We start from the raw sequence: 56351 nt of genomic DNA, 5'->3' as shown, positions 1-56351 counted from the left end.
CCCGCCGAGGCGAGGTTTTTTACGATCTACCGTGAGTCGTGGTGCCCAGGAGAGGACTCGAACCTCCACGAAGTTGCCCCCGCTAGCACCTGAAGCTAGTGCGTCTACCAATTCCGCCACCTGGGCGACTCAGGGAGCGAATTGTGCAAGCTGCGCGCGTGGCTGTCAACGCATCTTTTGCAAAATTGTAGCGTCGCTTGCGATGCGCGTGACCAGGGCGGCGGCGGGGCGGCGGATGCGCGCAGCATGCGTCCGCCGCGGGGCCGCTCACGGCAACTGCGTGGCCTGCAGGGCGACCTCCACGCTTTGCACCGGTTCGCTGGCCGAACGTGCCAGCTGCACACGATACGCGCCCGCCGCGATGTTCCAGCGGCGCGCCTTGGCATCGAAGTCGGCCAAGGTCTTGGGCTCGGCCACCACCTGCACGCTGCGCTTTTCGCCCGGCTTCAGCGTGAGCTTCTGCCAGCCGATCAGGCGCAGCGGGGTGGCGTGGCCGTTGGGCAGGGTGACGTAGAGCTGCGGCACCGCGGCACCTTCGCGCAGGCCGATGTTTTCCACCTCGAAGCTGGCGGTGAGCTGGCTGCCGTTGGCGTCCACGCGCAGCCCGCCCATGCGGAACTGGGTGTACGACAGGCCGTGGCCGAACGGGTAGCGTGGGGTGAGATTGCGTGCGGCGAACCACTTGTAGCCGACGTTGGCGCCTTCGATGGCGTAGTCGATGCTGTCTTCGCCCGGCTTGGCCGGCTTGAAGCCCAGGCCCGGAATCGAGGGGCGGGGCAGCTGCGACTCGTCCACCGGCCAGGTCACCGGCAGGTGGCCGGACGGGTTCACCGCGCCGGTCAGCAGGTTGGCGACCGCCTCGCCGCCACCGATGCCCGGGTACCACGCCTGCAGCACCGCCGGCACGCGCTCGGCCCACGGCATGCGCACCGGTCCGTTGGTTTCCAGCACCACGGTGGTCTTGGGGTTGGCCTTGGCCACCGCTTCGATCAAGGCGTCCTGGTTGTCGGGCAGGCGCATGTCCGGCAGATCCACCGATTCGGCGGCCCACTGGGTGGCGAACACGATCGCCACATCGGCAGCCTTGGCCGCGCGTGCGGCAGCTGCACGGTCCTTGCCGTCCACGTAATCGATCTGCGCATTCGGCAACGCGGCGCGCAGTGCCTGCAACGGCGAAGACGGGTGGATGATCACCGGGCCGGGCCAGGTGGTCGGGGTGATGCCCGGTACCGCGTTGCCGCCGTTGATGGTGTAGTCCACGCGCGAGGAGCCGCCGCCGGACATCACGCCCTTGTCGGCGTAGCCGCCGATCACGGCAATGCGGCGCACGTCCCTGGACAGCGGCAAGGTGGCCTGCTCGTTACGCAGCAACACGCTGCCTTCTTCGGCCACATGCTGCGCAGCCAAGAGACCGGCCTTGCCGTCGATCGGCTGGCGCTGGGTCGGGTGATCGAAGGCGCCATGCGCGAACAGGCTGCGCAGCACGCGCTTGACCATGTCGTCGAAGCGCGCACGCGGCACCACGCCGGCCGACACCGCCATGCGCAACGGCGCGTCGAAGAACACCGCCGCGTCGAACACTTCGCCGGCCGATTGCTGATCCAGCCCGGCCAGGGCCGCCTTGGAGCCGCTGTGCACGCCGCCCCAGTCGGACATCACGTAACCGGGGTATTTCCATTCCTGCTTGAGCACCTGGTTGAGCAGGTAATCGTGCTCGCAGCCGTAGATGCCGTTGATCTTGTTGTACGAACACATCACCGAGGCCGGGTCGCCGACCTTCAGCGCGATCTCGAAGGCCAGCAGATCCGATTCGTGCATCGCCTGCTCGCCGATGTCGGCGCTGTGGAAGTTGCGCCGCGTCTCCATGTCGTTGAGCGCGTAGTGCTTCATCGTCGACAACACATGTTCGCTCTGCACGCCGCGGATCGACTCGCCGACCATGGTGCCGGCCAGCAACGGATCTTCGCCGGCGTATTCGAAATTGCGCCCGTTGCGCGGGTCGCGCTGCAGATTGACGCTGCCGGCCAGCAACACGTTGAAGCCCTGCTGCCAGGATTCGCGGCCCATGGTCTTGCCGCCGGCGTACGCCAGTTGCGGGTTCCAGCTCGATGCCGTGGACGGGCCCGATGGCATCGCGGTGGCGAAGTCGCCCTTGCGGATGCCCCCCGGGTTGGTCACGCCCACACCGGCATCGGCCAGCTGCTGCGCGGGGATGCCCAGGCGCGGAACGCCAGGCACGTAACCGGCCGAACCCAGCGCACCTTCAGGCTTGGGGATCTTGTCGGTGCCCAGGCCGAAATAGCTGCGCAGCATCTGGAATTTTTCGTCGTCGGTCATCTGCGCCAGCAGGCGGTCGGCTCGCTGGTCCGCCGTCAATGCGGTGTCCATCCACGGCTGCGACGACGACGCGCCTTGCGCCACTGCCAACGGTGCAGCCAGGGCGATGCCCAGGCCCATGACTACCGCCAGAACCAGGGGGCGCGGGCGGTTCTGGCGGTGTGTAAACGTTTTCATATCGAGGTGTGGCACGGGGTGTCCTTGTAGTGCTGGGTCGTAACGAACTTGGGGGCACCGAAGTGCCCGAATCGGGTGGACGCGGCTATGCCGCGCTGCCGCTGCCGGAATCGGCGTGGCGGTTAGAAGCCGGTCTGCGCGGTGCGCAGGACCGGGTAAAGCCGGTAGCGCTCATCCCACGAAGAATGGCGCTTGGCGAAGAATTCCAGCCGTGCCTGCGGATCCTTGGCAAAGTCGGGGTCGCTGGCGATGCGCTGTTCGAATTGCGCCTTCAATGCGGCATCGTTGGCGAGCATGTCGCGCGCCACCTCTTCGGCGACATAGGCTTCCATGTATTCCTTGCGCTCGAACGCGGTGTTGAAAAAGCCCCACTGCAGCAGCGAATCCGGTGCCTGCGGTTCCAGCATCGCCATCACCAGGCGTGCCTTGGGTTGGGCGATCGGCACGAACAGCGAGCCAGCCGGCACATCGCGGCTTTCATCGCGCCATTGCCCAATGAGGTCGAGCGTCTGGTGACCCTCATTCGAGCTCGCGGCAAAACTGGCCTTGTCGGCGCGGAAGGTTTGTACCGGGCGCTCCGCCGCACTGCCGATGGTCTGGAAGTCGATGCCGTGCAGACGCAGTTTTTCGCCCACCAGGGCCGCTTGCGCGGCCGGCACCAGATAGCCTCCGCGCGGCGCATCCACCACCACATCGGGCGTGATCTGGTCGCGCAGCGGCACTTTCCAGATTTGCGGTGTGCGCTCGTCGTAGTGCGTCATCAACGCGCCGGAAATCGGCGACGGCGTGCGTGTATAGGCATAGCCACGAAACGCGACCGTGCGCGCCTGCGGGCCGGCCGCAAAGCTCAACGGTTCGGATGTGCCAGCCAGCTGCATGGCGCGTTGGTCGGCAGCCAGTGCATCGGCGCGCCACTGCGTGCCATTGCGTGCAGTCTGCTGCAGCACCGACACGATGGCATTGCGGGTCACCCGCACGCGTGTGGGGTAGTCCTTCCACGAATGCGTTTCCACCAGCATGCCGAAGCGGTTGCGCAACAGGAAATACCCGTGCGAGAAGCGTGGCGGCGAGACATCGTCGGCAAAGCCGGAGGCAAGGTCGTCTTCGTGTACGAAGGACGGGTAGTAGGGCAGTGGCAGCGAGCCCTGTTTTTTCAGATCCGCAAGCACCGCGTCGCGCCAGCGCGTGCCGTCGCGCTGCAAGGTCGCATCGCCGGCATGCACCGGCTCCACCTGCACCGACACGTCGTGCTCGAACTTGGCGCCATCGGTGACGTGCAGGTCCACATACATCAGCGGGTCCCACTGCTGCACCAGGCGCAGCATGGCCTGCATCTCGGGCGCGTCGGCCTTGACGTAATCGCGGTTGAGATTGAGGTTCTGCGCGGTGGTGCGCCAGCCCATCTGTTCGGGGCCGCGCTGGTTGGGGCGATTCCAGGCACCGAAGCGCTCATGCCCGTCCACGTTGAACACCGGCACGAATACCCACACCAGTTTGTCGAGCACGCCTTTGCCGGCCTTGCCGTCGAGCAATTCGCGCAATGCCAGGAAGCCCGCGTCCTTGCCATCGATCTCGCCGGCATGGATGCCGCCCTGGATCAACACCACCGGCAGCTTGCGCTGCACGGCCGATTGCGCGTCGAGCGCGCCACTGGTGGAGACGACCAGCGCCTTCATCGGCCGGCCTTCCGGCGTGGTGCCGAACTGGATGCAGCGCACCGCCTGCGGGTAGCGCTGCGCGAAGGCATCGCACAGCGCGATGACTTCGTCATAGCGGCCGGTCTGCACAAAGCCGCTGCGCTCGGCCTGCGTGGTCAGTGGTGTGGCGGCAAGCGCGGCAGGGGTGGAAGTCAGCAGCAACAGGCTCAGGGCCAGGCGGGTGAAGCGGGGCATCCAGCGGTCCAGTGTTCCAGGAAAACGTTTGCAATGTAGCCGAGCCGAGCGGGCAGGCCAATCTGCACTGCGGCATGGGCGGCGGCCAGCAGCGAGCGCGAGCGCCCGGTCGGCGCTGCTTTTCGCTGCGCCTCCATGCGCAATGCACAGGCGTTTGATGGCATCGAACGCACCGGTGTCCTGCGCCTCGGCCGTGCGGTGCGCAGCGCTGCGCACGGCAGGACCATGGCCGGCGACGTCCTGGCGCCGGTACGATAGCGCCTGTCTACCGCTCGACCGGACCGCCTTTGACCACCTCCACCTTGCCGGGCCCTACCGCCGGTGCGCGCCTGCCGCGCCAGCTTCCCTTCATCATCGGCAACGAAGCCTGCGAGCGTTTCAGCTTCTACGGGATGCGCAACATCCTGGTGCAGTTCCTGATCACCTCACTGCTGCTGCAGGAGGTTGGCGCGCCGGGCCGCGAGGCCGAAGCCAAGCACATCCTGCACAGCTTCATGATCGGGGTGTATTTCTTCCCGCTGCTGGGGGGCTGGCTGGCCGATCGCTTCTTTGGCAAATACAACACCATCCTGTGGTTCAGCCTGGTGTACTGCGCCGGGCATGCCTGTCTTGCGGCGTTCGAAGGCAGCCGCAGCGGGTTCTTTGTCGGGCTGGGCTTGATCGCGCTGGGTGCGGGCGGCATCAAGCCGCTGGTGGCCTCGTTCATGGGCGACCAGTTCGACCAGTCCAACAAGCACCTGGCCAAGGTGGTGTTCGATGCCTTTTACTGGATCATCAATTTCGGCTCGCTGTTCGCCTCGCTGCTGATTCCGTTGGCCTTGAAAAATCTGGGCCCGTCCTGGGCGTTCGGCATCCCCGGCATCCTGATGTTCGTGGCCACGCTGGTGTTCTGGCTGGGGCGCAACCGGTACGTGCGGGTGCCGCTGCCGCCGAAAGATCCGCACGGGTTTGGCGCGGTGGTGCGGACGGCGTTGCTGGCACGCGCGCCGGGGCAGGGGCGGCCCGGCCTGGTGCTGGCCGTCCTCTCTGTGGTGGCTGCACTGGCCTGCCTGGCGCTGGTGGCGCCGCTGGGCATCGTGATCTGCCTGTGCATGGCGCTGGTGCTGCTGCTGGGCGGGATCGGCGGCGGTACCTGGTGGCAGCTGGAGCGTGCACGCGGTACGCATCCGGACGCGGCCGTGGAAGGTGTGCGTGCCTTGCTGCGCGTGCTGGTGATCTTCGCGCTGGTGACGCCGTTCTTTTCCCTGTTCGACCAGAAGGCGTCCACCTGGGTGCTGCAGGGACGGGAGATGACCATGCCGGCCTGGTTCACCGCCTCGCAGATGCAGGCGCTCAACCCGTTGCTGGTAATGCTGCTGATTCCCTTCAACAACCTGGTGCTGTACCCGCTGCTGCGCCGTGGCGGCTGGGAGCCAACGCCGTTGCGTCGCATGACCAGCGGCATTGCTTTCAGTGGCGTGGCGTGGATTGCGGTCGGGGCGATCCAGGTGGTCATGGACGGCGGCGAGCCGATGCACATCGCCTGGCAGATCCTGCCCTATGCCTTGCTCACCTTCGGCGAGGTGCTGGTGTCAGCCACCGGCATCGAGTTCGCCTACAGCCAGGCACCGGCATCGATGAAGGGCGTGGTGATGAGTTTCTGGTATCTCACCACCACCGTCGGCAACCTGTGGGTGCTGCTATCGAACGTGGCGGTGCGCAACGCGACGGTGACCTCGCAGATCGCCGATACTGGGCTGAGCGAAGCGGCATTTCTGATGTTCTTCTTCGCGGCGTTTGCGTTTCTGGCGGCGCTGGCCTTCGGCCTGTACGCGCGCCGTTATCGCATGGTCGACAATTACCGCTCTGCCTGAGGTCTGCATGATTACCCTGATCCTGATCGCCATCACCGGCATCGTCTCGTGGATGGCGTTCAACAACCGCAAGCTGGCCGACCGGCTGATCCTGTGGCCGCCGGCGCTGGACAAGAACCGGCAGTACGACCGGCTGGTGACCTACGGTTTCATTCATGCCGACCTGGGTCACCTGGTCTTCAACATGATCACGCTGTTCTTTTTCGGCCGGGTGATCGAGAACGTGATGACACAGCTGACCGGCAGCGTGCTGACCTATCCGCTGTTCTATCTGGCTGCGTTGGTGGTGTCGATCCTGCCCAGCTATCTGAAGAACCAGCACAACCCCAACTATTTGAGCCTGGGTGCGTCCGGTGCGGTGTCGGCGGTGTTGTTCGCCTTCATCCTGCTGCAGCCGTGGACGATCATCCTGGTGCTGTTCATTCCGGCACCGGCGATCATCTATGCGGTGTTCTATGTGGGCTACAGCCTGTGGATGGACCGCCGCGGCGGCGACCGCATCAACCACAGCGCGCATCTGGCCGGCGCGGCATTCGGGGTGATGTTCATGCTGATCATGGAGCCGCGTGTGTGGCAGGTCTTTCTGGAGCAGCTGTCCAATCCGCGCTTTGGCTGAGTGTCCGCCGGCGGCAGCGAGGCATCCGCCAGGCAGCGGTGGCCACGCACGTTGCAGCGGTGCCAATCGGCGGATCCTGCAGACTGCGCCAGGGCCGGCACGATGGCGTCGCCAGCCCCGGCAGATGCAGAGACGCAGGCTTCAGGCCGCGTTGCGTTCCTGATCGGTGGTGCTGCCGAGCGCTGCACCCGAGGTCGCGCCATAGGCCTGCTGCAGGCGCTGGTAGACGGTATCGTTGAGCTGGGCGAAATCGGGGTTGTGGGTGTCGCCGGTGATGGCGAACTGGAACAGGCCCTCGAGCAACGAGCTGTCGCTGTCTGCGGTGTGTCCGGCCGAATCGTTGTGCATGCGGTGACTCCTCGTAGGTAAGAGGGAGCTGGCCATGCCGGAGACCGGTTGCAGCGAGCGCCTTCGAGTCAGCTATCGGCGTTGCCTGAGCGAACTTGAGAACAGGTCTGCCAGGCTGCGCGGGCGGTCACAGCGTGGGTTCATTTTCACGCAGGCGCGGCGTCGCGCTGGTCACACTGGGCAAACACTCACTGCCAGGCGCAGACCACGATGGAGGCAGCGACAGTGCACGCCGTACACGAACCGGGTCAGCAGCACTTCGTTGTAGACACCGATGGACAACGTGCCGAGCTGATCTATGACCGCGACGGCACGCGCATGACCATTACGCACACGCTGGTGCCGGACGCGATCGCTGGGCGAGGCATTGCCGCCACGCTGGTCGAGGCCGCTTTGAACTTCGCGCGCGAACACGGGCTGACGGTGGTGCCGGCTTGCAGCTACGCCGCGGCGTATATCCGCCGGCACCAACAATTTCAGGATCTGTTGGCCTGAGTGCCGGCAGCAGATGGTTCGATCAGGGGAGCAGGTGGGAATGGGGCGGTTGCTTGCAGTGAATGGTGTACGGGGCCTGCTGTTACTGGCGCTGTTGGCGGGTTGTACCCAGCGCGAACCCGCCACGCCCGAACTCGCCGAACCGGCGGCCGATGCGGCCGCGAGCGCAACGCCCGCGCAGGAGCCTTTGCTGGTGCAGAGCGGCCCGCTGGAAGATGTGATCGAGCAAACGCCTGCCTACATGGTGGGCATCAGCTACCCGCGTGGGCTGGATGCGTACCCGGAACTGACCGCACTGATCCGCAACTATGCAAATGCCGCCCGCGGCGAGTTGATGGAGGCGGTGTCCGGCTTGGGTAACGACAAGCCTGCAGCGCCTTACGAGCTGTCGCTGGCTTTCGAAACGCTCGTGCAGACGGCCGATCTGATCGTCGTCTCCGCCGATGGCAGCCGCTACACCGGCGGCGCACATGGCGACCCCCTGGTGGCCCGCTTCGTGTGGTTGGTCAAGGAGCGCAGGCAATTGACGGCGCAGGCCATGATTCCCGATCCGGCGGGCTGGGAAAAGATCGGCCGCGACGTCGCCGCGCAGCTGCATGCCGCCGCAACCCAGCGTGTGGAAGCCGATCGTGTACCGGTGGAAGAACAGGCCGAGCAGGTGGCCTCTGCCGATCGCATGATTGCCGAGGGCACTGCCGCGCAGGTGGACAACTTCGCGCAGTTCGTGCCGGTGTTGAATGCCACCGGGCAGATCGCTGCAGTGCGCTTCGTGTTTCCGCCGTATCAGGTCGGCCCCTATTCGGATGGCACACAGACGGCCGAGGTGGCTGCATCCACACTCTTGCCGTGGGTCGCGCCGGAATATGCACATCTTTTCGCTCACTGAGCCGTTGCCCTGCAACCGATGTGATTGAATGGCCTGGCCATTCAGTAATGTAATCAAACGGGTGATATGAGCAGTTTCGATCAAACCGCGAACCGCGTGGACCACACCTGCGCGCGCTATCCAGCCTTTCCGCGGGAGCCGGCTGTCCTGGTGAGGTTGATCAAGCATCTCTACAAGCGCCTGCACACGCAGAGTTGCGTGCGGCTCAAGCCCTATGGGATCAGTCCGCCGGAGTACGAGATCCTGATGATGTTGTACGGCACGCCGGAGCAGGCGATCACGCCGACCGAAGTGGCCGAGGCGGCCAGCGAAAAGCCTGCCAACATCACGCGCCTGACCGACCAGCTGTGCGAGAAGGGGTTGATCGCGCGCGGCAGCAGCCCGGACGATCGACGCAAGATCGTGCTGACCCTGCAGCCGGCAGGCCTGGCGCTGATCGAAAGTCTGCTGCCCGATGCATGTACGTTGTTGCATGCAGAAACCGCAGGCATGAGCGAACCCGAACAGGTACGCCTGGAAAAGCTGTTGAAGAAGTTGCTCGATGGAGTGGACACAGTCGAGCTCTGATCAGGCAGCGTAGCGTTCGCACCGACATCGCCTGAAACGACAACGCCGCCCGGATCGCTCCGGGCGGCGTCGTTGCCTATGCAGCGGCCATTACGGCTTGGACTGCGGCGCTTCCGGAGTGGCGCCATCGCCGCCTTGCGCGCTCAGGCCACGCTTTTCGAGCAGTGGCTCGATCTGCGGTGCATGGCCGGCAAAGTTCTGGAACAGCTCCATCGCGTCCACGCTGCCGCCGCGCGAGAGCAGGGTCTTGCGGAAGCGATCGCCGTTGGCGCGGCTCAGCCCGCCGTGCTGCTTGAACCACTGCTGGGTGTTGGCATCGAGCACTTCCGACCAGATGTAGGCGTAGTAGCCCGCCGCATAGCCGCCCATGATGTGGCTGAAATACGGGGTCTTGTAACGCGGCGGCACCGGCGCGTAGGCGATGCCGTCCTGCTGCAGGGCCTTGGCTTCGAACGCCATCACGCCTGCGGCATCGGGCACGTCGCTGGCGCTGACCTGGTGCCAGTTCTGGTCCAGCATTGCCGCACCCAGATACTCGGTGGTGGCAAAGCCCTGGTTGAACTTGGACGCGGCAATCACCTTGTCCAGCAGCGCCTGCGGCATCGGCGTGCCGTTCTGATAATGCTTGGCGTAGTTCTTCAGGATCGACGGCTCGTCGGCCCACATCTCGTTGACCTGCGAGGGGAACTCGACGAAGTCGCGCGGCACGCTGGTGCCGGAGAAATACGGGTATTTGACGTCGGAGAACATGCCGTGCAGCGCATGCCCGAACTCATGGAACATCGTGGTCACCTCGTCCCAGGTCAGCAGGGTCGGCTGGCCGGCCGGCGGCTTGGGAATGTTGAGGTGGTTGGCCACCACTGGCTTGAACCCGGTCAGCTCGGACTGCGACACGTAGGAGTTCATCCAGGCGCCACCACGCTTGGATTCGCGCGCATACATGTCGGCAATGAAGATCGCCAGCTGCTTGCCGTCGGCATCGAACACGTCATAGACGGTGATGTCGTCGCGGTAGGTGGGCAGGTCGGTGCGCTGCTTGAAGGTCAGGCCATATTCCTGATTGGCCGCATAGAACACGCCGTTTTCCAGCACGTTCTTCAGCTCGAAATACGGCTTGAGCTGCGACTCGTCGAAGTTGTACTTGGCCTGGCGCACCTTCTCGCTGTAGTAGGCCCAATCCCAGGCTTCCAGTTTGAACGTCGGCTTGCGCGCGGCCTTTTGTTCCTTGTCGATCATCGCCTGCAGATCGGCGGCTTCGCGCTTGGCGTTGGCCACTGCGGCCGGTGCCAGCTTGCCGAGCATCGCGTTGACCGCTTCGGGCGTCTTGGCGGTCTGGTTTTCCAGCGAGTAGGCGGCATACGTGGGGAAGCCGAGCAGCTTGGCCTTGTCGGCGCGCAGCTTCATGATGCGCGACACCAGCGCGGTGTTGTCGTACTGGCCGCCATGGCTGCCGCGCGACACCGACGCGTCGTAGATCTTCTTGCGCAGCTCGCGGTTCTTCAACTGGGTCAGCGGTGGCTGGCCGGTGGTGTTGAGCAGGGCGATCACATATTTGCCGTCGAGCTTGCGCGCCTTGGCGGCTTCGGCGGCAGCGGCAATCTGCTCCTCGGACAGCCCGTCGAGCTGCTTGACGTCATCGACGACCACCGCAGCGGCATTCACCTCGGCCAGCACGTTCTGGCTGAAGGTGGTGCCCAGGTTGGCCAGCTCGGCATTCATCGCCTTGAGCGTGGTCTTGTCCGCGTCCGACAGCTTGGCGCCATCGCGCACGAAATCGCTGTAGTACTTCTCGACCAGGCGCACGCCTTGCGCGTCCAGGCCCAGCTTGGCGCGTTGGTCGTACAGGGTCTGGATGCGCGCAAACAGCTTGCCGTTGAGCGAAATCGCATCGCGGTGCGCAGCGAATTTGGCCGAGTAGTCGGCCTGCAACTTCTTGCGTGCGTCGTTGGTGTCGGCACCGACCAGGTTGAAGAACACCGTGGTGGCGCGGTCGAGCGTGGCGCCGCTCTTTTCCAGCGCGATGATGGTGTTGTCGAAGCTCGGCTTGGCTTTCTGGTTGGCGATCTTGTCCACTTCCTTCAGTTGCTCGGCCATGCCGGCATCGAAGGCGGGTGCGAAGTCGCTGTCGGTGATCTTGTCGAACTGCGGGTAATGCAGCGGCAGTGTGCTGTCGGCAAAGAACGGGTTGGCTTGGGTGGCGGCCTGCGTGGCGGCGGGGGCGGCGATGCTGTAGGACGGCATGGCAAGTCCCAGGGAAGCGGCCAGGGCAAAAGCGAGGCGGGTGGTCAAGAGGGTGGCTCCAAAGTGCGAACCGCCGAGGCTACCCCAGCCGGGCAGGACAGGCGTGTGACAAAAGGCATGGCCGGCAGGGCCATTGCGCAGTCACTGACGGACGCGGCCGGGGTTGAGCCCGCTGGCCAGTCGACGTGATGGCGGGTTCGCTGCCTGGTTGGCGCCGCCGGACCGCGCTCGCCTGGGCGCTGTGCCGGGGCGGCAATCAGCATGCACGCGCCGTAACGCGGTGCGGACCTGTGCTGGTCGGGCGATGACGCGCTGGGGGCTGTGTTCGCTTGCCGGAGTTGTCTGGCGTGACAGCTCGGGCGCCGATGCGGATCTTCTGAAAACCGACACATGTGGACGGCCCCCCATCGCGTCGCTCCGACGTGCTTGGCACTTGCACGCAAGCCTCAGCCTGCCGTGCCGCTGCCGTGCTGTACAGCCACAGCTGCGCTACGCTGCCGCTTCCCTGCGCATCCGAGCACGCCATGAGCGACCTTGCCACGTTTGAATTCACCGACCTGGACGGTCGCACCCAATCGATGCGCGACTACGTCGGCAGCGTGGTGCTGGTGGTCAATGTCGCGTCCAAATGTGGGTTTACCCCGCAGTACGCGGGCTTGCAGGCGCTGTGGCAGCGGTATCGCGAACGTGGGTTGGTGGTGATCGGTTTTCCATGCGATCAGTTCGGGCATCAGGAACCTGGCGATGCGGCGCAGATCCGCCAGTTTTGTTCGCTGGATTACGCAGTGGATTTTCCGCTGTCGTCGAAGATCGAGGTCAACGGCAACGGCGCGCATCCGCTGTGGCAATGGCTCAAGCGCGAACAACGCGGCGTGCTCGGTTCCGAGGCGATCAAATGGAATTTCACCAAGTTCCTGATTGGCCGCGACGGCCACGTGCTGGAGCGCTATGCGCCAACCACCAAGCCGGAGGCCCTGGCTGCGGACATCGAGCGCGCATTAGTTGAATCGTAGGAGCGCACCTGGGCGCGATGAGGCATTACCGGGAACGCTTCATCGCGCCCGGGTGCGCTCCTACGACAGTGCATGCCGGCGTCGCGGCTGCGTAAACGCCGCATCGCGCTGACGTCTCACGCGCGTCGCATCACTTCTCGACGAAGGCGCGCTCGAACACGTAATGCCCCGGCGTACCGATGCGCGGCGAGGTCTGGAACCCGCGGGCGTCCAGCAGGGTACGCAGATCGGCCAGCATCTGCGGGCTGCCGCAGATCATGAAGCGGTCGTTGGCCGGATCCAGGGTCGGCAGGCCCAGCGTCTGCTGCATGCGGCCATCGGCCATCAGCTCGGTCAGGCGGCCCTGGTTGGCGAAGGTTTCGCGGGTCACCGCCGGGTAGTACAGCAGCTTGTCGCGCAGCAGGTCGCCAAGGAATTCGTGCTGCGGCAGCTCGCGTTCGAAGTAGTCGCGGTAGGCCAGATCCTGCACGAAGCGCACGCCCTGGGTCAGGATCACTTTGTCGAAACGCTCGTAGGTTTCCGGGTCCTTGATGATCGACAGCCACGGCGCCAGGCCGGTGCCGGTGCCCAGCAGGTACAGGTTGCGGCCAGGATGCAGGTCGCTGATCAGCAGCGTGCCGGTGGGCTTCTTGCCGACCAGCACCTTGTCGCCCGGCTGGATGTGCTGCAGGCGCGAGGTCAACGGGCCGTCCGGCACCTTGATGCTGAAGAACTCCAGATGTTCTTCCCAATTGGCGCTGGCGATCGAATACGCACGCAGCAGCGGGCGCGTTTCGGTCTCCAGCCCGATCATCACGAACTGCCCGTTCTCGAAACGGAAACCGGCATCGCGGGTGGTGGTGAAGCTGAAGTAGGCATCGGTCCAGTGACGGACCTCAAGCACCGTTTCGGCGCCGAAAGCGGAAGACATACCGGTGAGTGTCGTGGGAGGAGTACCCGGCAATTCTACCTCAAGCCAGCCAAATGAGATGAACTCTCATTTGGCTGGGAATGGAGAGTCAGGAATCGGGAATGGGGTGCAGCGCCGAAAGATCTGGGCGTCTCCAGGATCGGGAGGTTCAGTACCTATCAGCCGCCGCGAAGCCGCTTCTAACGATTCCCCATTCCCGACTCCCGATTCCCAACCTCACCGATACCCGGCCGCCTGCAGCTCGAACAGCTCCGCATAACGCCCGCCCTGCGCCATCAGCTCGGCATGGGTGCCGGCCGCTTCGATGCGGCCCGCGGCCAGCACCAGGATGCGGTCGGCCATGCGCACGCTGGAAAAGCGGTGCGAGATCAGTACCGCGGTGCGGTTGTCCGACAGTTCCTTGAAGCGCTGGAACACCTCGAACTCGCTGCGTGCATCCAGTGCGGCGGTCGGTTCGTCCAGAATCATCAGCTGCGCGTCGCGCATGTAGGCGCGCGCAATCGCGATCTTCTGCCACTGGCCCCCGGACAGGTCCACGCTGTTCTTGAAACGGCGTCCGATCAGCTGCTCGTATCGGTCGGGCAGGCTGTCGATCAGCTCGCCGGCCATCGCGCGCTGCGCAGCCGCACGGATGCGCGGCGCATCATCCATTGCCTCGACCTGACCCACGCCGATGTTCTCGCCCACGCTCAGGTGATAGCGCACGAAATCCTGGAAGATCACCCCCAGGTTGGCGCGCACATCGTCCAGGTCGTAGTCGCGCAGGTCCTGGCCATCGAGCAGGATGCGGCCCTCGTCGGGGTCGTACAGCCGCGCCAGCAGCTTGACCAGGGTGGTCTTGCCGGCGCCGTTCTCGCCGACCAGGGCCAGCACTTCGCCGGCACGCAATTCGAAATTCAGATGCCGCACCGTCCACTGCTCGGCGTCCGGATAGCGGAAGCCCACGTCCTCGAACACGAAGCCCTGGCGGATCGGGCGCGGCACCGGCAAGGCGTTCGGGCGCGAGCGGATCTCCGGCACGATGTTGAAGAACGAATACAGATCGTCCAGATACAGGGCCTGGCCGGCGACCTGCGAAAAGCCGATCAGCAAGCCTTCCAGCAACTGGCGCAGGCGCAGGAAGCTGCCGGCCAGGAAGGTCAGGTCGCCGATGCTGAAGTCGCCGCGCACCGTGCGCCAGGCGATGTAGCCATAGGCCATGTAGTAGCCCAGCGTGCCCAGCGCTGCCAGCAGCGCACCCCACAATGCACGCTTGCGCGCCAGTGCGCGGTTGGCCTGGAAGAACTTGTCGGCCAGCCGACGGTAGCGTGCGATCAGGAAGCGGTGCAGGTTGAGGATCTTGACTTCCTTGGCCGTCTCCACGCTGGCGCCGACCTGGCGCAGGTAATCGAGCTGGCGCCGCTCCGGCGTCCACTGGAAGTTGAGCGAATAGCCCAGCGCATTGAAGTGCGCCTCGCCAATGAAGGCCGGGATCAGTGCCACCGCCAGCAGCACGATCAACCACGGCGCATACACCACCAGGCCCACCGCCAGGCTGATCACGGTGATGGCGTCCTGCACCTGGCCGAACAACTGGCTCATCAGGTTCATGCGGTTCATGGTCTGGCGCCGCGCGCGATCCAGCTTGTCCTGCCGGTCGGGGTCTTCGAAATCCTCCAGATCCAGCTGCGCGGCGTGCTCCATCAGGCGCACGCTGGCGGCGTTGTTGAACAATTCCGACAGCAGCGCATCGGCGTAGCCGACCAGCCGGCCGAGCAGGTCCGAGCCGACCGCCAGTGCCAGTTCCAGCGCCAGCAGTTCCAGCAGGCGATTCAGACGGCCGCTGCCCAAGGCCTGGGCGAACGACTCGAATGCCGGCGGCTGGCCGACCAGGTGGATTGCCTCGTCGATGATCAATTTGCCGATATACAGCGTCGCCACCGGCATCAACGCGCGCAGCACGCGCAGGCCGATGCTGCTGGCACTCAGCCAGCGGCTGGTCTGCCAGATCTGGCGTAGGAAGGGCGGGAGATTGCGCAGCGCATCCAGGCGTTCGCGCAGGGTAGGGCCGGTACGGGGAGCGGGCGCAGTGGCGCCGGAACGGGAAGCTGACATCGCGCTAGTGTGCCGCGCGCGACGTGGGCGCGGGGTGTTGGGCAATCGGGCAGGGAGGCAGCGCCTGCAGGAGAGACGTACCCATCGGGGTGCCGAGATTGCCGCCAGCCGCTGCCCGGCGATAGTCGGCCCGCCTGCCGACTGCCATCATCAGTGGCCCCGCGGCGTGCTCTGCGCGCCATCCGCTGCATCGGTCAATCGCAGCGATAGACGCCGCGCCCGGACGCGCCTGCGGTTTGCTCTAAAATGCCCGGATTGCCCCCGCCAGCCGTAGAGCCAGCCGTGACCTCGATCAAGCAGGAAGACCTCATCCAGTCCGTCGCCGATGCGCTGCAGTACATCAGCTACTACCACCCGGTCGACTACATCAAGAACCTGTCCGCCGCCTACGAGCGCGAAGAATCGCCGGCCGCCAAGGACGCCATTGCGCAGATCCTGATCAATTCGCGCATGTGCGCCGAAGGCCACCGCCCGATCTGCCAGGACACCGGCATCGTCACCGTGTTCCTGGAAATCGGCATGAACGTACGCTGGGACGACGCCACCATGGGCGTGGAAGACATGGTCAACGAAGGCGTGCGCCGCGCCTACAACCACCCCGACAACAAGCTGCGCGCCAGCGTGCTGGCCGACCCGGCCGGCAAGCGTACCAATACCCGCGACAACACCCCGGCCGTGGTCAACACCAAGATCGTGCCCGGCCACCATGTGGAGGTGATCGTCGCGGCCAAGGGCGGCGGTTCGGAAGCCAAGAGCAAGTTCGCCATGCTCAACCCGTCCGATTCCATCGTCGATTGGGTGCTCAAGACCGTGCCGACCATGGGCGCCGGCTGGTGCCCGCCGGGCATGCTCGGCATCGGCATCGGCGGCACCGCCGAAAAGGCGATGCTGCTGGCCAAGGAAGCCTTGATGGAGCCGATCGACATCGTCGACCTGCAGGCGCGCGGCGCCTCCAACCGCGCCGAAGAGCTGCGCTTGGAGCTGTACGAAAAGGTCAACGCGCTCGGCATCGGCGCGCAGGGCCTGGGCGGCCTGACCACGGTGCTGGACATCAAGGTCAAGGATTACCCGACCCATGCCGCCAACCTGCCGGTGGCGCTGATCCCCAACTGCGCGGCCACCCGCCACGCGCATTTCACCCTGGACGGCAGCGGCCCGGTGATGTTGGACCCGCCGTCGCTGGAAGACTGGCCCAAGCTCACCTACAACCCGACCAATGCGCGCCGGGTGAACCTGGACACCATCACCCGCGAAGAGGTCGCCAGCTTCAAGCCGGGCGAGGTGATCCTGCTCAACGGCAAGCTGCTGACCGGCCGCGACGCCGCGCACAAGCGCATGATCGACATGCTCAACCGCGGCGAATCGCTGCCGGTGGATTTCACCAACCGCTTCATCTACTACGTCGGCCCGGTCGACCCGGTGCGCGACGAAGTGGTGGGCCCGGCCGGCCCGACCACCGCCACCCGCATGGACAAGTTCACCCGCCAGATGCTCGAACAGACCGGGTTGCTGGGCATGGTCGGCAAGTCCGAGCGTGGCGATGCGGCCATCGATGCGATCCGCGACAACAAGGCCGTGTACCTGATGGCGGTCGGTGGTTCGGCGTATCTGGTGTCCAAGGCGATCAAGGCCGCGCGCGTGCTCGCGTTCGAAGACCTCGGCATGGAGGCGATCTACGAGTTCGAAGTCAAGGACATGCCGGTCACCGTCGCGGTGGATTCCAGCGGCGAGTCGGTGCACAAGACCGGCCCGCGGCTATGGCAGTCGCGGATCGGCAAGATTCCGGTCGTGGTCGAGTAAGCACCGCCAGGAAGCGGCCATGCGCACCGCATTGCCGCTTCCGCCGGTATGCCCCCGCATGGGGCTGACTGTCGTTGCGAATATGTGTGTGTAACGCTGCGTTCGCATCGATGCGAACGCAGCGGGCATGAAGCGGATTCGCCATCACCGCAGGCGTACCGCCAGGCCGGAAGCGGCTATGCTCGACCTTCGATTGCCGATGTCCAGGGAGAACAGGAATGCTCCGACGTCTGTGCCTGATCATGGCGCTGTGCGCCAATGTTGACGCAGCCGCGCAGCAAAAGGCCGCGCCCACGGTGCTGTTTCCTTCGGGCAACTACTCGCCGCCGCCCACCGCACCGGCGCCGTTCGCCGAACCCACGCCACTCGAACCGAGCGCGACCTCGACACGCTTCAGCGGGCCGACGGCGGGCGAACGCTGCATCACCCAGTGCAACGACAGTGCCAGGCAGTGTCGTGCCAACCGCCCAAGCGAGAGCAGCTGCCGCGCGTCGATAGCGCCACGGGGAAAGCGCTGCGACGACGCGCAAAACCCGGCGCAGCGGGCCAACTGCATGGCGCAGGTCTTCGATTGCAGCCAGCAGAGCGACGACAGCCGCTGCGAACCGCGCAAGATTGCCTGCCTGCGTGCCTGTACCGACAACAGCGACCAATGAACATCGCAGGCGGCTGTGTGCGTGTGGACGGCGCGCAGGTGTCGCCTTGAATGGACCAATCGCACCGATGGCGACGCCGGCAACGCCTGCCCGATGATCGCCCTTCGTTTCGTGACCTCAGCTAACCTCATCTCACCCGGGAATCCGCATGACCACCACGCTGTACCACACCCCCAGCACCGCCGCCCTGGTCGTGCATTGGCTGCTGATCGAACTGGATGTTGCCCACGTGCTGCATCCACTGGATTTCGAGCGCGGCGAGCATAAACAAGCCGATTACCTGGCACTCAATCCCGCCGGCGTGGTGCCGACCCTGGTGCTGGATGGACAGGTCCTGACCGAGGCGGCAGCGATCGTGCTGCACCTGGCAGACCTTTATCCGCAGGCCGGGTTGGCACCGCCGGTGGGCACCCCGGAGCGGGCGGCCTATTACAAGTGGATGTTCTTCTGCGCCAACACCCTGCAGCCGGCCTACCGCGCCTGGTTCTACCCGCACGAACCGGCCGGCGCCGCCCACACCGACAGCGCGCAGGCACAGGCACGCGAGAAGGTGGAAACCGCCTGGGCCCAGGTCGATGCGCATCTGCAGGCGGGCGGACCTTACCTGCTCGGGAACACGCTGTCGGCTGCCGATTTCATGCTGACCATGATGATGCGCTGGTCGCGCAACATGCCGCGGCCGAGCGACACCTGGCCGGCCCTCAAAGCGCATGCGCAGCGTATGAAAGCGCGCCCCGCGTTTCAGGAAACCTATCGCCGCGAGGGCCTGGCGGACTGGACCTGAACCGGCGGCACGCGGCTGCGAACTCCGGTGCGCATAACCCCGGCCGGAGCGGTTTTGTCACGCTTGCCACATAGTACGATCGCGACACCAACCAGAGAGCAGGGGCTCGTCCATGTCGCATTCCGCATCCCGTCGAAAATTGCTGCAGGGCGCCTGTTGCGCACCGATCGCCGCCGCTGCCGGCTCCCTCCCGTTCGCGGTGCGCGCGGCGCCCTCGAAAAAGACCGACCTGACCGCCGAGCAGGCACTTCAGGTCCTGCGCGACGGCAATGCCGCCTTCGTCGAGAACCGCCCCAAGAAAGTGATCTCCGACAGCAAGCGCCGGCTGGAGCTGGCCTTGGGCCAGACCCCATTCGTGATCCTGGTGTCGTGCTCGGACTCGCGTGTTCCGCCGGAGCTGCTGTTCGGCCGTGGACTCGGTGAAATGTTCATCGTCCGCAACGCCGGTAACACCGTGGACACCACCGCGCTGGGCTCGATCGAATATGCAGTGAGCCAGCTGGGCGTACCACTGGTGGTGGTGATGGGGCACGAGAGCTGCGGCGCCGTGGCAGCAGCGGTATCGGTAGTCGAGCAGAACGCATTCTTCCCGGGTGCCATCGGCGCCATGATCGAGCCTATCGTCCCGGCGGTGCTGACCGCCAAGAGCAAGGGTGGCGATGATCTGCTGGGGGCGTCGGTGAAGGCCAACGTCAAGCGCACCGTCGATCGCCTGCGCGCTGCCTCCGAACCTGCGTTGCTCGAACCCCTGCGCGCCGGTGCCTGCAAGGTCGTGGGTGCCTATTACACGCTGAAAGACGGCAAGGTGGATTTCTTCGACGTCTGAGCCGCCGGCTTGCGGCCGGCGGCACGCGATGCAGGCTGCACGGCTGTGCCGCCTGCATCGTGTAAGCCGCTGTCATCGGCAATGCATGACTGCACCATGCAGACGCAAAAAAGCCGGCAGCAATGCCGGCTTTTTGTGTTGCGCTTTGCGCGTGCGACAGGCTGCAGCCGCGCGGCCCCGCATTCAATCGCGTGCGGTGCGCCGGCCGGGCGCACCGCAAGGACTCAAAACCACTCCAGCAACGACACGCCCAGGCCGATGTAGGTGGCCTTGTGGTTGTAGTCGATCAGGCTTTCGCCGTAGCCGTCGAACACCTGCACATGGCCACGCAGCAGGTTGGTGATCGGAAAGCCGTAATCCAGCTGCACCGAACCGTGCGAACGGTCGCCGCCGCGCAGCGAATGGCGTGCGATCAAGGCGAATTCGTGGCCGTCCTTGTTGTAGACCAGGGTGGCATCGCCACGGCCCATGTAATCCTCGATGTCGGGATTATTGTCGTCGGCGCGGTCTTCCTTGATGCGGAACCACGGGCGCAGGCTGAGTGCCCAGTTCTCGCGATCCAGCCCGAAATTGAGGATCACCCGGTTCCAGGAGCGCGACAGCGGATCGGCGCGCCCGTTGGACATGTGATTGAGGCTGATGCCGCTCATGCGGCCTTTCCAGCCGAAGATGCTGTAGTTGTTGCGAAACACCAGCATCGCTTCGGGTTCGTAATTGGTTTCGCGGAACGGGCGCGAGGCATCGGAGTTGTAGGCCTGCCAGCGCGAGCTCTGGGTGTACCCCATCCAGATGTCCCCATTGTCGCCAAACAGGTCTTCGGCCACCTTGGTCTTGAAGCTGAGCTGGAACTTCAGCTCGGCGCTGTCCAGCTGTTGCGGCGTATTGACCGAGTTGGCCGGGTTGGGCGACTGCGGGGTGCGGTTGTTGTCGCTGGTCCAGAATGCCGGCAGCAGATAGACCGGCTTGTAGCCGCGCAACTGAAACGTGCCCAGCTTGGAATCCTTGGCCAGCTCCCAGCGGCGGTCCAGCAACGAGCCACGCCCGGCATTGGCAACGGCTTCTTCCTTCGACGGGTCCTGGCCGTCGGCACGGAAGAAATCGCCCACCCGGCTGAGCTTGCGGGCGTCATCCGGCTTGTCGGCCTGCTTGGCCAGTTGCGCTGCGGCATCTGCCTCCTGCACGGCTTGCGGGGTATGGCCCAGGGCCTGGTCGTAGCAGGCCAGGCGCGCCGCGTCCGAGGTCACCGAGGTGCAGGCCTGCGGCGAAGCCGGTTGCGGGGCGATTTCCTGCGCCTGCGCCAGCGGCGCAGCGGCCAGGGCAATCAGCATCAGAGGGCGGGTGCGGTGCTTGGACATGGTCAGTCTGGCCGAGGTGTTGCGCCAGGCAGGCGCAGAGATGTGTAGCTTAATGGTCGCGTCTGCATACGCGATGTGTACACGGCCATAACATTCGTCGGTGCGAAGTGGGCATTGCACGCGGTGTTGCGTCGCTTGCCACGATCCATGGGCACGCCGCCACGATCGGACGCACGCCGGCAGTGGGCAGCGCGCTGCAAGCACGGCGCTTGCCAGGCAGGTCATCGCCGCAGCCGGTCAGGCGTGGCAAGTGCGCGTTTGCCGAACCGCTGCAGCGATCGACACGCGCTAGAAGAACCAGGCGATCGCAAACACGCCGAGCATGCACAGCCCCAGTGCCAGCTTGGTCGCCGTGCCGAGCATGATGCCCAGCCAGGTCCCGATGCCGACCTTGGTGGCCTGGCCGCTCTTGCGGGTCTGGTAGTACTCGCCAAGCCAGGCCCCGGCAAACGGCCCGACGAACAACCCGATCGGCATGAAGAAGATGCCGGCGATGGCGCCGATCACCGAGCCCCACAGCGCCGTCTTGCTGGCGCCCACGCGCTGGGCACCATAGGCGGTCGCCAGGAAATCGATCAGGAAGGAGCCGGCCGTGATCAGACCCAGAATCACCAGCGCAATCCACCCCACATGGGCGAAGCCATCGGCCCAAGCGGCGACCAGCAGCCCGGCAAATACCAGCGGCAGGCCGGGCAGGGCGGGCAGGATCACCCCGGCCAGGCCGATCAGCACGAGCGCTCCGGCCAACACGTAATAAACGGCGGTGGTGTCCATGATAGTTTAGAAATGTCCTGTTTCAGGCTTGACAAAAATGCGCAAGGGGTGCTTGAAAATTCGTTTTGCGCGGGTTAAGTTGCAGCCGCTGCTGTTTGCAAAGGTCACCGTGAATCGTGGCCTGATGCGGTAGATCGTTCGATCCGCTACATCCATGTACCTCGCTTCCTCCTTGCAATCACAGCCACCACCGCCAGTCCATCACAGTGTCGTAGGGAGTCAGTCGAGATGTCCAACATCGAACGCGAGAATGGTGTCGTGAAGTGGTTCAACGATGCCAAGGGCTTTGGATTCATCAGCCGCGAAAATGGCGAGGACGTGTTCGTCCATTTCCGCGCGATCCAGATCCAGGGCTTCAAGAGTCTCAAGGAGGGGCAGAAGGTCAGCTTCACCGTCGTGCAGGGCCAGAAAGGTCTGCAGGCCGATGCGGTGCAGGTGGTCTAAGCGCCGCAGCGTGCCAGCACGTTGCACGGACAGCAGAAAGGCCCGTCACCGGGCCTTTCTGCTGTCTGCCGCATGGAGACCTGCGCCGGTCAGCGCAGCACCACGCGGCCGTTGACCACGCGCACGTAGGCGTTTTCGCGGACACCCGCCAGATCGCGCTGGTTCACCACGATCACCCGGCCATCGTCCATGCGCACCTGCACGTCGAAGCTGTCGCTGGTGACGTTGTTCTGGATGGCGTTGCCGGCAAGCGCACCGGCGGCGGCACCGGCCACGGCTGAAACGTTCTTGTTACCCTTGCTGCCGCCGGTTTCCTTGGAAATCTGCCGGCCGGCGACGGCGCCGACGATGCCGCCAAGCACGGCACCGGTGCCGGTCGGCGCGGTGCGGGTCGGGCCCACCTCGTCGATACGGGTGACGATGCCGCAATCCACGCAGCGCGGCGCCGGCTGCGAGTAGCCCTGATCGTAACCGCGGTCGCCGCGATAGCTGCCGTACTGGGGCTGGGAGGTGGCGCAGCCGACCAGGGTTGCGGTTGCAGCCAGGCCGATAACGAGCAGTCGGGTCTTCATGAGGTGTCTCCGGATGGTTCTGAAGGCGGTCGGGGCCGCGGCGATGTCATCCTGGGATGGTCCAGGTGAACAGTCTGCCAACTGCATCACTCCAGGCTTAACGAAACCCGAGCGCCCTATTCATCGAAAGTCACGGTGACAGGCCTCGCAGGCGTCGGCGATGTGCGTTCCCGATTCGGCAACTGCCGCGCAGTCGGCGGCCGGTGCGGGCTGCGCGCGGTCCAGCGTCGCGCGCAGCGCGTCGGCATGTTCGACGAAGCGGCGGTCCTCGCCGAGGTTCGCGAATGCGGGTTCCAGTTCGTCGGCAAGCAGGCGTAGCGAGCGCAGCCGCGCGCGTTGCTGCGCCAGGGTGCAGGTTGCAGTGGGCGGCGCTTGCAGGGCGCGCAGTTGGTAGGCCATGACCTGCATCAGGCTGTCCGGGACCGGGTCGCGTCTGGCCTGCAGCACACGCGCCACCATCACCGTGGCCACCAGTCCGATCAATCCCCCCAGGACCAGCATGAAGCCGTAACGCGCCGTGCGCGATTGATTGGCAGGGGAGTCGGTCATGACGCGTGCTCCGGCAGCGAGGTCTGGCGTTGGGCGGACGCGCGGTGGATGGCGCGCGTAAAATAGGGCGATGAAAGCACAATGGCGTGAACGCTTTGCCGGTATCGACCGGCTATACGGGGTCGGCACGGTAGAGCGCCTGGCCGCCTGTCGCGTGGCGGTGGTAGGAATGGGCGGGGTGGGCTCGTGGGTGGTGGAAGCGCTGGCGCGGACCGGCGTCGGCCACATCCGCCTGATCGATGCCGACGACCTGTGCGTGTCCAATACCAACCGGCAATTGCCGGCGCTGGCCGGGCAGTACGGGCGCAACAAGGCGCGCGCGATGGCCGAGCGTTGCATGGCGATCAACCCGGAGATCGAGGCCGATGCGGTGGAGGCGTTTCTCACTGCCGGCAATATCGAAACGCTGCTCGGCGATGGGTTCGATCTGGTGATCGATGCCTGCGACAGTTTCCGGGTCAAGGTGGAAACCATCGCCTGGTGCCGCCGACGCAAGCTGCCGTTGCTGACCGTCGGCGCCGCCGGCGGGCGTACCGATCCCACCCTGGTGCGCGTGCGCGATGTCTCGCGGACCGAACACGATGCGATGCTGGCGCTGATCCGCAAGAAGCTGCGCAGCGAGTTCAATTTCCCCAAGAATGCGCAGCGCTACTTCGGCGTGCCGGCGGTGTACTCGCTGGAAAACGTCAAGTACCCGCAAGCCGATGGCAGCGTGTGCGGGATTCGCCCCCAGCTCGATGCCGACGCCACCCTCAAGCTGGACTGCGGCGCCGGGCTGGGCGCGGCTACCCACATCACCGGCACCTTCGCATTCGTGGCGGTGGGCAAGGCGTTGGAGATGTTGCTCAAGCCCAGGACCACCACGTCCACGCCGGTGGCCGAGGCTGCGGCGGCGCCGTGAGCATCACCCGCGCTGCGGCAGTGCGCTGCGCGGACCAGGCCAGGCCGGCAAACCGAACAGGCGGCACGCGTTGGCCGTGGTCTGCTCGGCAATGACGGCGGCATCTTCGCCCCGCAGCTGCGCGATGCAGTCCAGCACCGTGCGCAGCAATGCCGGCTCGTTGCGCTGGCCGCGGATGCTGGCGTCGGGCTGATCCGGTGCGTCGGTTTCCAGCAGCAGCTGTTGCAGCGGCATGCGTGCGGCAAGGCCGCGCAGGCGATTGGCGCGCGGGTAGGTGACCGGGCCGCCCAGGCCGATCAGGAAATCCAGCTTCCATAACTGCTGCGCCTGCTCGGGGCTGCCGGCAAAGCTGTGCACCACGCCACGTAGGCCACCGACTGCCTTGATGCGGGCGATGACTTCTTCGGTGGCGCGGCGTGCATGCACGATCACCGGCAGGTCGAAGCGCTTGGCCAGGCGTAATTGCCCATCGAAATAGTCGCGTTGCGCGCCTGCGTCCAGGCCGTCCAGATAGAAATCCAGACCGCACTCACCGATGGCGCAGGGGCGCTCGCGCGTGATCCACTCGGCCAGCAGCTCTAGATGGTCGGGCTGGTGCTGGTCGAGAAAGATCGGGTGCAGGCCGTAGGCTGGATGCAGTCCCGGCGCCTGTGAACAGACCTCGCGCAGGCCCGGCCAGCTGGCGGCAGTGATCGCCGGCACCACCTGCTGCAGGATGCCGGCCGTGCGTGCGCGCGCAATCACCTCGGCGCGGTCGTGATCGAATTCGCTCGCGTCCAGGTGGCAGTGGCTGTCGATCAACTGCATCAGTCGCGGCGCACCGATGCCGGCAGCGGCGCCTTCCGGGTTTTCCAGTTCGCCAGCAGCAGCGTGGTCAGCCCGAACAGCAGTTCGTCCACAAATGGCACGACATCCGGCACCAGCACATCCACCACGAACAGCGTGGCTGCCAGCTTGAACAACGTGGGATAGCGCAGCTTGGCCGCCCATTCCAGGGCGCGTGCGGTGAGAGGATTTCGCATGCGAGAGCTCCGCCTGTTAGAAGTGCATGAAGTAACCGCTAGCTGAACTTAACCGAGCCGTTCATGAGCGAGGGCGTTTTCGTTCAGGGTTCACATGCTGGAATCACGCCGTCAACAACGCGGTGCGTCCGCAGGGAGCTGGTTATGAAGAGCAATACGACAACTATACTGGTCGCTGCTGGTGCCTTGCTGGTTGGAGGCGTGGCTACGGCCGCCTTCATGAATAATCGCCCGTCGTCGGGCGACTTTGTGGCGAATGGCCAGCCGGCGCCGCGCGGTCTGGAATACGCCGACGTGGTTCGGGTCGCCCCGATCACCCAGCGCGAGCCGCAGTACGCCCAGGTCATCAACAGCAACGCCATCCGCGAAACCACCACCAGCTCTTCGCCGCGCGAAGTGTGCCGCGACGTCGTGGTGCAGGAGCGCCTGCCCGAGCGCGATGGCAACGTCGGCGGCACCGTGGCCGGCGCGGTCATCGGTGGCCTGATCGGTAACCAGGTCGGTGGCGGCAACGGCCGCAAGCTGGCCACGGCCGCAGGTGCGGTGGGCGGCGGCTTCATCGGCAACCGCGTGGACCGTAACCATGTCGGCGGCCGCGTAGTGGATCGTACCGAGCGCCAGTGCCACACCGAAAATGCCAACTCCTCGTCGTCGCGCGTGGTGGGCTATGACGTGACCTACCGCAATGCCGATGGCACCACCGGCACCATGCGGATGGACAACAAGCCGGGCGAGCGCATTTCGCTGGGCGATGCCGACAACGTGGTGGCCTACGACGTGACGTATCGCTACGACGGGTTCGAAAAGACCGTGCGCATGAACGACAAGCCGGCGAGCGATCGCCTCGCGGTAGTCGATGGTCAGTTGGTGACCCAGACCGCCTCGACCGCGGGAGATGCGGGCATCCGTCAGGACGGCATGAGCAGCCGCCAGTGATGGGCTGAGCCTACTGCGTCAACAAGAGCCGGCATCGCCGGCTCTTTTTTTGCCCGCGCCCATGCGCACGAGGCCGCGTGCGCCCGGCAACTGACGGATACTTGCCCTAACTCCCTGCTTGGAAGCGGCGATGCCGGTGCGTGCCGATGATCTGTTCGATGTGCGTGCGCTGCTCACCGACGACGAGCGGGCAGTGCAGGATGCGGTGGCGCGCTTCACCGACAGCCGCGTGCTGCCGGCCATCGGCGATGCCTTCGACGCCGCGCGGTTTCCACGCGAGTGGGTGCCGGAATTGGCGGGCCTGGGCGTGCTGGGCGCCAGCCTGCCGGTGGAACATGGCGGTGCGGGCCTGGGCGCGGTGGCGTATGGGCTGATCTGCCAGGAACTGGAGCGTGGCGACAGCGGGGTGCGCAGTTTTGTCAGCGTGCAGTCCTCGCTGTGAATGTATCCAATCCATGCCTATGGCAGCGAGGCGCAACGCCGGCTCTGGCTGCCGGAGATGGCCGCCGGCCGGGTGATCGGCTGCTTCGGGCTGAGCGAGGCGCAAGGTGGTTCGGACCCGGCCGCCATGACCACGCGCGCGGTGCGCGAGGGCGACGGTTGGCGCTTGAACGGTGCCAAGCTGTGGATCACCAACGGCAGCATTGCCGGCCTGGCCGTCATCTGGGCGCAGACCGATGATGGCGTGTGCGGGTTTCTGGTGGAGACCGACAGCCCCGGTTTTGGTGCGACGGACATCTCGCACAAGATGAGCCTGCGTGCGTCGGTCACGTCGGCGTTGTTTCTGGACAACGTATTCGTGCCAGAACCCATGCGGCTACCGAACGCGGCCGGCATGAAGGCGCCGCTGGGCTGCCTCAACCAGGCCCGCTACGGCATCGCCTGGGGCGCAATCGGCGCGGCGGTAGCCTGCCTGCGCGAGGCGCTGGCATACAGCGGCGAGCGCATCCTGTTCGGCCGGCCCCTGGCGGCCACCCAGAGCGCGCAGATCAAGCTGGCCGACATGGCGCGGCGCATTGCCACCGCCCAGTTGCTGGCGTTGCAGTTGGGGCGGCTGAAGGACGCCGGCACCGTGCGACCGGAGCAGATCTCGCTGGCAAAGTGGAATAATTGCCGCATGGCGCTGGACGTGGCGCGCGAATGCCGCGAGCTGCTGGGCGCGGCGGGCATCACCACCGAGCATGCGGCGATCCGGCATGCGCTGAACCTGGAATCGGTGATCACCTACGAGGGCACCGAAACCGTGCATCAGCTGGTGGTAGGGCGTGCGTTGACGGGGTTCAATGCGTTTTGACGAGGAGCGGGTGTTGATCGGCAAGGATGGGGTGGGACGCCTGCGTGGCGTGATGTGGATGGTGTGGGTGTGGTGTGCGATCACCGCCGGGGCGGTCGCACCGGCGCAGGCCAGCGAGGCGCCCACGATGGCGCCGGTGCCGGCATGGGTGGTGGCCGATGCGGTGCCCGAGCATGTGCCGGGCGCGAGCGGGCTGCGCTATGAGCTGGTGTCCGACCAGGTCGATCTCACCGGACGCGCGCCGCGCGCCTACCGGCGATTGAGCTACACGGTGCAACGTGCCAAGAGCCTGGATGAGGCCGGCCAGATTTCCGTCGACTATCAGCCGCAGTACCAGACGCTGGAACTCAACAGCCTGGACGTGTGGCGGGACGGCAAGCGCATCGACATGCGCGGCCGGGCCCACTACGCGCGTCTGCGCCGCGAAAGCGGGCTGGAAGATGGCCTGATCGATGGCGCGTTGACCCTGTCGATCACCCTGCCGGATCTGCGCGTGGGGGACCGGGTCGATTATGGCGTGACCATCACCGGCAGCAATCCGGTCTTCGGCAAGGGCTATCACGACGTGTTCGATGCACGCTATGGGGTGCCGCTGGGCGAACGTCAGGTCCGCGTGCGTTACCCCGCCGCGATGGCGTTGCGGTGGCGCATCAGCGCGCCAGGCTTCAGCCGAAACGTCAGCACCGCGGACGGGGTCGCGCTGTTGAACATCGGCGCACGCACGATCGCCGCCGTGCAGCCGGAAAAGGACGCTCCCGACGATGTCGACCCATACGGGTTGATCGAGATCTCCACCGCCGGCAACTGGGCGGCGGTCGCGGCGTGGGCGGCGCAGCTGTATCCGGATGCATTCAAGGACGCGCAGGTGGCCGCCGGCATGGCGCAGAGCCTGCGGCTGCGCAGCGACGATCCACAGGACGCGTTGCTGCGCGCGGTGGCGTTCGTGCAGGGCGAGATCCGTTACGTCGGGCTGGACATGGGCGAGAACTCGCACGCCCCGCATGCGCCGGAAGTGACCTTGCGCAACCGCTATGGCGATTGCAAGGACAAGGCGACCTTGTTGATTGCGCTGCTGCAGCTGGCCGGCATCCGCGCCGAGCCGGTGCTGGTCAGCAGCGACAAGGGCGGCTCGCTGGACCAGCGCCTGCCCAGTCCGTACGCGTTCAACCATGTGGTGGTGCGTGCGCATCTGCCCCAGGGCGAGATCTGGGTGGATGCCACGCGTGACCGCGAGGACGGTGTGCTTGCGCAGCGCCGGCCGCTGCCGTTCGTGCGCGGATTGCCGGTGCTGGCCGGGCAGGACGCCCTGGTGGCGGTACCGGCGCCCATGCCGACGTTGCCGCAGGTCGAGGTGGTCGAGGACGTGGTGGTGTCGCTGCGCAAGCCGCAGCGCGTGGCGCGCTTTGCGGTGGACACCATCTACCGGCAGGGGCGCGGGGAGCAGGTGGCGTCGGGTTTCGAAACCAATGGTGCGCCCGCTGTGGGCGAGCACTATCTGGAGTTCATGCAGCACTACTACACCGCGCTGACCCAGGTGAGCGAGCCGACCATCGACGCTGCCGACGCGCTAAACGTGCGCACTCACGAAACCTATCGGCTGGAATGGCCGGCCAGGGAAGGCGACGAGCTCGGCTTCCCGTTGTTCCAGCTCGGCGAGTGGATGCAGGCCTTGCCCGCGCAGGCGCGCAAGAGCCCGTTGGCGCTGGGTGGACCGCAGCTGGCACGGCAGACCGTGCGCGTGCAGGCCGACCCGGCGGTGACCGTGGAGAGCGACACGCAGATCGTGGCCAACCCCTGGTTCCGCTTCTCGCGCACGATCGCAATGCGCGATGACCGCCTGGTCATCGTGGGCGAATGGCAGCGTTTTACCGATCGCATTCCCGCCGGGGAGGTGGCACGTGCATCGGCCGACATGGAGCGTGCGCGCGACCTGCTGTACTTCAATCAGGATCTGAAGCCGCGGCGGCGCTCGCAGCCACCGGACTGGCGTGCGCTGGGCGAACCGTTGGCCGGGCTGCTGGCGCTCATCGTGCTGGTACTGGCGTGCCTGCCGTGGTGGCGTGCTGGCGGATTGGGCGGGATGCTGTTCAACCCGCATGGCACGGCGCAACGCATGCCGCAACAAGGCCGGTTGCGCATGAGCGCGTGGGCCGTGTTCGTCGTGACCACGCTGGTGTCGACGTGGATGTGGCTGCACGCGCTGCCGTGGTGGATGCAGCTGGCGGGCGTCGTCGCCGTCGGTGCGCTGCTGCCGCTGGGCTGCGTGCTGCTCACGGTGCTGTTGCGCTGGATGGGCAGCGCTGCGCGTTTCGATCGCCTGCTGCCGGTGATGGCCGGCAGTGTCCTGCCATGGTTGGTGTGCGTGCTCGCTGCGCTGGTGGCGCTCAAGGGCAGGGTGGGGCTGCTGCGCACCGGGGCCAGCGACCCGGCCGGCATGGCGCAGCTGTCGGTGTGCGTGCTGCTGCTGATGCTCGGGGCGGTGTGGTGGTCGATCAGCGCAATCCAGTCGGTGGCCGGCACGACCGGCTGTGCGCGCAGCCGCGCGTTCGGTGCCTGGGCGTTGACGCTGTCGCTGCTGGGCGTGCTGCTGGCGGTGCTGGGGGTGCCGGTCGCCATCGTGGCGATGGGCTGAGGCGGGATGCGGCCCACATCGGCTGCAGGCTCCTGCGCTGGCAGCGCGCACTCCGCCGGCGATGGCCGGCCAGCACCCTGCGCAGGGCTTTGCAAAGCCGCAAAGGGCTGTGACACTGCCAGCCCCTCGTTGTTGCCGCGGAGCCAGTGTGATGTCGACCGTGCGTCCCCCGTTGACCGTGCATGGCATGTCCAGCTCCGGTAATTGCTACAAGGTGCGCTTGCTGCTGGAGCAGCTGGGCAGCCGGTATCACTGGGTCGAAGTGGACAGCGTGGCCGGGCAGAGCCGCACGCCCGAGTACCTGGCCAAGAACCCCAACGGCAAGGTGCCGATGGTGGAGCGCGACGACGGCCGCGTGCTCACCGAATCCAATGCGATCCTGTTCTGGCTGGCCGAAGGCACGCCGTACCTGCCCACCGATGCCTGGCAGCGCGCGCAGGCCCTGAGCTGGATGTTCTTCGAGCAGTACAGCCATGAGCCGTACGTGGCGGTGGCGCGTTTCATCAGCCTGTGGACCCCGCGCGATGCGTCGCGCCACGCGGAACTGCCGCAACTGCGCGCGCGCGGCGAACAGGCCCTGGCGGTGATGGAACAGCACCTGCAGCAGCACGCCTGGTTCACCGGCGCCGATTACGGCATTGCCGACATTGCCTTGTTTGCCTACACCCATTGCGCGGCAGATGGCGGCTTCGATCTGGAGCGTTGGCCGGCGATCGGTGCCTGGCTGCAACGCGTGCAGGCGCTGCCTGGATTCGTGCCGATGCCGACCCCTGCGGCGGTGGCGGCATGAGCGGCGCACGCTGCGTGCGGGTGGCCGGTTCTGCTGCAGCCAACTGCGGAGCAGGTGGGGGCGGGCAGGGCGCTGGATCGGCACCCGCGCACTCGGGCCAAGGCCGGCAGGCCGGCAGTGCGCGGTGTGCCGGCGCTTCTCGCCCGGCCACCGTCATGTCGCAGGGGCGCTGAGGATGTGCGGATTGGCAGGATTGCTGCTGGCCTCGCCGCGCCTGCACGGCGAGCAGCTCGATGCGCTGGTGCGCCCCATGGGCGCGGCCGTGCGTCATCGCGGCCCCGACGATGCCGGCACCTGGTGCGATGCGCAGGCCGGCGTGGCGCTGGCGCACCAGCGGCTGAGCATCCTGGATCTGTCGCCGCTGGGACATCAGCCGATGCGCTCGGCCGACGGCCGCTATGTGCTGGCCTACAACGGCGAGGTCTACAACTTCGCGCAGTTGCGCGCGGCCCTGGCGGCGCTGGGGCATCGTTTCCGCGGTCATTCCGATACCGAGGTGCTGTTGGCGGCGGTGGTGGAGTGGGGCCTGGACGACACCTTGTCCCGCTGCAACGGCATGTTCGCCATCGCGCTGTGGGACGAGCGCGACAACTGTCTGTTTCTTGCACGCGACCGGGTGGGCAAAAAGCCCCTGTACTACGGCTGGGCCGGCGACACCCTGGTGTTCGGTTCCGAACTCAAGGCGTTGTGGCAGCACCCGGATTTCGACAATGGCGTCGATCGCAACGCGCTGACCTTGCTGCTGCGTCTGGGCTATATCCCGGCCCCGGCCTGCATCCACGAGCACACCTTCAAGCTGATGCCCGGCCGGGTGCTGCGCATGGACGCGCAGACCGTGGCGGCGGGCGCTGCCGCGCACCGGCCCGACCAGGCGCAGCTGCCGTTCTGGAATGCGCGCGAAGCGATGCAGCGCGCGCTGGCAGCGCCGTTCACCGGCACCGATGCGCAGGCCGAAGAGCAACTGGACAGCGTGTTGCGCGATGCGGTGGCGCTGCGCATGGTGGCCGACGTGCCGGTGGGCGTGTTCCTGTCCGGCGGTACCGATTCGTCGATCGTGACCGCGATGATGCAGGCGCAGAGCGCCCAGCCGGTGCACACCTTCAGCATTGGTTTCGAAGGCTCGCATCACGACGAAGCGCCGCTGGCGCGGGAAGTGGCCACCCATCTGCATACCGACCACACCGAGCTGTATGTCAGCGGCGCCGACGCGCTGGCGGTGGTGCCGACCTTGCCGGACATGTTCGACGAACCGTTTGCCGATGCCTCGCAGGTGCCGACCGCGCTGGTGGCGCGGCTGGCACGCGGTGGGGTGACGGTGGCGCTGTCCGGCGACGGGGGCGACGAACTGTTCTTCGGCTACGGCCGCTACCAGCGCGCGCTGCGCAACTGGCGCATGCACGGCCTGGTGCCGGGCCCGCTGCGCCGGCTGATGGCGGTGGCGGCGCGCAGCAACGGCGAGTCCTCGCGCACCGGCGGGCTGGCCGCGCTGGTGGCCGAGGCCGGCGCGCGTGGCATCGGCGACATCTACCGCAACCGCATCTCGCGTTGGCGCGATCCGGCCGCAGTGGTGCTGGGCGCCACCGAGCCGGACAGTTTCTACAGCCTGGCCGACCCGCTGCACGGCTCGGGCACCCCTGCCGACGCGATGATGCTGGCCGATTTTGCCGCCTACCTGCCCGACGATCTGTTGTGCAAGGTGGATCGCACCACCATGGCAGTGGGGCTGGAAGCGCGCGCGCCGTTGCTGGACTGGCGCGTGGCCGAGTTCGCCTGGTCGTTGCCGTTGTCGCTCAAGTACCGCGATGGCGTCAGCAAGTACCTGCTCAAGCGCGTGCTGTGCCGCTACCTGCCCGACCCGATGGTGTACCGCGGCAAGCGCGGCTTCGGCGCGCCGGTCAGTGCGTGGTTGCGCGGCGATCTGCACGGCTGGGCGGACGATCTGCTGGCGCATGGCACGCTGGAGCGCGAGGGCGTGTTTGCCGCCGATACCGTGGCCGGGCTCTGGCGCGCCTTCAACGGCGGCGAGCGCAAATGGCATACGCACCTGTGGACGGTGCTGATGTTCCAGGCATGGCAGGCGCATTGGCGCGCGCAGCGGGCGGCGCTGAGCCGCTGAGGCGGCGCAGGCGTTTCACCGGGTGTGCGCGTCGGGCTGACTAGAGTCGGGCGCTGGTTTCCCCAATGGAGCGTTCCCATGAGCAAGTTCACCATCGCCGTCCTCGTTGGCAGCCTGCGCGCAGCGTCGTACAACCGTCAGCTGGCACGCGCGCTGGAGCATCTGGCCGGCGACAAGGCAGTGCTCGAGTACGTGGAAATCGGGGATATCCCGTTGTACAACCAGGATCGCGATGGCGACTTCCCGGCCGAAGGCACGCGCCTGAAACAGCAGATCCGCGCCGCCGATGCGGTGTTGTTCGTGACCCCCGAATACAACCGCTCGATCCCCGGCGTGCTCAAGAACGCGCTGGACACCGGCTCGCGCCCGTATGGCGACAGCGCGTTTTCCGGCAAGCCGGCAGCGGTGGTCGGCATCTCGGTCGGCGCCATCGGCACCGCCACCGCTCAGCAGCACCTGCGCAACGTGCTGGCCTACCTGAACATGCATGTGCTCGGCCAGCCGGAGGCGTTCCTGCAGTACAAGGACGGCTTGTTCGGACCGGATGACCAGCTCGCCAACGCCGACAGCCGCGCGTTCCTGCAGGGTTTCATCGACGCCTTCCTGGGCCTGATCGAGCGCACCAAGCGCTGAGTTGACCACAGCGATTCCCGGCCCGGCCCAGGCCTGCCGGACGGGCCGGGGGCATGCCGCAAACCCAGGCGGGGCGGGCGTCTCGGCCTGCAGGCCGGAGCGGCCCAGTGCGCGGGGGTGAGTCATCGTGGAGGCCGCTGCGACAGCGGTGGCGTACAACGCTGATGCACCGGCTGTCCACCAGTTATCCACAGAGTTGTGCATGGTCGTCGGCGCCGCCGATGACTATGCTTCCTGCCCTCGTCTCCCCGCGTCAGGTCTGTTCGTCCATGTCTGCTCGTCCTGGTTTCCGTTCCAAGCGCAATCGCGATCGCGACGACGACGATTACGATCGTCCCGAGCCGCGTCTGGACCAGTTGCGGGTACCGCCGCATTCGGTCGAGGCCGAACAGGCGGTGCTGGGCGGGCTGATGCTGGCGCCGGACGCGTTCGACCGGGTCAACGACCAGCTCACCGAAAATGACTTCTACCGGCGCGATCACCGGCTGATCTACCGCGCCATCCGCGAATTGAACGAGAAGGACCGCCCGTTCGATGCGGTGACCCTGGGCGAGTGGTTCGAGTCGCAGGGCAAGCTGGAGCAGGTGGGCGATGGCGCCTACCTGATCGAGCTGGCCAGCACCACGCCGTCGGCGGCCAACATCGCCGCCTATGCGGAAATCGTGCGCGACAAGGCGGTGCTGCGGCAGCTGATCGAGGTGGGGACCACCATCGTCAACGATGGCTTCCAGCCGGAAGGCCGCGAGAGCGTGGAATTGCTGTCGGCCGCGGAAAAAGCGGTGTTCAAGATCGCCGAAGCCGGCGCGCGCGGCCGCACCGATTTCGTGGCGATGCCGGGCGCCCTGAAGGATGCCTTCGAAGAGCTGCGCAACCGGTTTGAAAACGGCGGCAACATCACCGGCCTTCCCACCGGCTACACCGATTTCGACGCGATGACCGCCGGCCTGCAGCCGACCGACCTGATCATCCTGGCGGCACGTCCGGCCATGGGCAAGACCACCTTTGCGCTGAACATCGCCGAATACGCCGCGATCAAATCCAAGAAGGGCGTGGCGGTCTTTTCGATGGAAATGTCCGCCTCGCAGCTGGCGATGCGCCTGATCTCGTCGAACGGCCGCATCAACGCGCAGCGTCTGCGCACCGGCGCGCTGGAAGACGAGGATTGGGCGCGCGTGACCGGCGCGATCAAGATGCTGAAGGAAACCAAGATCTTCATCGACGACACGCCTGGCGTGTCGCCGGAGGTGCTGCGGTCCAAGTGCCGCCGGCTCAAGCGCGAACACGATCTGGGCCTGATCGTGATCGACTACCTGCAGCTGATGTCGGTGCCGGGCAACAGCGAGAACCGCGCAACCGAAATCTCGGAAATCTCACGTGGACTCAAGGGCCTGGCCAAGGAGCTCAACGTGCCGGTGATCGCGCTGTCGCAGCTCAACCGCTCGCTGGAAACGCGCACCGACAAGCGCCCGGTGATGGCCGACCTGCGCGAATCGGGCGCAATCGAGCAGGACGCGGACATGATCGTCTTCATCTACCGCGACGATTACTACAACAAGGAAAATTCGCCGGACAAGGGCCTGGCCGAGATCATCATCGGCAAGCACCGCGGCGGGCCGACCGGTGCGTGCAAGCTCAAGTTCTTCGGCGAATACACCCGTTTCGACAATCTGGCGCACGATTCGGTGGGCAGCTTCGAGTAACGGCCGCGCGGCCGGTGCCCGTGCGCGTGGAGGGTGTTGGACGGCGGTGGCGCAGTATGCCCCGCGTCGCCCGCTACGCGCGGGCGCGTGATGGTGGCGATGTCGCTGCGCTGGCACTTGCGCAGCGATTGCGGCGCGCGGCCTGCCAGTACGCATGCGCAGCACGCTGATCGGCATGCCGGCAGTGGACGCCGCCCGGCATCGCGCCATCGTTGCGTTTGCTGGCTTATGCTGCGCAGCCTCACCGCCGCTGCCGAGTCCGCATGTCATACGCCATCGTCTGGTTCCGTCGCGATCTGCGCCTGGAGGACAACCCGGCCCTGCGTGCCGCACTCGATGCCGGGCACCAGCCGATCCCGCTGTATATCGATGCGCCGCACGAAGAAGGCGAATGGACACCCGGTGCGGCCTCGCGCAGCTGGCGGCATCACTCGCTCGCAGCGCTGGAGGCATCGTTGCGCGCGCTGGGCAGTGGGTTGGTCGTGCGGACCGGCAGCAGCGAGCAGGTGCTGGGGGAGGTGATCGCCCAGACCGGTGCGGTGGCAGTGTACTGGAACCGCAAATACGAACCGGCGACCCAGTCGCGCGATGCGCAGATCAAGCGCAACCTGCGCGAGCGCGGCATCGAGGTGCAGAGCTGCAATGCATCGTTGTTGTTCGAGCCATGGCAGCTCTCCACGCAGCAGGGCGGGCCGTACAAGGTGTTCACGCCGTTCTGGCGCAATGCGCTGACACAGCTGCAGCTGCCGGCCGCGGTGGCGGCACCGCGCAGCCTGCCGCCATTGCCGGCAACGCTGCCGTCCGTCGCGCTGGAGTCGCTGGCGCTGCGCCCGGACGTGAAGTGGGACACCGGCTTCTGGGAGCACTGGCAGCCTGGCGAGGCGGGCGCGCACGAAATGCTGGAGATCTTCATCGACGGCGCGCTCAACGGGTATCGCGACAATCGCGACCGACCCGATCGTGTCGGTACCTCGCAGCTATCGCCGCATCTGCACTTCGGCGAGATCGCGCCGTGGCGGATTGCCGGCACCCTGGAAGCGCATCGCAACGCGCGCAACGGTGCCGAAATCGATGGCTACATCCGCCAGTTGGGTTGGCGCGATTTTGCGTATCACCTGCTGCATCATTTCCCGGACATCACCAACCGGAATCTCAATCCGCGTTTCGAAGGCTTTGCGTGGGCAAAGGCCGATCCGGTGGTTCTGCAGGCCTGGCAACGTGGCCGCACCGGCATTCCGATCGTCGATGCCGGCATGCGGCAACTCTGGCACACCGGCTGGATGCACAACCGCGTTCGCATGATCGTGGCCAGCCTGTTGTGCAAGCATCTGCGCGTGCACTGGGTCGAAGGCGCGCGTTGGTTCTGGGACACGCTGGTGGATGCAGACCTGGCCAACAACACCATGGGGTGGCAATGGGTCGCCGGCACCGGCGCCGATGCCGCGCCGTATTTCCGCGTGTTCAATCCGGTGACGCAAGCAGAAAAGTTCGATCCGCAAGCGGCCTACATCACCCGCTGGGTGCCCGAGCTCGGCAAGCTTGCAGTGAAGGAACGCTTCGCTCCGTGGCTACATCCGCTGTCGCTGGCACGGCTTGCGCCGGAGTATCCGCGATCGCCCATCATCGGGCTGGCCGAAGGACGTGACGCCGCACTGGCGGCGTATGCAAAAACGCGCGGCTGACGACTGGCGACAGCAATGCATTTTGGTCCGCGTGCCGATGCAATGTGGCGCTTTTCAAGTACGCCACGCGTCATCCTGGTGCGGCTGCACGGCCGGTGGGCAGACACGCAACGACTGCGTTGCCATGATGCGCGCGAGAAAACGTTTTCCTGAATGGACAACCCGCTGCGTGTCGTCGTCGCCCACTTTCATCATGCGCCAGTCGCGTTGGTCTGTTTATCCTCGCGCACACGATTGAGCGCCGGATGGTCCGGCGATAGGAGAACACCATGTCCCCAGCAGCCACCAAGAGCCTCGCCGTTGCACTGGCCAGCGCCATCGCGCTGTCAGCCTGCGCGACCGGCGGCTCGTATGTGCAGCGCGATCAATACGGCGAGCAGACGCAACAGCAGAACCGCACCGGCCGCAATGCGCTGATCGGTACCGCCATCGGTGTGGCTGCAGGTCTGCTTACCGGCGACAGCGCCACCGAGCGTCGCCAGCATGCCATGGTCGGTGCCGGCATCGGCGCGCTGAGTGGTGCAGCAGTCGGCCAGTACCAGGACCGCCAGGAACGCGCACTGCGCGAGCGCACCGCCAATACCGGTATCGAAGTGCAGCGTCAGGGCGACAACATCACCTTGAACCTGCCCGACGGGATCACCTTCGACTTCGGCAAGTCCGCGTTGAAGCCCCAGTTCTACAGCGCGCTCAACGGTGTCGCGTCCACGCTGCGCGAGTACAACCAGACCATGGTGGAAGTGGTTGGGCACACCGACAGCGTCGGTAGCGATGCGGTCAACCAGCGCCTGTCCGAAGAACGCGCCGGTGCCGTGGCGCAATACCTGACCGCGCAGGGCGTGCAGCGCGAGCGCATGGAAACCATGGGTGCCGGCAAGCGTTACCCGATTGCCGACAACAGCACCGATGCCGGCCGCGCACAGAACCGTCGCGTCGAGATTCGCCTGATTCCGTTGCGTGCCGAAGGCGCCGCCAGCAATACCGGCATGCGGTGAGTGTGCTGCATTGAATCGTGGGTTGGTCGATTCGACTGGCCCGCGATGTATTGAAAAGCAGGCCGCGAAAGCGGCCTGTTTTTTTGCGCTGCATTTCTGGTGATCAAAAGCGGCTGATCTGCGTTTGGGCTGCAGACCCCTTGCCCGCCCACCCTCTCAGGACACGCTGCAAGTACAAGTACGTCAATGTAGCTCTGGCGCGGCATCCATGCCGCTCAAGGTCCCGCGACGGTGAACGGGCAAGGACCAGTCGAGTTGGTCGGTGTGCAGAGCTTTCAATAAAACAGCCAGCCAACTCTCTGGTGCGGTGTCCTCGCCGATTGCGGGACCGTTGGCGGCATGGATGCCGCCACCGAGCCCCCATGGACGGGTTAACGGCGTGTCCCGCGAGCGGCGAGGGCACCGCGCACTCGACATCCTTGCGTGTGCTGCAGGGCCCTTGCCCGCCCACCATCGCGGGACACGCCGTGAATCCGTCCCTGGAGGCTCTGGCGCGGCATCCATGCCGCTCAAGGTCCCGCGACGGTGGGCGGGCAAGGACCAGTCGAGTTGGTCGGTGCGTAGAGCTTAAAAAACACCAGCCGACTGCCTGGCGAGGGCACCGCGCACTCGACTAACCAAGCTTCTGATCTAGATAGTCCGGGACCTGTGTTGCTCAACGGCTTGGCGCTACATCGCTTTGATGCAACACGCACCGGCATTCAACCATCGCTCGCAGACGTACCCTCATCGGCCTTTTGGGCACCTTCTCCTGAGTGGGAGAAGGATTACTCCATTGAGCGACCGCTTGAAGCGATCTTAGGCCGTGACGTTTTCCAAAATGCGCTTGCCCTCGGCGCGTAGTTCCGCTTCTGCGCCCACTTCGACCTTCGCGTCGTGGTCGGCTTTTTGCGCAGCTAGACGTGCAGGGCATTGCGCCATCATGTAGTCGGCATCGAAGTTCATGCGCGTCACCAAAAAGTCCACGAACGCGCGCACCTTTGGCGAGACCAGTCGGCCACCGGCGAACACCGCATTGAAATCCACTTCTGGCCCGGTCCAGCCAGCGAGCACGCGGCGTACCAGACCCGATTGCACGAACGGCTTGGCCATCACATCGCCGGTGAGCAGCAAGCCTTCACCGCATAACACCGCACCGTTCAGCGCCGCCGGGTCGTTGGCCACCATCAGCGGATTGACCGGGAAATCGCGGATGTCGCTGCCATCGCTCAGCGACCAGAAGAAACGGTTGTTATGCACATTGCGGTTCTTGCGCAACGCCAGGGTGCGATGGAATTGCAGCTCGTCCGGATGCAGCGGCTCACCATAACGCTCGATATAGGACGGACTGGCGAATACCTGCGTGCGTAGGCTGCCCAGCTTGCGCGCGACCAGGTTCGAATCGGGCAGGGCGCCGACGCGCAGCGCCAGATCGGCTTCGCCGCCGATCAGGTCCAGCTTCTCGTTGCCTAGATGCATGTCCAACTGGATTTCCGGATATTGCGCGTGGAATTCACCCAGCAATGGCGCGATCCAGGTGATGCCCAGCGAATACGGCACGGTGAAACGCAACCAGCCGCGCGGGCCCGATTGCAGTTGCCCCACCGCGCTTTCGGCTTCTTCCAGCTCGCGCGCGATGCGCTGGCAATGCTCGTGGTACACCGAGCCGGCTTCGGTCAGGCCGATGCGACGCGTGGTCCGGTGCAGTAGGCGCGCACCCAGGCGCGTTTCCAGTTCCTGCACCTTGCGGCTGACGGTGGTCTTGGGCAGGCCAAGTGCGTTGGCGGCGGCAATGAAGCTGCCCTGTTCGACCACCTTGACGAAGATCAGGGTGTCGTTGAGATCGTGTGTCATGGGACTGCCTTCCGAGGGTCAGGAGGGATTAGACCGCTTGCGGGACGATTATTCCCCTAAATCCGGACTAATCAAGTGCTGCTTTGAGGCCTAGCTTATGCGGCATCCCCTCCATGCAGGAGCACGGCCATGTGGTTGTGCGATGTCTTCGGTTTGTCTTCCGCGTCCCGCAGCGCCATCGAAAGCGCTTTCGATCCGGTGGTTTCCTCGGCAAAAAGCCAGCGCGCCAGCGTTTCGCGTGCATTCGCCGCATCGCCGAAACGGCAGGCCGGCGGCGCGCCCGCGCGGCGGACTGGACTGCCGGCGCGCTGGGCACAGCGTGGAATTGTCCCGATGTCGGGAGTGAAAGTCCCATGACCGGGATGGTCCAATCCGAGACGGCGGTCATAGGCGGTGCGGGCAGCGTGGGCGCGGGCATCGTCGCCGCGCTGCTCGACGCCGGCATGCCGGTGCTGGTGATTGGACGTGATGCCGCCAAGCTGGCGGCGCTGCGTGCCGAGCATGGCGATTCGCCGCTGCTGGATACCTTGCGCGGCTCGGTCGCCGACGATGCGTCCGCGCTGGCCCTGGCCACCGAGCTGGCCCAGCGCCCACGTCCGCTGGGCGCAGTGATCGCCAGCCTGGGTAGCCCGCCCAAGGCCGGGCGCCTGCTTGACCGGCCGGTGGCGGCGTTGCGCCGCCGCCTGGAGCGCGACGTATTGCCGCATCTGGCTGCTGCCCGCCACCTGCTGCCGCTGCTGGCCGAGGCCGACGGTGGCGGCCGCTATCTGTTGCTCGGCAGCCCCTGCGCGCTGCGTGCCTGGTCGGCGCATGGCGACCGCTCGGTCGCCGCCGCCGCCACCCGCATGCTGGCCCAGGTGCTGCATGAAGAAGCCAAGCCGCTGGGCGTGCGTGTGCACCTGCTCTCGGTCGAGCAACCGGTGTGTACGCCCGGCCGCGCCAAGGAGGCCTGTCCGGAATGGATTCGTGCCGTGGATGTCGGGCGCGCCGCCGTCTCCCTGATCGCCGGGCCTGGCCAGCCCGGACAACCCATCGTGACCGTCAGCCGTCGTCTGCCCTCCGCCCCGTCGGTGGACCGGCTGGCCGGTCTGCATTTGCCTATCCCCACTCGAGAGATGTCTCCATGACCCCGAACGCCACCCCGTTCCGTTTCCCCATGCGTCCCGTGCTGACGGCCGCCGTGCTCGCGGTGGTGCTTGCCGCCTGTGGCGGCGGCGCTGCGCAGACCGGCGCACCGCCACCGCCCAGCGTCAGTGTCGCCCCGGTGCTGATCAAGGAAATCAGCCAATGGGACGAATTCAGCGGCCGGATCGAGCCGGTGGAAAGCGTCGAGCTGCGCCCGCGCGTGTCCGGCTACATCGACAAGGTCAACTACACCGAAGGTGCGGAAGTGAAGAAAGGCGATGTGCTCTTCAGCATCGACGACCGTAGCTACCGCGCCGATTTCGCCCGCGCCAATGCCGCGCTGGTGCGGGCCCGCACCCAGGCCACGCTGGCGCGCAGCGAAGCCGCGCGTGCACGCAAACTCTCCGACCAGCAGGCCATTTCCACCGAAACCTGGGAGCAGCGCCGCGCCGCCGCCGATCAGGCCGATGCCGACCTGCTGGCCGCACAGGCCGCGGTAGACACCGCCAGGCTCAACCTGGACTGGAGCCGCGTGCGTGCGCCGATCGACGGCCGCGCCGGGCGGGCGATGGTCACCGCCGGCAACCTGGTCACCGCCGGCGACAGCGCCAGCGTGCTGACCACGCTGGTGTCGCTGGACAAGGTGTTTGTCTATTTCGATGCCGACGAAGGCACCTTCCTGCGCTATTCGCAGATGGCCCGCAACGGCGAGCGTCCGGACGAACGCGGCGGTCAGTTGCCGGTGCGCATCGGCCTGGTCGGCGAGCAGGGCTTTCCGCACGAAGGGCGGGTGGATTTCCTGGACAACCAGGTGACCCGCAGCACCGGCACCATCCGCGTGCGTGCGGTGCTGGACAACGCACAGCGCCAGTTCACGCCGGGCCTCTACGCCCACGTGCAGCTGCTGGGCAGCGGCCAGTTCAAGGCCATGCTGGTGGACGAAAAGGCCGTGCTGACCGACCAGGACCGCAAGTACGTCTACGTGGTCGACAAGGACGGCAAGGCGCAGCGGCGCGATGTGGAGCTCGGCCGCAGTGCCGATGGTCTGCGCATCGTGCGCAAGGGCCTGGCGGCCGGTGACCGTGTCGTGGTCGACGGCGTGCAGAAGATCTTCATGCCCGGCATGCCGGTCGATGCCAAGGCCGTGGCCATGGCATCGGCGCCGGCAGCGGACAAACGCACCGCTTCGAACTGATTCATCGCTGCAGCGCAGCCCATGAACGCCGGCCTTTCCATCTGGCCGGCTCGGGGCCGCCGTGCCGCGCCGCCACCCGGCGGCAACCTCTTCCAGGACCACCCCAATGGACTTTTCCCGTTTTTTCATCGACCGGCCGATCTTTGCCGCGGTGCTGTCGATCATCATCTTCGCGGCCGGCCTGATCGCCATGCCGCTGCTGCCGATCAGCGAATACCCCGAAGTGGTACCGCCGAGCGTGCAGGTGCGCGCGGTGTATCCGGGCGCCAATCCCAAGGTCATCGCCGAGACCGTCGCCACGCCGCTTGAGGAAGCCATCAACGGCGTTGAAAACATGATGTACATGAAGTCGGTCGCCGGCTCGGACGGCGTGCTGATGGTCACCGTGACCTTCAAGCCGGGCACCGACCCGGACCAGGCGCAGGTGCAGGTGCAGAACCGCGTCAGCCAGGCGCAGGCGCGTCTGCCCGAAGACGTGCGCCGCCAGGGCGTGACCACGCAGAAGCAGTCGCCCACGCTGACCATGGTGGTGCATCTGACCTCGCCCAAGGGCAAGTACGACTCGCTGTACCTGAGCAACTACGCCACCTTGAAGGTCAAGGACGAGTTGTCGCGCCTGCCTGGCGTGGGCCAGATCCGCGTGTTCGGTGCCGGCGATTACGCCATGCGCATCTGGTTGAATCCGGACAAGGTGGCCGCGCGCGGCCTGACCGCCAGCGATGTGGTTGCCGCCATCCGCGAGCAGAACGTGCAGGTCTCCGCCGGCCAGCTCGGCGCAGAACCCATGCCCAACAAGAGCGATTTCCTGCTCTCGATCAATGCGCAGGGCCGCCTCACCACCGAAGAAGAGTTCAGCAACATCGTCATCCGCAGCGGCAACAGCGGTGAGATCGTGCGGTTGAGCGATGTGGCGCGTCTGGAACTGGGCGCCGGCAACTACACCCTGCGCTCGCAGCTGGACAACCAGAACGCGGTGGGCATGGGCGTGTTCCAGTCGCCCGGTGCCAACGCGATCGAACTGTCCGATGCAGTGCGCGCCAAGATGGCCGAGCTGGAAAAGCAGTTCCCGCAGGACATGGCCTGGTCGGCCGCGTACGACCCCACCGTGTTCGTGCGTGACTCGATCAGCGCAGTGGTGCACACCTTGCTGGAAGCGGTGCTGCTGGTGGTTCTGGTGGTGATCCTGTTCCTGCAGACCTGGCGCGCGTCGATCATTCCGTTGCTGGCGGTGCCGGTGTCGGTGGTCGGTACGTTTGCCGCCCTGTATCTGCTGGGCTTTTCGATCAACACGCTGAGCCTGTTCGGGCTGGTGCTGGCGATCGGCATCGTGGTCGACGACGCGATCGTGGTGGTGGAAAACGTCGAGCGCAATATCGAAGAAGGGCTGAGCCCGTTGGCCGCTGCGCACCAGGCGATGCGCGAAGTGTCCGGGCCGATCATCGCCATCGCGCTGGTGCTGTGCGCGGTGTTCGTGCCGATGGCGTTCCTGTCGGGCGTGACCGGCCAGTTCTACAAGCAGTTTGCGGTGACCATCGCCATTTCCACGGTGATTTCGGCGATCAACTCGCTGACCTTGTCGCCGGCACTGGCGGCCATGCTACTCAAGGCGCACGACGCGCCGAAGGACGGCCCGTCGCGATTGATCGACCGTCTGTTCGGCTGGGTGTTCCGTCCGTTCAACCGCTTTTTCAATAGCAGCTCGCACAAGTACCAGGGCGCGGTGTCGCGCACCCTGAGCAAGCGCGGCGCGGTGTTCATGGTGTATCTGCTGCTGCTGGTCGGCACCGGTTTCATGTTCAAGCTGGTGCCGGGCGGATTCATTCCGACCCAGGACAAGTTGTACCTGATTGCCGGTACCAAACTGCCGGAAGGCGCCTCGCTGGAGCGCACCAACGAGGTGATCCGTCAGATCAGCCAGATCGCGATGCAGACCGAAGGCGTGGATCACACCATCGCGTTCCCCGGCCTGAATCCGCTGCAGTTCACCAACACGCCCAACACCGGCACGGTGTTCATCACGCTCAAGCCGTTCAGTCAGCGCAGCCGCAGCGCGGTGCAGATCAACGCCGAGCTCAATGCACGCATCAGCCAGATCCAGCAGGGCTTTGCGTTCGCCTTCATGCCCCCGCCGATCCTGGGGTTGGGCCAGGGCTCGGGCTACTCGCTGTACATCCAGGACCGTGCGGGTCTGGGCTATGGCCAGCTGCAGAGCGCGGTCAACGCGATGTCCGGTGCGATCTCGCAGACGCCGGGCATGCAGTTCCCGATCGGTACCTACCAGGCCAACGTGCCGCAGCTCGATGCCAAGGTCGACCGCGACAAGGCCAAGGCGCAGGGCGTGCCGCTGACCAACCTGTTCGACACGCTGCAGACCTACCTGGGCTCGTCGTACATCAACGACTTCAATCGCTTCGGTCGCACCTATCAGGTGATTGCCCAGGCCGATGGACAGTTCCGCGACAGCGTCGAAGACATCGCCAACCTGCGTACCCGTAACGCCAATGGCGAAATGGTGCCGATCGGCAGCATGGTCACGCTGGGCCAGACCTACGGCCCCGACCCGGTGATCCGCTACAACGGCTACCCGGCCGCCGACCTCATCGGTGAAGCGGACCCGCGCGTGCTCTCGTCCACCGAAGCGATGCAGAAGCTGGCCGGCATGGCACCGCAGGTGTTGCCCAACGGCATGAACATCGAGTGGACCGACCTGAGTTATCAGCAGTCCACGCAGGGCAACTCGGCGTTGATCGTGTTCCCGATGGCGGTGCTGCTGGCGTTCCTGGTGCTGGCCGCGTTGTACGAAAGCTGGACCTTGCCGCTGGCGGTGATCCTGATCGTGCCGATGACCTTGCTGTCTGCCTTGTTCGGTGTGTGGCTGACCGGTGGCGACAACAACGTGTTCGTGCAGGTGGGTCTGGTGGTGTTGATGGGCCTGGCGTGCAAGAACGCGATCCTGATCGTGGAGTTCGCCCGCGAACTCGAAATGCACGGCAAGGGCATCGTGGAAGCCGCACTGGAAGCCTGCCGCCTGCGTCTGCGCCCGATCGTGATGACCTCCATCGCCTTCATCGCCGGCACCGTGCCGCTGGTGTTCGGCCATGGTGCCGGCGCCGAAGTGCGCTCGGTCACCGGCATCACCGTGTTCGCCGGCATGTTGGGTGTGACCCTGTTCGGTCTGTTCCTGACCCCGGTGTTTTATGTGGCACTGCGCAAGTGGGTGACCCGTCGCGGTCCCGCTGCACCGGCTGCCGTTTCGCATGACGCCGTCAAGGCGTAAGCCCGTCACTTCCCCCAATTAAAGAGGATTCACCACATGAGCAACACCAAGATCGCACTGGTCACCGGCGCCACCCGCGGCATCGGCCTGGAAACCGTTCGGCAACTGGCCCAGGCCGGCGTGCACACGCTGCTGGCCGGCCGCAAGCGCGACGACGCCGTCGCCGCCGCGCTCAAGCTGCAGGCCGAAGGCCTGCCGGTGGAAGCGATTCAACTGGACGTCAACGACGACATCAGCATCGCCGCTGCCGTCGGCACGGTGGAGCAGCGCCATGGCCACCTGGACATCCTGGTCAACAACGCCGGCATCATGGTCGAAGACATCCAGCGCAAGCCCTCCGAGCAGAGCCTGGATGCGTGGAAGCGGACCTTCGACACCAACCTGTTCGCGGTGGTTGGCGTGACCAAGGCGTTCCTGCCGCTGCTGCGTCGTTCGCTGGCTGGGCGCATCGTCAACGTGTCGAGCATCCTTGGCTCGTTGACCTTGCACAGCCAGCCCGGCTCGCCGATCTATGACTTCAAGATTCCGGCCTACAACGCTTCCAAGAGCGCGTTGAACAGCTGGACCGTGCATCTGGCCTACGAACTGCGCGACACCCCGATCAAGGTCAATGCCATCCATCCGGGCTACGTCAAGACCGACATGAACGGTGGCGGCGGCGAGATCGAGGTGGAGCAGGGTGCGTATAGCAGCGTGCAGATGGCGCTGCTGGATGCGCACGGCGCCACCGGCAGCTACACCCACCTGGGAGAGACCTTGCCATGGTAAGAACATTGCTCGGCGCGGCGCTGGCCGCGCTGGTGCTCAGCGGTTGCGCGGTGGGGCCGGATTACCGGCCCGACCCACCCGCCTCGGTGACGCTGCAGGGCGCGCAGGACGCTGCCTTCAGCGCTGAATCGCCGGTCGGCAACTGGTGGTCGCAATTCGACGACCCGGTGCTGGAACAACTGGTGCGCGATGCGCTGTTCGCCAACCATGACCTACGCGTTGCGGTGTCGCGGGTGAAGCAGGCACGCGCGGTGTTTGTGGAGCGCCGTCTCGACCAGGCCCCGCACATCACCGCGCAAGGCAGCTTCGATCGCCGCGAGCAGCAGCAGGTGATCGCCGGCAACCAGCGCTTCCTCACCGAGCAGACTACGCTCGGTCTGGATGCGGCCTGGGAACTGGACCTGTTCGGTCGCCAGCGTCGTGCGTCGGAAGCCGCACGCGCCGATCTGGATGCAGAGCAGGCCAACCTGCAGGACGTGCAGGTCACCGTCGCCGCGGAAGTGGCGCGCAATTACTTCGAATTGCGCGGCACCCAGAAGCAGCTCGACGTCTCCAAGCGCACCCTGACCAATCTGCGCGACACCCAGAAACTCACGCAGACGCGCTGGGACCTGGGCGCCGGCAGCGAGCTGGATGTGCAGAGCAGCCTGGCGCGGTTGAAGGCGATCGAAGCGGATATTCCGTTGCTGGAAACCGCCGAAGCGCAGTACCGCCATCGTCTGGCGGTGTTGCTGGGGCAACAGCCCGATGCGCTGGATGCCACCCTGGTAGCACGCAGCATGCCGGCGTTCGCACGCCCGTTGCCGCTGGGCGACACCGCCGGCCTGCTGCGTCAGCGTCCGGATGTGCGTAGCGCCGAACGCCGGCTGGCCGCGGCCACCGCGCAGGTCGGTGTGGCCACGGCGGATCTGTTCCCGCGCATCAGCGTGCGTGGGTTTGTCGGCTTCCTGTCCGGCGATGCGGCCAGGTTGACCGAGGGCAACGCCAAGGCCTGGTCGATCACCCCGTCGATCAGCTGGGCGGCGTTCGACTTCGGCACCGTGCGCGCGCGCCTGCGTGCGAGCAAGGCGCAGGCCGAGGGCGCGTTGGCGCAGTACCAGCAGGCCGTCCTGCTGGCACTGGAAGACACCGAAAACGCCTTGATCGGGTACGGCCGCCAGCAGGCACGTCTGGCGATCGTCGTGGAGCAGGCCAACGCCGCGCGGCGAGCGGAGCAGCTGGCGCAGATCCGCTATCGCGAGGGCTCGGAGGACTTCCTCACCCTGCTGGATGCGCAGCGCACCCAGCTGGCGGCGGACGATGCCCTGGCGCGCGCCGAGGCGGCCGTCAATGTCGGTGTGGTCGGGGTGTACAAGGCGCTTGGCGGCTGGAAGCAGGGCGAAGCGCCCGCCGCTCCGGTGGCGGTGGTCAAGCGTTGATGGACGGGCGGGGCGGCCAGTGGGCCGCCCCGTCGCGACCGCAGTGGGCAGCCCGCTCAGGGGTCCGCCATCGGCAACCGGATGGCGCGCGTGCCGCCGTCCGGGTTGGCGGACGCTGCGCTCAGTCGGCCACCCGCACGCTGTCGCGGCCACTGTTCTTGGCCAGATACAGCGCCGCATCGGCGCGCGAAAACCAGTCCTGCCAGTGGGTCTCGCCATCGTGGCGCGCGGCCCCCAGCGACACCGTGATCCGCCCGCCCGGGCCACGCAGTCCGTTACGGATCACCTTGCGCAGGCGCTCGGTAGCCGCTTCCAGTTCTGCCAGCGAGCCGGCACGCAGCAGCACCACGAACTCTTCGCCACCGAAGCGGAAGACCTGATGTGGCTCGCGCACTTCGTAGCGCAGGATGGTCGCCAGGTCCGACAGCGCCGCATCGCCGGCGGCGTGCCCGTAGAGATCGTTGACCTCCTTGAAATGATCCAGGTCGAGAATGATCAGGCTGTTCAGCCGCTCCTGCGGCTGGCGCTGGTCGATCTGATGGGAGAGCGCGCGTTCGAGCATGCGCCGGTTGGGCAACCCGGTCAGCGCGTCCAGCGAGGCCAATTCTTCCAGATGCACGCGGTCGTCCTGCATGCGCAGCGAGAACGCATAGCCCACCGCCAGCGTCACCAGCGTCACCACCACCGTCGACACGCCCTGGCCGGGGCTGACGATCAGGCCGGGCAAGAACAATAGCGCTGCCATCAACGGCAGGCTCAGCAACACCGCGCGTTGTGGCCCGCACAGGAAATAATTGGTCGCCAGCACCGGAAACAGCCAGGGCAGGGCACCGTCGCCCCCGGTCCAGCAGGCCACCAGGCAGCCGGCGACATTGATCGACGCCAGCCAGACCCCGCCGGTGCCGGTCTGTTCGGCATCGCGCATCTGCCAGCCGCGCCAGATCGCCAGCACGCCCACGACCGCAGTGATCAGGCACGCAACCACCTGGCCGGTCATGGCCAGGTACACCGCATAGAGGCAAAGCAACAGCGCGGTGATTGGCCCAAGCATCTTGACGATGCCGAGGCGGAAATCCCGCCGCAGGTGGAGGATCACATGGAAGGTTCTGTAGGAGTCGGCACCATTATCGGCCCGGCCCTGCCAAAGTTGAGTATGCGGACACCACCGCAATGGGTAGGAAAATGAAGCGTTGCACGGCAGGGCTTCGCACATTCTTGACGGCCTTGCCGCAACCGTATGGCCTTTGTCGTTGGAGTCCGCCATGCCTAGCCGCGAAGAGCTCGATACCCGCCTGGATGCACTGCAGGACGAACTGCCACACCTGGCTGCCGACGACGATGCGGACTTCGACTACCTGGATTTTCAGGCGCGCGCTGAAGCGTTGCTGCGCAGTGCCGAGCCCGAGGATGCGGCGTATGTCCGCACCCGCGTCGACGGCATGCTGGCGGGCGCCGGGCTGATTCCCACCGATGAAGACGGGCACGCCTGTCGCTGAGGCTGCGCCGTCGCAGCGGGTACGCTGCGCCTGGAGTTGCTGCGGGGTGCGAGCGCCGTGTGCCGGATTGAGATGCAGCGTTTGCATTGCACGCCGTGCCGTATCCCATAGCCGCCCGACCGTCAGCAGCCTGCCACCAGCTGGCGTGTCGCCAGCCGCTATAACTGATCACGAATAGTTCCAGCAGGATCGGCCAGCAGATTTCCATCGCCGCCTCGCCGCGTCGGGTTGATCACCGCTGCCGAGCAGTCGTATCGCTCAGGGGCAGCGGGGCCAGCCCTGCACGCGCCAGCACCGCGGCGCCCACCACCTGATTGCGTCCGGCCTGCTTGGCCCGATACAGCGCCTCGTCTGCGCGCCGCAGCAGTTGCCCGGCGTTGCCCGCATGCTCGGGAAAGCTCGCCACACCGAACGATGCGGTGATCTTCGGCAGCGACACGCCATCGGCCATCACCTGCAAGGCCTCGATGCCGGCGCGCAGCTTCTCGGCCATCATGCAGGCCACCGGCAGGTCCACCTCGGGGAGGATGATCGTCAATTCCTCGCCGCCGTAGCGGCAGCAGATGTCTTCGCCGCGCGTCTGCGCCAGCAGCAGCTCGCCGATCGCCGCCAGCACCCGATCGCCGCCGCTGTGGCCGTGCAGGTCGTTGAACCGCTTGAAATGGTCCACGTCCAGCATCAGCACCGAGAGCGGTTGCACCCGGCGTGTGCAGCGCGCCAGTTCGTGGTTGAGCGCTTCTTCCAGATAGCGCCGGTTGTACAGGCCGGTGAGCGGGTCGCGGATTGACTGCTGGCGCAGCGTCTCGCGCAGACGCAGGCTGTGCAGCACCAGCGAGAGCTGTTCGGCCGCCGCTTCGGCCACCGTCAACGTGGCCAGGCCGCCGGGGTCGTCGCTGCGCAGTGCCAGCATGCCCAACTGTGTGCCCTGGGCCGACAACGGAATGCACACCGTGCTGGCATGCGCCGGAAGATTGGCGTCGGCGTGGCGGCACAGCATGCCGGCGCTGGCGTCATCCACCACATGGGTACGGTCGCGACGCAGCGCCCAGCAGGTGTCCGGCGCAATGCTCGGGCTGTCGCCGTCGGCCATTGCGCCCCAGGCCACCACCTGCTCGGCGCGATCGCGCGATGCGCGCAGCAGGTAGACCGCCCCTGCGGCGCCGGGAATCAGTGGCGCGATCGTGCGTGCGGTGATTTCCAGCGCTTCCTCGGCGTCACGGCAGTTCTGCAGCAGGCCCGAATACCGCGCCAGCGCTTCCAGGCCGGCAGACGTGCGCTCCAGGGCCGCGAACGATTCCACCAGGCGCTCGCTGGTATGGCTGGCAGCGTCTTCGGCATGCACCCGCCGCTGCAGCTCGCGCGCCAGCAGGCGGTAGGCCAGCAGCATCACCAGCAGCCCGCTGACGATGCCGATCACGGTCATGCGCAGCACCCACTGCGCGCTGCTGGTGTTGGCCTCGGTGCGTTTGACCAGCTCATGGCGTTCCAGCTCGGTCATGGTCTGCACCTGCCGCCGCAGGGCCGCGGAGGTCTGGAACACGCCCCGCGCGATCGACCCGCGCGCACCATCCAGTCCATGCGCGCGATAGCTGTGCAGCAGGTCGTTGATCTGCACCAATCGCTTGTCCACCAGCTGCCCCAGCGCACGCGCGTTGCGCCTCTGCACCGGGTTGTCCTGGACCAGGGCATCCAGCCGCACGATGCGCTCGGGCAGGCGCCCGATCGCATCGGCGTACACCCCCAGAAATGCCTCGTTGTCGGTGAGCACGTAGCCGCGCACCGACGACTCTGCCGACAGCAGGCCCGCCTGGATCTCGTCGATGCCGGCCAACACCTCCTGCGTATGCGTCACCCAGCCGGCATCGGACAGCGAACGCTGGGTGGTGAAGTAACCGCCCACTCCGATCAGGACGAAGATGGCCCCGCCGAGCAGCAAGGCTCCGGCGGCACGGCGTTTTGCTTTTTTGGTCAACACCGTGTTCCCCAACACCGATGGTCTGGTTGAGTCCGATGCAAGCCGCGTGCCCAGGTGGGGCAGTCAGCTGGCAGACGGTGCAGCACTCGTCGCCGCCACGTCGTGCCGGTATGCTCGTGACGAACCGTCGAGCCGAGCACACATTGGTCATTTTTCTTGGACGCTACCAGTTGACCTGCCACGCATCGCGCAGTGGCGATGCCGCCGAGTCCTGGAGCGCGGACTGGAACATCGAGCAGATCGGCACCGGCAAGGCGAGCGGCGAGCTCGCAGGCGCCAGGCTGTCGCCGACATTCCCGGACCACCGCAGCGCCATGTCGGCCGCCCGCGTTGCCGGCATGGTGACGCTGGAAGCCATGCACGCCGAAGCACAGCGGCAGCTCGAATACACCTGAGCGGCTATCGTTTCGATCCCACGGCCGTTCCGCCGCTGCATGTCGAGGGTGCCGCTGTCTTCCTGCTGCTGATCGGAGGGCTTCTCCCGCAAGTGTCGTTGCGCGAGTTGGACCAACCGACTGAGCCCACGTGTCGCGGCTGCCGGCATCGTCATGCTGGCACGCAGTTTGCGACGGTTGCCGCAGGGCGCTGGGGAGCGCCGTCGGAGCAATGCAGTGGAAGAGCCCAACAAGAGCGCCCTGGTCCTGCTGCAGCAGGAAGCCACCGAACTGCTCGCGCTGTTCGATCAACTCCGCGGTGAGGCGGCTCTGGATACGGACATCGAACCCTGCCCGCTGCCGCGCAGCACGGGCGCCGAACCGACGGTGCGCGTCACTAACTGACACGCCTGGTGGCGAACTGTTCACCGCGGCGTCCCGCCTGCTACGCAAACGCATCGACCGCGCATGAAAAAGGCCGGGAACCCTTCATGAAAGGATTCCCGGCCTTGGTCGGTCGTCTTAGGACCGTTGTTTGGTGGAGGTGGGCGGAATCGAACCGCCGTCCGGAAGCACTCCATCCCCGGCACTACATGCTTAGCCCTCCGTTAGATCTCATTCCCAGGCAGCACGGTTGGCAAAGCGCACCTGGAAACCAGCCTGCTTTATCTAACCGGTAGCTGACAGGCAGCCACTACCGATGGTTCCGTGATAATGACCCTACACCTACGAGCACGGGCACAAGTAGGTTCGGGGGTTCGCCTTAGGCGGCTGTAGAACTACAACTAAAGCCAATTAAGCGGCGATAGCGAAGTCCGAACCGTAGTTGTCGTCGTTGGCAACTAAAAGTTTGCTGCTGGATTAACGAGGAAAGCTGCCCCCTCGGCATGCGCCAAGCGACTTCGCGACCCCCGTCGAAACCAGTGCACCCCCGGGGAAAGCATCAAACGCTGACCACCCCAGTGTAGGGATCGGCGCGCCCTGTCACAAGTGTTGAGATGGGCTGCGCTTACAGTGGCTTCAGGCGGTACCGAACCGAACAGTCTGCAAGCGAAGGAGCGAAGCGATGGCGACAGGCAAGCCCCCACGTTCACGCACGCGGCGCGCCATGTCGCGCACGGCCGGCGACACCGAACCCGCATCGTCGCGCCAGCGAGTGCAACGCACCCGGCAGGCGAATGAACCGGCTGTCGCCGCCACGCGCGTGCAGGGCAAGGCGCGCACCGTGATCTATATCCATGGCATCGGTAACAAGCCGCCGGCCGAGGTGTTGCGGTGCCAGTGGGACAAGGCGCTGTTCGGGCGGCCGATGGGGGAGCGCACCCGGCTTGCGTACTGGGTCAATCGCGAGCGCTATCCGGTTGCTGAGCCGGGCACTTGCGATGCACGCGATGTGGGGCCGGCGCTCAACCAGGGCGTGCAACGCGCATTGAGCACGCTGGGGGTGGTGCCGGGCGAGCAGGATCTACATCTGCTTGCAGACGCGCTGGCGCAGGGCGAACAGGAGCGGTCGGATCTGCATCGCCTGCTCGACGAGCTGGATGGCAAAAGCGGCGCGGGCAGCGTACAGGCCAAGGGGCCGGTCGATGCGGTCAATCGGGTCCTGCTGCGGCTGATCTCCGCAGCGCTGCTGCAGGACGTGCATGACTTTTTTTTCGTACCGGCGCGTGCCGCATTGATGCGCGACAGCCTGGTGCAGCGGTTGCGCTCGGGCGGCGGGCCGTTTGTGGTGGTCGCACATAGCCAGGGCTCGATGATTGCCTACGACGTGTTGCGGCAACTGCGCGCCGCCGACTGCGAGGTGACGCTATTTTTAACCCTGGGATCGCCGCTTGGGCTGCCGCAGGTGCGCAGTATGTTCAAGCGCTGGACCGGCACCCGCAAGCTGCCGTTTCCCGACTGCGTCCGGCAGTGGATCAACGTGGCCGAAACGCGCGACCCGATCGCGCTGGACCCGGATCTCACCGATGACATCGCCAATGCCAAGGGACGTTTTGACAACCTGGCCGGCGCGCGGCTGAATCCGGACTGGCAGCACAACGCCCACTCGGGCTCGGGCTATCTGTCGATCCCGCAGGTGCGCGCTGCCGTGCGTCAGGCGGTTGGCGTCGGCTTCGATCAACCGGTGTCCAACGCGGTGTTGATCAAGGATCTCAGTGAGCAGCTCGAAGCGCACGGCCCCGACCATCGGCACGAGGTACTGATCGAGCTGGATCGGCGGCTGTCGGGGCACGACCCGGGCAGCGTGCGTGCGCTGCTGCTGCGCCAGCTGCGTGAGACCGCCGCACGCAGCACCGGCCTGACAGGCGATGCCCTGGATGAAGCGATCGAACTGGAAGATGGCCTGCAGCGGTTCGTCTCGGCCCGGTTGACCCGTTTCGAAATCGAATCGCTGCAGGACCGCTATCGCGCATTGGGCTTTCGCCGGGTGTGGCGTGATGCCGGCAAGCGCGCGCTGATTCACGTCTCCGGCAACGTGCTGCACGCCGATGCCGCGCGCACGGCGTATCGCGCGCGCGGGCAGGAGATCGGCTGGGCAGTCCTGGATACCGGCATCGCGGCCGGGCATCCGCATTTCTTCGCCAAGGGGCAGCGCGACAACGTGGTGGCGCAATGGGATTGCACGCGGCGCGGCGCGCCCAGGCAACTGACCCGCGCCGATGGCGAAGCGTTCACCCGGCTCGATCGGCATGGGCACGGCACGCACATTGCCGGCATCATCGCCGGCCAGTGTCAGGCGGTGATTGCCGATGCGCACGGCACGCCCGGTCGCCCGCTCGAGTTTGCCGGCATGGCGCCGGACGCCCGGCTGTATGGTTTCAAGGTGCTCGACGATGCAGGCAATGGCCGCGATTCGTGGATGATCAAGGCGGTGCAGCAGGTGGCCGCGATCAACGAACGCGCTGGCGAACTGGTCATCCACGGTGTCAACCTGAGCCTGGGCGGCTATTTCGACCCGGAAAGCTACGGCTGCGGCTTTACCCCGCTATGCAACGAGCTGCGGCGGTTATGGCGGCAAGGCGTGCTGGTGGTGGTGGCCGCCGGTAACGAAGGGCTGGCGTGGCTGATGGGCAAGGATGGCGATGCCTATCCGGCCAACATGGACCTGTCGATCAGCGATCCGGGAAATCTGGAAGACGCCATCGTGGTGGGCTCGGTGCACAAGAGCAGCCCGCACAACTATGGCGTGTCGTATTTCTCTTCGCGCGGTCCCACCGCCGATGGCCGCGGCAAACCCGACGTGGTGGCGCCGGGCGAAAAGATCGTCTCGGCCTACTACGACTTCGACCCGAAAGACCCGGCCAGCCTGATGGTGGAAATGAGCGGAACCAGCATGGCCGCACCGCATGTCTCAGGCGTGCTGGCCGGGTTTTTATCGGCGCGCCGCGAGTTCATCGGCTTCCCCGACCGGGTCAAGCAACTGCTGCTGGACACCAGCACCGACCTGCAGCGCGATCGCTACGTACAGGGCAGGGGAGTGCCGAATTTGATGCGCATGCTTGGAAAGACGTGAATCGCGAGTTGGGAATCGGGAATCGGGAATCGGGAATCGGGGATCGGGAATCGTAAAAGCGTGCCTGGTCGTGCGATGCGGCAGCTAGACTCGCGGCAAGTCAGAAGCAGCCCCCGCTGTTGCGATTCCCAATTCCCAATTCCCGATTCCCGGCACCTCAGGCATCACGATTATGCCGGCGCATCACGCGCTGCTTGTCGCGTTGCCAGTCGCGGTCCTTGGCGGCGTCGCGCTTGTCGTGATTCTGCTTGCCCTTGGCCAGGGCAATTTCCAGCTTGACCTTGTTGCTGCTCCAGTACAGCGCGGTGGGCACCAGGGTATAGCCCTCGCGCTCGACGCGGGTGAGCACCTTGTCGATCTCGGCCCGGTGCAGCAGCAGTTTGCGGTCGCGTCGTTCCACCGGCACCGTGTGCGTGGAGGCCTGGATCAGCGGGGTGATCTGGGCGCCGATCAGGTAGATCTCGCCGGAACGGACATACGCGTAACCGTCGACGATGTTGGCGCGGCCGGCGCGGATCGCCTTGATCTCCCAGCCCTGCAGCGCCAGACCGGCTTCGTAGCGTTCTTCCAGGTGGTATTCGTGGCGCGCACGCTTGTTCAGGGCGATGGTTTTCGTGGCCTTCGCGCCGTTTGCTTTATCCTTGGATGGTTTCTTGCTCATGCCGCCATTGTCGCCGATTCGGCGTCGTCAAACGATCTTCCGTCTTTCACAAGTTAGCGAATGCCTATCATCCGTCGCAGCGCCCTGGTCGAACACAGCGCCTCCCGCATGTTCGATCTGGTCAATGATGTCGCCGCCTATCCGCGCCGCTTCGGCTGGTGCGACGCTGCCCACGTGCTCGAGCAGGACGATGCGCACATCGTGGCGCGCCTGGATCTGGGCTTGGGCTCGTTCCGCACCTGGTTCACCACCGAGAACATCCTCGAACGCCCCGAGCGCATCGTGATGCATCTGCGCGACGGGCCGTTCAAGCGCCTGGAAGGCCTGTGGGAATTTCAGGCCCTGGGCGAGAACGCGTGCAAGGTCAGCCTGACCCTCGAAGTGGAGACCAGCTCGCGTTTGCTGGGCCCGGCGCTGGCGCTGGGCTTCCAGGGTCTGGCCGATCGCATGGTCAACGACTTCGTGCGCGTCGCCGACCGCGGGGACGTATGACGGTGCAGGTCGAGGTCGTCCTGGCCTGGCCTGACCGCTACAGCAGCGTGCAGCTGGAGGTGCCGCAGGGTGCGACGGTTGCCGAGGCGGTGGCCTCCTCCGGGCTGGCGCGGGATTGCACGCCTGCCGCGCTGGCGATTCACGGTGTGGTGGTGCGGCCGGAGCAGGCACTGCGCGCGGGCGACCGGATCGAATTGCTCAGGCCGCTGCTGCTGGACCCCAAGGAAGCGCGTCGTCGACGGGCTGCGCCCGACCGGAAGAGCGGATCCGGCACGTAGTTGCACGGTTGTCCATCGTCGTCAGGCGAAGTGTTATTGAGCGAACTGTTCCGCA

At 66.0% G+C, this 56351-nt stretch carries 48 protein-coding genes, 1 tRNA gene, 1 other RNA gene and 1 pseudogene; 33 read left to right on the top strand and 18 right to left on the bottom strand.

Annotation, left to right across the window (positions count from 1 at the left end; genetic code table 11):
- Positions 1–39 precede the first annotated feature (39 nt).
- The 3 genes from XnspCFBP7698_RS09325 to XnspCFBP7698_RS09315 form a co-directional block, all read right to left on the bottom strand.
- Positions 40–126: transfer RNA gene (locus XnspCFBP7698_RS09325), tRNA-Leu, on the bottom strand.
- Between the two features lie 141 nt (positions 127–267).
- Positions 268–2514 (bottom strand): glycoside hydrolase family 3 protein, encoded by a 2247-nt coding sequence (locus XnspCFBP7698_RS09320; protein WP_104579984.1) that lies wholly within the window; start codon positions 2512–2514, stop codon positions 268–270.
- A gap of 122 nt (positions 2515–2636) precedes the next feature.
- Complete coding sequence (locus tag XnspCFBP7698_RS09315) at positions 2637–4406, bottom strand: M14 family metallopeptidase (RefSeq protein ID WP_123137389.1); 1770 nt, start codon at positions 4404–4406, stop codon at positions 2637–2639.
- A gap of 287 nt (positions 4407–4693) precedes the next feature.
- Here XnspCFBP7698_RS09315 and XnspCFBP7698_RS09310 point away from each other — a divergent pair, with 287 nt between their 5' ends.
- Both XnspCFBP7698_RS09310 and XnspCFBP7698_RS09305 read left to right on the top strand, forming a co-directional pair.
- Positions 4694–6259 (top strand): oligopeptide:H+ symporter, encoded by a 1566-nt coding sequence (locus XnspCFBP7698_RS09310; protein ID WP_104579982.1) that lies wholly within the window; start codon positions 4694–4696, stop codon positions 6257–6259.
- Between the two features lie 7 nt (positions 6260–6266).
- Complete coding sequence (locus tag XnspCFBP7698_RS09305; RefSeq protein ID WP_039414461.1) at positions 6267–6875, top strand: rhomboid family intramembrane serine protease; 609 nt, start codon at positions 6267–6269, stop codon at positions 6873–6875.
- 141 nt (positions 6876–7016) lie between these two features.
- Here the strand turns inward: XnspCFBP7698_RS09305 and XnspCFBP7698_RS09300 are convergent, their stop codons facing one another.
- The gene (locus XnspCFBP7698_RS09300; protein ID WP_104579981.1) at positions 7017–7223 is read right to left on the bottom strand and encodes a hypothetical protein; all 207 of its coding nucleotides are present in this window, start codon (positions 7221–7223) and stop codon (positions 7017–7019) included.
- Positions 7224–7433: 210 nt separating this feature from the next.
- On the opposite strand from XnspCFBP7698_RS09300, the gene XnspCFBP7698_RS09295 reads away from it, so the two are divergent.
- From XnspCFBP7698_RS09295 to XnspCFBP7698_RS09285, 3 genes are all read left to right on the top strand, one after another.
- A complete protein-coding gene (locus XnspCFBP7698_RS09295) occupies positions 7434–7718 on the top strand; it encodes a GNAT family N-acetyltransferase (RefSeq protein ID WP_047693574.1) in 285 nt (94 codons plus the stop codon).
- 40 nt (positions 7719–7758) lie between these two features.
- The gene (locus XnspCFBP7698_RS09290; RefSeq protein ID WP_047693572.1) at positions 7759–8604 is read left to right on the top strand and encodes a DUF3298 and DUF4163 domain-containing protein; all 846 of its coding nucleotides are present in this window, start codon (positions 7759–7761) and stop codon (positions 8602–8604) included.
- A 66-nt stretch (positions 8605–8670) separates the two neighbouring features.
- The gene (locus tag XnspCFBP7698_RS09285) at positions 8671–9171 is read left to right on the top strand and encodes a MarR family transcriptional regulator (RefSeq protein ID WP_123137388.1); all 501 of its coding nucleotides are present in this window, start codon (positions 8671–8673) and stop codon (positions 9169–9171) included.
- A 90-nt stretch (positions 9172–9261) separates the two neighbouring features.
- On the opposite strand, the gene XnspCFBP7698_RS09280 is transcribed toward XnspCFBP7698_RS09285, so the two are convergent.
- Positions 9262–11460 (bottom strand): M3 family metallopeptidase, encoded by a 2199-nt coding sequence (locus XnspCFBP7698_RS09280; protein WP_199680124.1) that lies wholly within the window; start codon positions 11458–11460, stop codon positions 9262–9264.
- Between the two features lie 476 nt (positions 11461–11936).
- Between XnspCFBP7698_RS09280 and XnspCFBP7698_RS09275 the strand changes: the two genes are divergently transcribed.
- Positions 11937–12425 (top strand): glutathione peroxidase, encoded by a 489-nt coding sequence (locus tag XnspCFBP7698_RS09275; RefSeq protein ID WP_104579977.1) that lies wholly within the window; start codon positions 11937–11939, stop codon positions 12423–12425.
- 130 nt (positions 12426–12555) lie between these two features.
- Here XnspCFBP7698_RS09275 and XnspCFBP7698_RS09270 read toward each other — a convergent pair whose 3' ends face one another.
- Both XnspCFBP7698_RS09270 and XnspCFBP7698_RS09265 read right to left on the bottom strand, forming a co-directional pair.
- Positions 12556–13335 carry a ferredoxin--NADP reductase gene (locus XnspCFBP7698_RS09270; protein ID WP_039414483.1) on the bottom strand — a complete coding sequence of 260 codons (780 nt, stop codon included), beginning with the start codon at positions 13333–13335 and terminating at the stop codon, positions 12556–12558.
- Positions 13336–13551: 216 nt separating this feature from the next.
- Positions 13552–15429, bottom strand: a complete 1878-nt coding sequence (locus XnspCFBP7698_RS09265; RefSeq protein ID WP_104579976.1) for an ABC transporter ATP-binding protein — start codon at positions 15427–15429, stop codon at positions 13552–13554.
- Positions 15430–15711: 282 nt separating this feature from the next.
- On the opposite strand from XnspCFBP7698_RS09265, the gene XnspCFBP7698_RS09260 reads away from it, so the two are divergent.
- From XnspCFBP7698_RS09260 to XnspCFBP7698_RS09245, 4 genes are all read left to right on the top strand, one after another.
- On the top strand, positions 15712–17229 hold the full coding sequence (locus XnspCFBP7698_RS09260; RefSeq protein WP_179454610.1) for a fumarate hydratase: 1518 nt from the start codon (positions 15712–15714) through the stop codon (positions 17227–17229).
- 218 nt (positions 17230–17447) lie between these two features.
- On the top strand, positions 17448–17885 hold the full coding sequence (locus XnspCFBP7698_RS09255) for a hypothetical protein (RefSeq protein ID WP_199680123.1): 438 nt from the start codon (positions 17448–17450) through the stop codon (positions 17883–17885).
- A gap of 148 nt (positions 17886–18033) precedes the next feature.
- Positions 18034–18669, top strand: a complete 636-nt coding sequence (locus XnspCFBP7698_RS09250; protein WP_104579974.1) for a glutathione S-transferase family protein — start codon at positions 18034–18036, stop codon at positions 18667–18669.
- Positions 18670–18781: 112 nt separating this feature from the next.
- The gene (locus XnspCFBP7698_RS09245; RefSeq protein WP_039403438.1) at positions 18782–19495 is read left to right on the top strand and encodes a carbonic anhydrase; all 714 of its coding nucleotides are present in this window, start codon (positions 18782–18784) and stop codon (positions 19493–19495) included.
- A gap of 224 nt (positions 19496–19719) precedes the next feature.
- Here the strand turns inward: XnspCFBP7698_RS09245 and XnspCFBP7698_RS09240 are convergent, their stop codons facing one another.
- Positions 19720–20850, bottom strand: a complete 1131-nt coding sequence (locus tag XnspCFBP7698_RS09240; RefSeq protein ID WP_104579973.1) for a phospholipase A — start codon at positions 20848–20850, stop codon at positions 19720–19722.
- Between the two features lie 288 nt (positions 20851–21138).
- On the bottom strand, positions 21139–21624 hold the full coding sequence (locus XnspCFBP7698_RS09235; protein WP_104579972.1) for a DUF456 domain-containing protein: 486 nt from the start codon (positions 21622–21624) through the stop codon (positions 21139–21141).
- Between the two features lie 228 nt (positions 21625–21852).
- Here XnspCFBP7698_RS09235 and XnspCFBP7698_RS09230 point away from each other — a divergent pair, with 228 nt between their 5' ends.
- On the top strand, positions 21853–22068 hold the full coding sequence (locus XnspCFBP7698_RS09230; protein ID WP_003483561.1) for a cold-shock protein: 216 nt from the start codon (positions 21853–21855) through the stop codon (positions 22066–22068).
- Between the two features lie 89 nt (positions 22069–22157).
- On the opposite strand, the gene XnspCFBP7698_RS09225 is transcribed toward XnspCFBP7698_RS09230, so the two are convergent.
- Both XnspCFBP7698_RS09225 and XnspCFBP7698_RS09220 read right to left on the bottom strand, forming a co-directional pair.
- Positions 22158–22640, bottom strand: a complete 483-nt coding sequence (locus XnspCFBP7698_RS09225; RefSeq protein ID WP_047693562.1) for a glycine zipper 2TM domain-containing protein — start codon at positions 22638–22640, stop codon at positions 22158–22160.
- 120 nt (positions 22641–22760) lie between these two features.
- On the bottom strand, positions 22761–23189 hold the full coding sequence (locus tag XnspCFBP7698_RS09220; protein ID WP_104579971.1) for a hypothetical protein: 429 nt from the start codon (positions 23187–23189) through the stop codon (positions 22761–22763).
- 70 nt (positions 23190–23259) lie between these two features.
- Here XnspCFBP7698_RS09220 and XnspCFBP7698_RS09215 point away from each other — a divergent pair, with 70 nt between their 5' ends.
- On the top strand, positions 23260–24090 hold the full coding sequence (locus XnspCFBP7698_RS09215) for a tRNA threonylcarbamoyladenosine dehydratase (RefSeq protein WP_104579970.1): 831 nt from the start codon (positions 23260–23262) through the stop codon (positions 24088–24090).
- 3 nt (positions 24091–24093) lie between these two features.
- Here the strand turns inward: XnspCFBP7698_RS09215 and XnspCFBP7698_RS09210 are convergent, their stop codons facing one another.
- Positions 24094–24897 (bottom strand): TatD family hydrolase, encoded by an 804-nt coding sequence (locus XnspCFBP7698_RS09210; RefSeq protein ID WP_104579969.1) that lies wholly within the window; start codon positions 24895–24897, stop codon positions 24094–24096.
- Positions 24897–25112 (bottom strand): DUF6116 family protein, encoded by a 216-nt coding sequence (locus XnspCFBP7698_RS09205; RefSeq protein WP_047693558.1) that lies wholly within the window; start codon positions 25110–25112, stop codon positions 24897–24899. The genes XnspCFBP7698_RS09210 and XnspCFBP7698_RS09205 overlap by 1 nt, the downstream gene beginning before the upstream one ends.
- 144 nt (positions 25113–25256) lie before the next feature.
- On the opposite strand from XnspCFBP7698_RS09205, the gene XnspCFBP7698_RS09200 reads away from it, so the two are divergent.
- From XnspCFBP7698_RS09200 to XnspCFBP7698_RS09160, 9 genes and pseudogenes are all read left to right on the top strand, one after another.
- Positions 25257–26048 carry a glycine zipper 2TM domain-containing protein gene (locus XnspCFBP7698_RS09200; protein WP_047693557.1) on the top strand — a complete coding sequence of 264 codons (792 nt, stop codon included), beginning with the start codon at positions 25257–25259 and terminating at the stop codon, positions 26046–26048.
- A gap of 118 nt (positions 26049–26166) precedes the next feature.
- A pseudogene (locus XnspCFBP7698_RS09195) lies at positions 26167–27342 on the top strand (acyl-CoA dehydrogenase family protein).
- 58 nt (positions 27343–27400) lie between these two features.
- Positions 27401–29974 carry a DUF3857 domain-containing protein gene (locus XnspCFBP7698_RS09190; RefSeq protein WP_233548978.1) on the top strand — a complete coding sequence of 858 codons (2574 nt, stop codon included), beginning with the start codon at positions 27401–27403 and terminating at the stop codon, positions 29972–29974.
- A gap of 151 nt (positions 29975–30125) precedes the next feature.
- Entirely contained in the window at positions 30126–30764 is a 639-nt protein-coding gene (locus XnspCFBP7698_RS09185) for a glutathione S-transferase family protein (RefSeq protein ID WP_199680122.1), read from the top strand.
- Positions 30765–30939: 175 nt separating this feature from the next.
- The gene (asnB, locus tag XnspCFBP7698_RS09180) at positions 30940–32880 is read left to right on the top strand and encodes an asparagine synthase (glutamine-hydrolyzing) (protein ID WP_104579967.1); all 1941 of its coding nucleotides are present in this window, start codon (positions 30940–30942) and stop codon (positions 32878–32880) included.
- A gap of 78 nt (positions 32881–32958) precedes the next feature.
- Positions 32959–33513, top strand: coding sequence for an NADPH-dependent FMN reductase (locus XnspCFBP7698_RS09175; protein ID WP_104579966.1), 555 nt, complete (start codon positions 32959–32961; stop codon positions 33511–33513).
- A gap of 269 nt (positions 33514–33782) precedes the next feature.
- Positions 33783–35213, top strand: a complete 1431-nt coding sequence (locus XnspCFBP7698_RS09170) for a replicative DNA helicase (protein WP_039403345.1) — start codon at positions 33783–33785, stop codon at positions 35211–35213.
- Between the two features lie 263 nt (positions 35214–35476).
- Entirely contained in the window at positions 35477–36895 is a 1419-nt protein-coding gene (locus tag XnspCFBP7698_RS09165; RefSeq protein ID WP_104579965.1) for a deoxyribodipyrimidine photo-lyase, read from the top strand.
- 269 nt (positions 36896–37164) lie between these two features.
- Positions 37165–37890, top strand: coding sequence for an OmpA family protein (locus XnspCFBP7698_RS09160; RefSeq protein ID WP_039403338.1), 726 nt, complete (start codon positions 37165–37167; stop codon positions 37888–37890).
- Positions 37891–38688: 798 nt separating this feature from the next.
- Here XnspCFBP7698_RS09160 and XnspCFBP7698_RS09150 read toward each other — a convergent pair.
- Positions 38689–39723 (bottom strand): LysR family transcriptional regulator, encoded by a 1035-nt coding sequence (locus XnspCFBP7698_RS09150; RefSeq protein WP_039403332.1) that lies wholly within the window; start codon positions 39721–39723, stop codon positions 38689–38691.
- Between the two features lie 129 nt (positions 39724–39852).
- On the opposite strand from XnspCFBP7698_RS09150, the gene XnspCFBP7698_RS21635 reads away from it, so the two are divergent.
- The 6 genes from XnspCFBP7698_RS21635 to XnspCFBP7698_RS09120 all read left to right on the top strand — a co-directional run bounded on the left by XnspCFBP7698_RS21635 (position 39853) and on the right by XnspCFBP7698_RS09120 (position 47506).
- Positions 39853–40080, top strand: a complete 228-nt coding sequence (locus XnspCFBP7698_RS21635; RefSeq protein ID WP_104580159.1) for a hypothetical protein — start codon at positions 39853–39855, stop codon at positions 40078–40080.
- A complete protein-coding gene (locus XnspCFBP7698_RS09140) occupies positions 40077–40850 on the top strand; it encodes an SDR family oxidoreductase (RefSeq protein ID WP_047696767.1) in 774 nt (257 codons plus the stop codon). The genes XnspCFBP7698_RS21635 and XnspCFBP7698_RS09140 overlap by 4 nt, the downstream gene beginning before the upstream one ends.
- On the top strand, positions 40847–42043 hold the full coding sequence (locus XnspCFBP7698_RS09135; protein ID WP_047696765.1) for an efflux RND transporter periplasmic adaptor subunit: 1197 nt from the start codon (positions 40847–40849) through the stop codon (positions 42041–42043). The genes XnspCFBP7698_RS09140 and XnspCFBP7698_RS09135 overlap by 4 nt, the downstream gene beginning before the upstream one ends.
- 106 nt (positions 42044–42149) lie before the next feature.
- Positions 42150–45320: an efflux RND transporter permease subunit gene (locus tag XnspCFBP7698_RS09130; protein ID WP_104579999.1), complete on the top strand. Its 3171-nt coding sequence runs from the start codon at positions 42150–42152 to the stop codon at positions 45318–45320.
- Between the two features lie 36 nt (positions 45321–45356).
- Positions 45357–46088: an SDR family oxidoreductase gene (locus XnspCFBP7698_RS09125; protein WP_104580000.1), complete on the top strand. Its 732-nt coding sequence runs from the start codon at positions 45357–45359 to the stop codon at positions 46086–46088.
- Positions 46082–47506, top strand: coding sequence for an efflux transporter outer membrane subunit (locus tag XnspCFBP7698_RS09120; protein WP_104580001.1), 1425 nt, complete (start codon positions 46082–46084; stop codon positions 47504–47506). The genes XnspCFBP7698_RS09125 and XnspCFBP7698_RS09120 overlap by 7 nt, the downstream gene beginning before the upstream one ends.
- Before the next feature lie 121 nt (positions 47507–47627).
- Here XnspCFBP7698_RS09120 and XnspCFBP7698_RS09115 read toward each other — a convergent pair whose 3' ends face one another.
- A complete protein-coding gene (locus XnspCFBP7698_RS09115; protein ID WP_047696757.1) occupies positions 47628–48602 on the bottom strand; it encodes a GGDEF domain-containing protein in 975 nt (324 codons plus the stop codon).
- Positions 48603–48696: 94 nt separating this feature from the next.
- Here XnspCFBP7698_RS09115 and XnspCFBP7698_RS09110 point away from each other — a divergent pair, with 94 nt between their 5' ends.
- Complete coding sequence (locus XnspCFBP7698_RS09110) at positions 48697–49002, top strand: hypothetical protein (RefSeq protein ID WP_104580002.1); 306 nt, start codon at positions 48697–48699, stop codon at positions 49000–49002.
- A gap of 232 nt (positions 49003–49234) precedes the next feature.
- Here XnspCFBP7698_RS09110 and XnspCFBP7698_RS09105 read toward each other — a convergent pair whose 3' ends face one another.
- Positions 49235–50977 carry a diguanylate cyclase gene (locus XnspCFBP7698_RS09105; RefSeq protein ID WP_123137473.1) on the bottom strand — a complete coding sequence of 581 codons (1743 nt, stop codon included), beginning with the start codon at positions 50975–50977 and terminating at the stop codon, positions 49235–49237.
- 143 nt (positions 50978–51120) lie between these two features.
- Here XnspCFBP7698_RS09105 and XnspCFBP7698_RS21630 point away from each other — a divergent pair, with 143 nt between their 5' ends.
- Both XnspCFBP7698_RS21630 and XnspCFBP7698_RS21535 read left to right on the top strand, forming a co-directional pair.
- Positions 51121–51372 carry a hypothetical protein gene (locus tag XnspCFBP7698_RS21630; protein ID WP_039403307.1) on the top strand — a complete coding sequence of 84 codons (252 nt, stop codon included), beginning with the start codon at positions 51121–51123 and terminating at the stop codon, positions 51370–51372.
- A 216-nt stretch (positions 51373–51588) separates the two neighbouring features.
- Positions 51589–51756 carry a hypothetical protein gene (locus tag XnspCFBP7698_RS21535; protein WP_158591100.1) on the top strand — a complete coding sequence of 56 codons (168 nt, stop codon included), beginning with the start codon at positions 51589–51591 and terminating at the stop codon, positions 51754–51756.
- A gap of 131 nt (positions 51757–51887) precedes the next feature.
- Here XnspCFBP7698_RS21535 and ssrA read toward each other — a convergent pair.
- Positions 51888–52284, bottom strand: a transfer-messenger RNA (tmRNA) gene (gene ssrA, locus XnspCFBP7698_RS09090).
- Between the two features lie 133 nt (positions 52285–52417).
- On the opposite strand from ssrA, the gene XnspCFBP7698_RS09085 reads away from it, so the two are divergent.
- The gene (locus XnspCFBP7698_RS09085; RefSeq protein WP_123137385.1) at positions 52418–54865 is read left to right on the top strand and encodes a S8 family serine peptidase; all 2448 of its coding nucleotides are present in this window, start codon (positions 52418–52420) and stop codon (positions 54863–54865) included.
- 157 nt (positions 54866–55022) lie between these two features.
- Here XnspCFBP7698_RS09085 and smpB read toward each other — a convergent pair whose 3' ends face one another.
- Positions 55023–55526, bottom strand: a complete 504-nt coding sequence (gene smpB / locus XnspCFBP7698_RS09080) for an SsrA-binding protein SmpB (RefSeq protein WP_005988385.1) — start codon at positions 55524–55526, stop codon at positions 55023–55025.
- Positions 55527–55586: 60 nt separating this feature from the next.
- On the opposite strand from smpB, the gene XnspCFBP7698_RS09075 reads away from it, so the two are divergent.
- Positions 55587–56018 (top strand): type II toxin-antitoxin system RatA family toxin, encoded by a 432-nt coding sequence (locus tag XnspCFBP7698_RS09075; protein WP_104580004.1) that lies wholly within the window; start codon positions 55587–55589, stop codon positions 56016–56018.
- Positions 56015–56296, top strand: a complete 282-nt coding sequence (locus XnspCFBP7698_RS09070; protein ID WP_104580005.1) for an RnfH family protein — start codon at positions 56015–56017, stop codon at positions 56294–56296. The genes XnspCFBP7698_RS09075 and XnspCFBP7698_RS09070 overlap by 4 nt, the downstream gene beginning before the upstream one ends.
- Positions 56297–56351: the final 55 nt, after the last annotated feature.

This window comes from Xanthomonas sp. CFBP 7698, from assembly GCF_003600855.1.
Taxonomy (GTDB): domain Bacteria; phylum Pseudomonadota; class Gammaproteobacteria; order Xanthomonadales; family Xanthomonadaceae; genus Xanthomonas; species Xanthomonas cannabis.
Note: the sequence above shows the minus strand (reverse complement) of the source record. Positions and strands in the feature narration are given on the sequence as shown.

Bases quoted from the DNA above. Each gene is read 5' to 3' on its own strand.
- XnspCFBP7698_RS09320 (WP_104579984.1), bottom strand. From the start codon at position 2,514: ATGAAAACGTTTACACACCGCCAGAACCGCCCGCGCCCCCTGGTTCTG.
- XnspCFBP7698_RS09315 (WP_123137389.1), bottom strand. From the start codon at position 4,406: ATGCCCCGCTTCACCCGCCTGGCCCTGAGCCTGTTGCTGCTGACTTCC.
- XnspCFBP7698_RS09305 (WP_039414461.1), top strand. From the start codon at position 6,267: ATGATTACCCTGATCCTGATCGCCATCACCGGCATCGTCTCGTGGATG.
- XnspCFBP7698_RS09300 (WP_104579981.1), bottom strand. From the start codon at position 7,223: ATGCACAACGATTCGGCCGGACACACCGCAGACAGCGACAGCTCGTTG.
- XnspCFBP7698_RS09295 (WP_047693574.1), top strand. From the start codon at position 7,434: ATGGAGGCAGCGACAGTGCACGCCGTACACGAACCGGGTCAGCAGCAC.
- XnspCFBP7698_RS09290 (WP_047693572.1), top strand. From the start codon at position 7,759: ATGGGGCGGTTGCTTGCAGTGAATGGTGTACGGGGCCTGCTGTTACTG.
- XnspCFBP7698_RS09285 (WP_123137388.1), top strand. From the start codon at position 8,671: ATGAGCAGTTTCGATCAAACCGCGAACCGCGTGGACCACACCTGCGCG.
- XnspCFBP7698_RS09275 (WP_104579977.1), top strand. From the start codon at position 11,937: ATGAGCGACCTTGCCACGTTTGAATTCACCGACCTGGACGGTCGCACC.
- XnspCFBP7698_RS09270 (WP_039414483.1), bottom strand. From the start codon at position 13,335: ATGTCTTCCGCTTTCGGCGCCGAAACGGTGCTTGAGGTCCGTCACTGG.
- XnspCFBP7698_RS09265 (WP_104579976.1), bottom strand. From the start codon at position 15,429: ATGTCAGCTTCCCGTTCCGGCGCCACTGCGCCCGCTCCCCGTACCGGC.
- XnspCFBP7698_RS09255 (WP_199680123.1), top strand. From the start codon at position 17,448: ATGCTCCGACGTCTGTGCCTGATCATGGCGCTGTGCGCCAATGTTGAC.
- XnspCFBP7698_RS09250 (WP_104579974.1), top strand. From the start codon at position 18,034: ATGACCACCACGCTGTACCACACCCCCAGCACCGCCGCCCTGGTCGTG.
- XnspCFBP7698_RS09245 (WP_039403438.1), top strand. From the start codon at position 18,782: ATGTCGCATTCCGCATCCCGTCGAAAATTGCTGCAGGGCGCCTGTTGC.
- XnspCFBP7698_RS09240 (WP_104579973.1), bottom strand. From the start codon at position 20,850: ATGTCCAAGCACCGCACCCGCCCTCTGATGCTGATTGCCCTGGCCGCT.
- XnspCFBP7698_RS09235 (WP_104579972.1), bottom strand. From the start codon at position 21,624: ATGGACACCACCGCCGTTTATTACGTGTTGGCCGGAGCGCTCGTGCTG.
- XnspCFBP7698_RS09230 (WP_003483561.1), top strand. From the start codon at position 21,853: ATGTCCAACATCGAACGCGAGAATGGTGTCGTGAAGTGGTTCAACGAT.
- XnspCFBP7698_RS09225 (WP_047693562.1), bottom strand. From the start codon at position 22,640: ATGAAGACCCGACTGCTCGTTATCGGCCTGGCTGCAACCGCAACCCTG.
- XnspCFBP7698_RS09220 (WP_104579971.1), bottom strand. From the start codon at position 23,189: ATGACCGACTCCCCTGCCAATCAATCGCGCACGGCGCGTTACGGCTTC.
- XnspCFBP7698_RS09215 (WP_104579970.1), top strand. From the start codon at position 23,260: ATGAAAGCACAATGGCGTGAACGCTTTGCCGGTATCGACCGGCTATAC.
- XnspCFBP7698_RS09210 (WP_104579969.1), bottom strand. From the start codon at position 24,897: ATGCAGTTGATCGACAGCCACTGCCACCTGGACGCGAGCGAATTCGAT.
- XnspCFBP7698_RS09205 (WP_047693558.1), bottom strand. From the start codon at position 25,112: ATGCGAAATCCTCTCACCGCACGCGCCCTGGAATGGGCGGCCAAGCTG.
- XnspCFBP7698_RS09200 (WP_047693557.1), top strand. From the start codon at position 25,257: ATGAAGAGCAATACGACAACTATACTGGTCGCTGCTGGTGCCTTGCTG.
- XnspCFBP7698_RS09190 (WP_233548978.1), top strand. From the start codon at position 27,401: ATGGTGTGGGTGTGGTGTGCGATCACCGCCGGGGCGGTCGCACCGGCG.
- XnspCFBP7698_RS09185 (WP_199680122.1), top strand. From the start codon at position 30,126: ATGTCGACCGTGCGTCCCCCGTTGACCGTGCATGGCATGTCCAGCTCC.
- asnB (WP_104579967.1), top strand. From the start codon at position 30,940: ATGTGCGGATTGGCAGGATTGCTGCTGGCCTCGCCGCGCCTGCACGGC.
- XnspCFBP7698_RS09175 (WP_104579966.1), top strand. From the start codon at position 32,959: ATGAGCAAGTTCACCATCGCCGTCCTCGTTGGCAGCCTGCGCGCAGCG.
- XnspCFBP7698_RS09170 (WP_039403345.1), top strand. From the start codon at position 33,783: ATGTCTGCTCGTCCTGGTTTCCGTTCCAAGCGCAATCGCGATCGCGAC.
- XnspCFBP7698_RS09165 (WP_104579965.1), top strand. From the start codon at position 35,477: ATGTCATACGCCATCGTCTGGTTCCGTCGCGATCTGCGCCTGGAGGAC.
- XnspCFBP7698_RS09160 (WP_039403338.1), top strand. From the start codon at position 37,165: ATGTCCCCAGCAGCCACCAAGAGCCTCGCCGTTGCACTGGCCAGCGCC.
- XnspCFBP7698_RS09150 (WP_039403332.1), bottom strand. From the start codon at position 39,723: ATGACACACGATCTCAACGACACCCTGATCTTCGTCAAGGTGGTCGAA.
- XnspCFBP7698_RS21635 (WP_104580159.1), top strand. From the start codon at position 39,853: ATGTGGTTGTGCGATGTCTTCGGTTTGTCTTCCGCGTCCCGCAGCGCC.
- XnspCFBP7698_RS09140 (WP_047696767.1), top strand. From the start codon at position 40,077: ATGACCGGGATGGTCCAATCCGAGACGGCGGTCATAGGCGGTGCGGGC.
- XnspCFBP7698_RS09135 (WP_047696765.1), top strand. From the start codon at position 40,847: ATGACCCCGAACGCCACCCCGTTCCGTTTCCCCATGCGTCCCGTGCTG.
- XnspCFBP7698_RS09130 (WP_104579999.1), top strand. From the start codon at position 42,150: ATGGACTTTTCCCGTTTTTTCATCGACCGGCCGATCTTTGCCGCGGTG.
- XnspCFBP7698_RS09125 (WP_104580000.1), top strand. From the start codon at position 45,357: ATGAGCAACACCAAGATCGCACTGGTCACCGGCGCCACCCGCGGCATC.
- XnspCFBP7698_RS09120 (WP_104580001.1), top strand. From the start codon at position 46,082: ATGGTAAGAACATTGCTCGGCGCGGCGCTGGCCGCGCTGGTGCTCAGC.
- XnspCFBP7698_RS09085 (WP_123137385.1), top strand. From the start codon at position 52,418: ATGGCGACAGGCAAGCCCCCACGTTCACGCACGCGGCGCGCCATGTCG.
- smpB (WP_005988385.1), bottom strand. From the start codon at position 55,526: ATGAGCAAGAAACCATCCAAGGATAAAGCAAACGGCGCGAAGGCCACG.
- XnspCFBP7698_RS09075 (WP_104580004.1), top strand. From the start codon at position 55,587: ATGCCTATCATCCGTCGCAGCGCCCTGGTCGAACACAGCGCCTCCCGC.
- XnspCFBP7698_RS09070 (WP_104580005.1), top strand. From the start codon at position 56,015: ATGACGGTGCAGGTCGAGGTCGTCCTGGCCTGGCCTGACCGCTACAGC.